64 protein-coding genes and 1 riboswitch (1 of these 65 running past the window's edge) are annotated in these 57,671 nt (G+C 39.3%); of the genes, 47 read left to right on the plus strand and 17 right to left on the minus strand.

The window, feature by feature from the left end; translation table 11 throughout:
• Positions 1 to 23 precede the first annotated feature (23 nt).
• Positions 24 to 821: a histidinol-phosphatase HisJ family protein gene (locus H2672_RS04705; protein ID WP_186669675.1), complete on the minus strand. Its 798-nt coding sequence runs from the start codon at positions 819 to 821 to the stop codon at positions 24 to 26.
• 95 nt (positions 822 to 916) lie between these two features.
• On the opposite strand from H2672_RS04705, the gene hisZ reads away from it, so the two are divergent.
• The 11 genes from hisZ to rlmN all read left to right on the plus strand — a co-directional run bounded on the left by hisZ (position 917) and on the right by rlmN (position 10,257).
• The gene (hisZ, locus tag H2672_RS04710; protein ID WP_186669683.1) at positions 917 to 2,149 is read left to right on the plus strand and encodes an ATP phosphoribosyltransferase regulatory subunit; all 1,233 of its coding nucleotides are present in this window, start codon (positions 917 to 919) and stop codon (positions 2,147 to 2,149) included.
• Position 2,150: 1 nt separating this feature from the next.
• Positions 2,151 to 2,777 carry an ATP phosphoribosyltransferase gene (gene hisG, locus H2672_RS04715; RefSeq protein ID WP_186669690.1) on the plus strand — a complete coding sequence of 209 codons (627 nt, stop codon included), beginning with the start codon at positions 2,151 to 2,153 and terminating at the stop codon, positions 2,775 to 2,777.
• Between the two features lie 6 nt (positions 2,778 to 2,783).
• Positions 2,784 to 4,073 carry a histidinol dehydrogenase gene (gene hisD, locus H2672_RS04720; protein ID WP_186669692.1) on the plus strand — a complete coding sequence of 430 codons (1,290 nt, stop codon included), beginning with the start codon at positions 2,784 to 2,786 and terminating at the stop codon, positions 4,071 to 4,073.
• On the plus strand, positions 4,063 to 4,647 hold the full coding sequence (gene hisB, locus H2672_RS04725) for an imidazoleglycerol-phosphate dehydratase HisB (protein WP_186669709.1): 585 nt from the start codon (positions 4,063 to 4,065) through the stop codon (positions 4,645 to 4,647). Before hisD ends, hisB begins: the two co-directional genes overlap by 11 nt.
• Positions 4,648 to 4,834: 187 nt before the next feature.
• The gene (gene hisA, locus H2672_RS04730; RefSeq protein WP_186669718.1) at positions 4,835 to 5,551 is read left to right on the plus strand and encodes a 1-(5-phosphoribosyl)-5-[(5-phosphoribosylamino)methylideneamino]imidazole-4-carboxamide isomerase; all 717 of its coding nucleotides are present in this window, start codon (positions 4,835 to 4,837) and stop codon (positions 5,549 to 5,551) included.
• A complete protein-coding gene (gene hisF, locus H2672_RS04735; protein WP_186669719.1) occupies positions 5,548 to 6,309 on the plus strand; it encodes an imidazole glycerol phosphate synthase subunit HisF in 762 nt (253 codons plus the stop codon). Before hisA ends, hisF begins: the two co-directional genes overlap by 4 nt.
• A 2-nt stretch (positions 6,310 to 6,311) precedes the next feature.
• Positions 6,312 to 6,953, plus strand: a complete 642-nt coding sequence (hisIE, locus tag H2672_RS04740; RefSeq protein ID WP_370569600.1) for a bifunctional phosphoribosyl-AMP cyclohydrolase/phosphoribosyl-ATP diphosphatase HisIE — start codon at positions 6,312 to 6,314, stop codon at positions 6,951 to 6,953.
• On the plus strand, positions 6,946 to 8,010 hold the full coding sequence (gene hisC / locus H2672_RS04745) for a histidinol-phosphate transaminase (protein WP_186670229.1): 1,065 nt from the start codon (positions 6,946 to 6,948) through the stop codon (positions 8,008 to 8,010). Before hisIE ends, hisC begins: the two co-directional genes overlap by 8 nt.
• Positions 8,011 to 8,092: 82 nt before the next feature.
• Entirely contained in the window at positions 8,093 to 8,272 is a 180-nt protein-coding gene (locus H2672_RS04750) for a hypothetical protein (protein WP_186669721.1), read from the plus strand.
• Positions 8,273 to 8,662: 390 nt separating this feature from the next.
• Positions 8,663 to 9,040, plus strand: a complete 378-nt coding sequence (locus H2672_RS04755) for a cytochrome-c oxidase (RefSeq protein WP_186669723.1) — start codon at positions 8,663 to 8,665, stop codon at positions 9,038 to 9,040.
• A 152-nt stretch (positions 9,041 to 9,192) separates the two neighbouring features.
• Positions 9,193 to 10,257: a dual-specificity RNA methyltransferase RlmN gene (gene rlmN, locus H2672_RS04760; RefSeq protein ID WP_186669725.1), complete on the plus strand. Its 1,065-nt coding sequence runs from the start codon at positions 9,193 to 9,195 to the stop codon at positions 10,255 to 10,257.
• Positions 10,258 to 10,340: 83 nt separating this feature from the next.
• Here rlmN and H2672_RS04765 read toward each other — a convergent pair whose 3' ends face one another.
• The 6 genes from H2672_RS04765 to H2672_RS04790 form a co-directional block, all read right to left on the minus strand.
• On the minus strand, positions 10,341 to 10,709 hold the full coding sequence (locus H2672_RS04765; RefSeq protein WP_186669727.1) for a hypothetical protein: 369 nt from the start codon (positions 10,707 to 10,709) through the stop codon (positions 10,341 to 10,343).
• Positions 10,710 to 10,989: 280 nt separating this feature from the next.
• Complete coding sequence (locus H2672_RS04770) at positions 10,990 to 11,310, minus strand: YflT domain-containing protein (RefSeq protein WP_186669729.1); 321 nt, start codon at positions 11,308 to 11,310, stop codon at positions 10,990 to 10,992.
• 82 nt (positions 11,311 to 11,392) lie between these two features.
• Complete coding sequence (locus H2672_RS04775) at positions 11,393 to 11,686, minus strand: hypothetical protein (RefSeq protein ID WP_186669731.1); 294 nt, start codon at positions 11,684 to 11,686, stop codon at positions 11,393 to 11,395.
• A 578-nt stretch (positions 11,687 to 12,264) separates the two neighbouring features.
• Positions 12,265 to 12,825 carry an SCO family protein gene (locus tag H2672_RS04780; RefSeq protein ID WP_186670235.1) on the minus strand — a complete coding sequence of 187 codons (561 nt, stop codon included), beginning with the start codon at positions 12,823 to 12,825 and terminating at the stop codon, positions 12,265 to 12,267.
• 10 nt (positions 12,826 to 12,835) lie between these two features.
• Positions 12,836 to 14,251, minus strand: a complete 1,416-nt coding sequence (locus H2672_RS04785; RefSeq protein ID WP_186669733.1) for a sensor histidine kinase — start codon at positions 14,249 to 14,251, stop codon at positions 12,836 to 12,838.
• A 3-nt stretch (positions 14,252 to 14,254) separates the two neighbouring features.
• Positions 14,255 to 14,929: a response regulator transcription factor gene (locus tag H2672_RS04790; protein WP_255485326.1), complete on the minus strand. Its 675-nt coding sequence runs from the start codon at positions 14,927 to 14,929 to the stop codon at positions 14,255 to 14,257.
• A 165-nt stretch (positions 14,930 to 15,094) separates the two neighbouring features.
• On the opposite strand from H2672_RS04790, the gene H2672_RS04795 reads away from it, so the two are divergent.
• Positions 15,095 to 15,847, plus strand: coding sequence for a FixH family protein (locus tag H2672_RS04795; RefSeq protein ID WP_255485328.1), 753 nt, complete (start codon positions 15,095 to 15,097; stop codon positions 15,845 to 15,847).
• Between the two features lie 72 nt (positions 15,848 to 15,919).
• Here the strand turns inward: H2672_RS04795 and rpoN are convergent, their stop codons facing one another.
• Together rpoN and H2672_RS04805 are read right to left on the minus strand one after the other, a co-directional pair.
• A complete protein-coding gene (gene rpoN / locus H2672_RS04800) occupies positions 15,920 to 17,224 on the minus strand; it encodes an RNA polymerase factor sigma-54 (protein ID WP_186669738.1) in 1,305 nt (434 codons plus the stop codon).
• Between the two features lie 245 nt (positions 17,225 to 17,469).
• On the minus strand, positions 17,470 to 18,054 hold the full coding sequence (locus tag H2672_RS04805; RefSeq protein WP_186669740.1) for a manganese efflux pump MntP: 585 nt from the start codon (positions 18,052 to 18,054) through the stop codon (positions 17,470 to 17,472).
• Between the two features lie 220 nt (positions 18,055 to 18,274).
• Here H2672_RS04805 and H2672_RS04810 point away from each other — a divergent pair, with 220 nt between their 5' ends.
• Positions 18,275 to 18,718, plus strand: a complete 444-nt coding sequence (locus H2672_RS04810; protein ID WP_186669742.1) for an OsmC family protein — start codon at positions 18,275 to 18,277, stop codon at positions 18,716 to 18,718.
• Positions 18,719 to 18,860: 142 nt separating this feature from the next.
• Complete coding sequence (locus H2672_RS04815) at positions 18,861 to 19,955, plus strand: DUF2087 domain-containing protein (protein ID WP_255485448.1); 1,095 nt, start codon at positions 18,861 to 18,863, stop codon at positions 19,953 to 19,955.
• Between the two features lie 52 nt (positions 19,956 to 20,007).
• Here H2672_RS04815 and H2672_RS04820 read toward each other — a convergent pair whose 3' ends face one another.
• A complete protein-coding gene (locus tag H2672_RS04820) occupies positions 20,008 to 20,565 on the minus strand; it encodes a GbsR/MarR family transcriptional regulator (RefSeq protein WP_186669745.1) in 558 nt (185 codons plus the stop codon).
• 217 nt (positions 20,566 to 20,782) lie between these two features.
• Here H2672_RS04820 and H2672_RS04825 point away from each other — a divergent pair, with 217 nt between their 5' ends.
• The 12 genes from H2672_RS04825 (at position 20,783) to lepB (ending at position 30,888) form a co-directional block, all read left to right on the plus strand.
• Entirely contained in the window at positions 20,783 to 22,045 is a 1,263-nt protein-coding gene (locus H2672_RS04825; RefSeq protein WP_222439306.1) for a quaternary amine ABC transporter ATP-binding protein, read from the plus strand.
• Positions 22,038 to 22,889, plus strand: a complete 852-nt coding sequence (locus H2672_RS04830; protein ID WP_186669747.1) for an ABC transporter permease — start codon at positions 22,038 to 22,040, stop codon at positions 22,887 to 22,889. The genes H2672_RS04825 and H2672_RS04830 overlap by 8 nt, the downstream gene beginning before the upstream one ends.
• Positions 22,886 to 23,791 (plus strand): glycine betaine ABC transporter substrate-binding protein, encoded by a 906-nt coding sequence (locus H2672_RS04835; protein ID WP_186669749.1) that lies wholly within the window; start codon positions 22,886 to 22,888, stop codon positions 23,789 to 23,791. Before H2672_RS04830 ends, H2672_RS04835 begins: the two co-directional genes overlap by 4 nt.
• A gap of 150 nt (positions 23,792 to 23,941) precedes the next feature.
• A riboswitch (FMN riboswitch) is annotated at positions 23,942 to 24,089 on the plus strand.
• 59 nt (positions 24,090 to 24,148) lie between these two features.
• Positions 24,149 to 25,231 carry a bifunctional diaminohydroxyphosphoribosylaminopyrimidine deaminase/5-amino-6-(5-phosphoribosylamino)uracil reductase RibD gene (ribD, locus tag H2672_RS04840; RefSeq protein ID WP_186669751.1) on the plus strand — a complete coding sequence of 361 codons (1,083 nt, stop codon included), beginning with the start codon at positions 24,149 to 24,151 and terminating at the stop codon, positions 25,229 to 25,231.
• A gap of 6 nt (positions 25,232 to 25,237) precedes the next feature.
• Positions 25,238 to 25,888: a riboflavin synthase gene (gene ribE, locus H2672_RS04845; RefSeq protein ID WP_186669753.1), complete on the plus strand. Its 651-nt coding sequence runs from the start codon at positions 25,238 to 25,240 to the stop codon at positions 25,886 to 25,888.
• Positions 25,889 to 25,901: 13 nt separating this feature from the next.
• Positions 25,902 to 27,095, plus strand: coding sequence for a bifunctional 3,4-dihydroxy-2-butanone-4-phosphate synthase/GTP cyclohydrolase II (locus H2672_RS04850; protein WP_186669755.1), 1,194 nt, complete (start codon positions 25,902 to 25,904; stop codon positions 27,093 to 27,095).
• Between the two features lie 12 nt (positions 27,096 to 27,107).
• A complete protein-coding gene (gene ribH, locus H2672_RS04855) occupies positions 27,108 to 27,572 on the plus strand; it encodes a 6,7-dimethyl-8-ribityllumazine synthase (RefSeq protein WP_186669757.1) in 465 nt (154 codons plus the stop codon).
• Positions 27,573 to 27,874: 302 nt separating this feature from the next.
• On the plus strand, positions 27,875 to 28,519 hold the full coding sequence (locus H2672_RS04860; RefSeq protein WP_186669759.1) for a hypothetical protein: 645 nt from the start codon (positions 27,875 to 27,877) through the stop codon (positions 28,517 to 28,519).
• Between the two features lie 157 nt (positions 28,520 to 28,676).
• Positions 28,677 to 29,024, plus strand: a complete 348-nt coding sequence (locus tag H2672_RS04865) for an ASCH domain-containing protein (protein WP_186669761.1) — start codon at positions 28,677 to 28,679, stop codon at positions 29,022 to 29,024.
• 8 nt (positions 29,025 to 29,032) lie between these two features.
• Complete coding sequence (locus H2672_RS04870; protein WP_186669763.1) at positions 29,033 to 29,476, plus strand: hypothetical protein; 444 nt, start codon at positions 29,033 to 29,035, stop codon at positions 29,474 to 29,476.
• A 123-nt stretch (positions 29,477 to 29,599) separates the two neighbouring features.
• Positions 29,600 to 30,109: an RNA polymerase sigma factor gene (locus tag H2672_RS04875; protein ID WP_186669765.1), complete on the plus strand. Its 510-nt coding sequence runs from the start codon at positions 29,600 to 29,602 to the stop codon at positions 30,107 to 30,109.
• Positions 30,106 to 30,888: a signal peptidase I gene (gene lepB, locus H2672_RS04880; RefSeq protein WP_186669767.1), complete on the plus strand. Its 783-nt coding sequence runs from the start codon at positions 30,106 to 30,108 to the stop codon at positions 30,886 to 30,888. The genes H2672_RS04875 and lepB overlap by 4 nt, the downstream gene beginning before the upstream one ends.
• Before the next feature lie 216 nt (positions 30,889 to 31,104).
• Here the strand turns inward: lepB and H2672_RS04885 are convergent, their stop codons facing one another.
• Positions 31,105 to 31,683 carry a uracil-DNA glycosylase gene (locus tag H2672_RS04885; RefSeq protein ID WP_186669769.1) on the minus strand — a complete coding sequence of 193 codons (579 nt, stop codon included), beginning with the start codon at positions 31,681 to 31,683 and terminating at the stop codon, positions 31,105 to 31,107.
• 151 nt (positions 31,684 to 31,834) lie between these two features.
• Between H2672_RS04885 and H2672_RS04890 the strand changes: the two genes are divergently transcribed.
• The 5 genes from H2672_RS04890 (at position 31,835) to H2672_RS04910 (ending at position 36,332) form a co-directional block, all read left to right on the plus strand.
• Positions 31,835 to 32,686, plus strand: a complete 852-nt coding sequence (locus H2672_RS04890) for a GNAT family N-acetyltransferase (RefSeq protein ID WP_186669771.1) — start codon at positions 31,835 to 31,837, stop codon at positions 32,684 to 32,686.
• 56 nt (positions 32,687 to 32,742) lie between these two features.
• Positions 32,743 to 33,504: a class I SAM-dependent methyltransferase gene (locus H2672_RS04895; RefSeq protein ID WP_186669773.1), complete on the plus strand. Its 762-nt coding sequence runs from the start codon at positions 32,743 to 32,745 to the stop codon at positions 33,502 to 33,504.
• Positions 33,505 to 33,809: 305 nt separating this feature from the next.
• Complete coding sequence (locus H2672_RS04900; protein ID WP_186669775.1) at positions 33,810 to 34,700, plus strand: ABC transporter ATP-binding protein; 891 nt, start codon at positions 33,810 to 33,812, stop codon at positions 34,698 to 34,700.
• Between the two features lie 2 nt (positions 34,701 to 34,702).
• Positions 34,703 to 35,500, plus strand: a complete 798-nt coding sequence (locus H2672_RS04905; protein ID WP_186669777.1) for an ABC transporter permease subunit — start codon at positions 34,703 to 34,705, stop codon at positions 35,498 to 35,500.
• A 34-nt stretch (positions 35,501 to 35,534) separates the two neighbouring features.
• On the plus strand, positions 35,535 to 36,332 hold the full coding sequence (locus H2672_RS04910; protein ID WP_186669779.1) for an ABC transporter permease subunit: 798 nt from the start codon (positions 35,535 to 35,537) through the stop codon (positions 36,330 to 36,332).
• Positions 36,333 to 36,370: 38 nt separating this feature from the next.
• Here H2672_RS04910 and H2672_RS04915 read toward each other — a convergent pair whose 3' ends face one another.
• Positions 36,371 to 37,360, minus strand: coding sequence for a YpdA family putative bacillithiol disulfide reductase (locus H2672_RS04915; protein ID WP_186669781.1), 990 nt, complete (start codon positions 37,358 to 37,360; stop codon positions 36,371 to 36,373).
• A gap of 930 nt (positions 37,361 to 38,290) precedes the next feature.
• Here H2672_RS04915 and H2672_RS04920 point away from each other — a divergent pair.
• From H2672_RS04920 to H2672_RS04950, 7 genes are all read left to right on the plus strand, one after another.
• Positions 38,291 to 39,664: a PepSY-associated TM helix domain-containing protein gene (locus H2672_RS04920; protein ID WP_186669783.1), complete on the plus strand. Its 1,374-nt coding sequence runs from the start codon at positions 38,291 to 38,293 to the stop codon at positions 39,662 to 39,664.
• A 27-nt stretch (positions 39,665 to 39,691) separates the two neighbouring features.
• Complete coding sequence (locus tag H2672_RS04925) at positions 39,692 to 40,162, plus strand: FixH family protein (RefSeq protein ID WP_370569601.1); 471 nt, start codon at positions 39,692 to 39,694, stop codon at positions 40,160 to 40,162.
• Positions 40,163 to 40,555: 393 nt separating this feature from the next.
• Positions 40,556 to 42,112: a nickel ABC transporter substrate-binding protein gene (nikA, locus tag H2672_RS04930; RefSeq protein ID WP_186669785.1), complete on the plus strand. Its 1,557-nt coding sequence runs from the start codon at positions 40,556 to 40,558 to the stop codon at positions 42,110 to 42,112.
• A 1-nt stretch (position 42,113) separates the two neighbouring features.
• Positions 42,114 to 43,058: a nickel ABC transporter permease gene (nikB, locus tag H2672_RS04935; RefSeq protein WP_370569602.1), complete on the plus strand. Its 945-nt coding sequence runs from the start codon at positions 42,114 to 42,116 to the stop codon at positions 43,056 to 43,058.
• A gap of 41 nt (positions 43,059 to 43,099) precedes the next feature.
• On the plus strand, positions 43,100 to 43,915 hold the full coding sequence (gene nikC, locus H2672_RS04940; protein ID WP_186670245.1) for a nickel transporter permease: 816 nt from the start codon (positions 43,100 to 43,102) through the stop codon (positions 43,913 to 43,915).
• 21 nt (positions 43,916 to 43,936) lie between these two features.
• Complete coding sequence (locus tag H2672_RS04945; protein ID WP_370569603.1) at positions 43,937 to 44,995, plus strand: ABC transporter ATP-binding protein; 1,059 nt, start codon at positions 43,937 to 43,939, stop codon at positions 44,993 to 44,995.
• Positions 44,982 to 45,746, plus strand: coding sequence for an ABC transporter ATP-binding protein (locus tag H2672_RS04950; protein WP_222439307.1), 765 nt, complete (start codon positions 44,982 to 44,984; stop codon positions 45,744 to 45,746). The genes H2672_RS04945 and H2672_RS04950 overlap by 14 nt, the downstream gene beginning before the upstream one ends.
• A 650-nt stretch (positions 45,747 to 46,396) precedes the next feature.
• On the opposite strand, the gene H2672_RS04955 is transcribed toward H2672_RS04950, so the two are convergent.
• From H2672_RS04955 to H2672_RS04970, 4 genes are all read right to left on the minus strand, one after another.
• Positions 46,397 to 47,563 (minus strand): pyridoxal phosphate-dependent aminotransferase, encoded by a 1,167-nt coding sequence (locus tag H2672_RS04955; RefSeq protein WP_186669787.1) that lies wholly within the window; start codon positions 47,561 to 47,563, stop codon positions 46,397 to 46,399.
• A 196-nt stretch (positions 47,564 to 47,759) separates the two neighbouring features.
• The gene (gene pepF / locus H2672_RS04960) at positions 47,760 to 49,577 is read right to left on the minus strand and encodes an oligoendopeptidase F (protein ID WP_186669791.1); all 1,818 of its coding nucleotides are present in this window, start codon (positions 49,575 to 49,577) and stop codon (positions 47,760 to 47,762) included.
• Between the two features lie 109 nt (positions 49,578 to 49,686).
• Positions 49,687 to 49,992 carry a hypothetical protein gene (locus H2672_RS04965; protein WP_186669792.1) on the minus strand — a complete coding sequence of 102 codons (306 nt, stop codon included), beginning with the start codon at positions 49,990 to 49,992 and terminating at the stop codon, positions 49,687 to 49,689.
• A gap of 302 nt (positions 49,993 to 50,294) precedes the next feature.
• Positions 50,295 to 50,738, minus strand: a complete 444-nt coding sequence (locus H2672_RS04970; protein ID WP_186669793.1) for a hypothetical protein — start codon at positions 50,736 to 50,738, stop codon at positions 50,295 to 50,297.
• 124 nt (positions 50,739 to 50,862) lie between these two features.
• On the opposite strand from H2672_RS04970, the gene H2672_RS04975 reads away from it, so the two are divergent.
• The 4 genes from H2672_RS04975 (at position 50,863) to H2672_RS04990 (ending at position 53,021) form a co-directional block, all read left to right on the plus strand.
• Positions 50,863 to 51,582, plus strand: coding sequence for an AAA family ATPase (locus H2672_RS04975; RefSeq protein WP_186669795.1), 720 nt, complete (start codon positions 50,863 to 50,865; stop codon positions 51,580 to 51,582).
• 50 nt (positions 51,583 to 51,632) lie between these two features.
• Positions 51,633 to 52,115, plus strand: a complete 483-nt coding sequence (locus H2672_RS04980) for a PaaI family thioesterase (protein ID WP_186669797.1) — start codon at positions 51,633 to 51,635, stop codon at positions 52,113 to 52,115.
• A gap of 147 nt (positions 52,116 to 52,262) precedes the next feature.
• Positions 52,263 to 52,688: an SRPBCC family protein gene (locus H2672_RS04985; protein WP_186669799.1), complete on the plus strand. Its 426-nt coding sequence runs from the start codon at positions 52,263 to 52,265 to the stop codon at positions 52,686 to 52,688.
• Positions 52,689 to 53,021: an ArsR/SmtB family transcription factor gene (locus H2672_RS04990; protein WP_186669801.1), complete on the plus strand. Its 333-nt coding sequence runs from the start codon at positions 52,689 to 52,691 to the stop codon at positions 53,019 to 53,021.
• Positions 53,022 to 53,106: 85 nt separating this feature from the next.
• Here H2672_RS04990 and H2672_RS04995 read toward each other — a convergent pair whose 3' ends face one another.
• Positions 53,107 to 54,384, minus strand: coding sequence for an erythromycin esterase family protein (locus tag H2672_RS04995; RefSeq protein WP_186669803.1), 1,278 nt, complete (start codon positions 54,382 to 54,384; stop codon positions 53,107 to 53,109).
• A gap of 154 nt (positions 54,385 to 54,538) precedes the next feature.
• Between H2672_RS04995 and H2672_RS05000 the strand changes: the two genes are divergently transcribed.
• The 5 genes from H2672_RS05000 to H2672_RS05020 form a co-directional block, all read left to right on the plus strand.
• Entirely contained in the window at positions 54,539 to 54,772 is a 234-nt protein-coding gene (locus H2672_RS05000) for a hypothetical protein (RefSeq protein ID WP_186669805.1), read from the plus strand.
• A gap of 99 nt (positions 54,773 to 54,871) precedes the next feature.
• Positions 54,872 to 55,183: a DnaJ family domain-containing protein gene (locus H2672_RS05005; RefSeq protein WP_255485337.1), complete on the plus strand. Its 312-nt coding sequence runs from the start codon at positions 54,872 to 54,874 to the stop codon at positions 55,181 to 55,183.
• Between the two features lie 24 nt (positions 55,184 to 55,207).
• Positions 55,208 to 56,449, plus strand: coding sequence for a beta-N-acetylhexosaminidase (nagZ, locus tag H2672_RS05010; RefSeq protein WP_186669807.1), 1,242 nt, complete (start codon positions 55,208 to 55,210; stop codon positions 56,447 to 56,449).
• Positions 56,450 to 56,513: 64 nt separating this feature from the next.
• Positions 56,514 to 56,819 carry a DUF4870 domain-containing protein gene (locus H2672_RS05015; RefSeq protein ID WP_186669809.1) on the plus strand — a complete coding sequence of 102 codons (306 nt, stop codon included), beginning with the start codon at positions 56,514 to 56,516 and terminating at the stop codon, positions 56,817 to 56,819.
• A gap of 134 nt (positions 56,820 to 56,953) precedes the next feature.
• Positions 56,954 to 57,671: the 5' portion of a dicarboxylate/amino acid:cation symporter gene (locus tag H2672_RS05020; RefSeq protein ID WP_186670251.1), read on the plus strand. It continues 500 nt past the right edge of the window; 718 of the gene's 1,218 nt are visible here — the first part of the coding sequence; the start codon lies at positions 56,954 to 56,956; its stop codon lies off the right edge, out of view.

A 57,671-nucleotide genomic window follows, 5' to 3' on the forward strand; every position in this document is an offset into this window, starting at 1 on the left:
CATGAGCTTGCGCTTTTTTCAATTCACATCATATTACTAATTGCGTGAAAAGTAGGTTTTTTATTGTCAAATGTAGTGATATACTTGAATCCAATCGACTGCAATAACTGCAGCGATTCGCTGAATTGAAATGCAATGTCTTCGGGTTTATGTGCATCCGAACCAAGTGTGATGATTTCACCTCCGCATTGTTTATAAAGCTTAAGAATGTCATCACTTGGCATACCATTTGTCAATCCATAGCGGACACCAGAAGTATTCAACTCAATTCCTTTGCCTTCCGGAATAATAACGTTGAAGATAGTCGTTAATTCATCATGAAAAGGGTTAGCACACGGTTTCTTTGTGTACCTTTTCACAAGATCAACATGACCGAGGATGTTAAATTGTTTATAGTTTTTTACACAATATAATAACTCTGAATAATAAATACCATATGCTTCTTCTATGGTTTTACGCTCGAAAAACTCTCCGTAGTGTAATCCCTTTTTTTCGACGGTATGCATGGAGCAGATGACAAAATCGAATGTTTCTGTGTCCATAAGCCCATCGTATCTGTCTAGTATATGTGGCTGTACACCAATTTCAACGCCTTTCTTTATACGAATACGCCCTTCATATTTCTTCTGCATCTCTATCAATTTACTTGCGTAATCCTTTTTGTCAAAGTCGAAAACAATTGTATCATCGGGATATTCATAGTCGATATGTTCAGTAAAACAAATTTCAGTTAATCCTTTATGAATCGCTCCCTCAATCATATCTTCCATTGAAATTGGGCAGTCTGCTGAGAACGAACTGTGCATGTGATAATCGAACATTATTAATCATTCCTCCTGTTGACATTTCGTTGGTATACCTTTATAGTACTAAATAACTTTAGTCTAGTAAAGCAGTAAAGTGAGGGGTGTTGGAAATGGTTAGAAATGAAGTGTATCCTGAACGAATGTTAAGTGATAGTGAAAAGTTTGAAAGAATCATTAAGACAATCAATAAGCGCTTTACCACATACGGCTATAAACGCATTAAGACATCGGCTTTTGAACAATATGATTTATATTCAAAAGTAAAAAGCTCGATCAACCAAAATGAAATGATTAAAGTAATCGATCATACAGGGCAAGTATTGGTATTGCGGCCCGATGTCACGATTCCAATTACAAGGGAGCTGGTCGAAAATTTTCCGGACCTTTTAAGTGAACTTCGATATTTTTATGTCCAAGAGGTATTTCGTCAGCCATTTGATAAAAATGACAGCATCGAACGTACGCAAGCAGGCGTTGAATATTTTTGCGATAGTTCTCCCGAAGCGGATGCAGAAGTAATTGCATTAGCTTGTCATTTAATGAGGGATTTGGGATTCAGTGATATTAAAATAGAATTAGGGCACGCTGGATTTTTCAATGAACTTGTCCAAAACCTGCCACTTACGTCACTTCAAATTGATCAATTGAAGTCATTGATACAAGCGAAAAACGTTGTAGAAATTGGACCTTTTCTTCAAAACCTGGACATCACCGATGAAGTAAGAGAAGTAATCGAACGAATTCCGTTTCTATATGGTAACCCAGTAGATGTGAGTGAACGGACAACAGGGATTGTCTTAACGGAAAAAATGCAGGGCACGCTCGATTACTTAATGGATGTTTACAGTATATTGAAAATGTATGGATTGGAACAGTATATCGTCATGGATTTGGGATTGATCAATCATATGGGTTATTACTCAGGGGTTATTTTCCAAGGATATGTCGAAAGATTTGGGAAACCTGTTTTAATGGGCGGGCGCTATGATGAGTTAGGAAACGAGTTTGGAGCAAGACTTCCGGCGATTGGGTTTGCATGTGAAATTGAATCGTTAGTTAAAGCGACAGATAGCAGGGAGGTTACATCCCGCTTATCAATCGATGTAAAAATAACGTATGCAGATAGCCAATTGGAACAAGCCATTGCAATCGCAAATGAATTAAGGGAACGGAATTATAGTGTGCTGTCATTTTCAACGCACAAGGAACAGGTAGATCCACGACAGAGTGTTTACTTGATACGTTTGGATAAAGATGGTAATTCACTTCTTTATAAAGATAAAGTTACGCCATTTTCTGACTTAAAAGCGTTGCTGGAATTACTCGTAGGGGGATTGAATTGAAATGACACATCTAACAATCGCCATGGCGAAGGGGCGTACTGCTGACAAAGCGTTAGCGTTTTTTGAAAGAGCAGGCATCCGTTTTTCAGAATACCATGATAAAAGCAGGAAGCTTGTTATCTATGATGATGAAAATAAAGTAAAACTCATATTTGTGAAAGCAGTCGATGTTCCAACTTACGTCGAAAAAGGAGCAGCAGATATTGGGATTGTCGGTAAAGATACGATTATGGAAAATCCAGTAGATGTCTATGAACTGCTGGATCTTGGAATTGGAAAATGCGAGCTGGCTGTTGCCGGGTTTCCAGATAAACAATTTCCGAGCAGTGCGTTGCTGACGGTTGCTTCAAAATATCCAGCAGTGACAAAAGCCTATTTTGACAGCAAAGGCATTCGTATTGAGACTATCAAGTTGAATGGCTCCATCGAACTGGCCCCGCTTATTGGTATGGCAGATGTCATCGTTGATATTGTTGAATCGGGCAAGACGCTAAAAGAAAATGGATTAGTCGTCTTAGAGACAATTGCAGATGTTAGTGCGAGATTGATTGTTAATAAAGCAAGTTATGCGACAAGGACCAGTCAAATCCAGCAAGTCATATCGGACTTAAAAGCTGCATTGGAGTGATAATTTATGCGAATTGTAACGTTGGAACAATATAGAGAAGAGAAAAAGCAACAAGTAGCAGGACAAATAACTAATTTCGAATTTGACCGAACTGTGCTCGGAATTATCGAAACAGTCCGTGAAGACGGGGATCAGGCATTGAAAAGCTATACCGAACAGTTTGATGGCGTATGGCTAGATAACTTGATTGTAACGGCTGAGGAGTTCGCAGAAGCGCAGACATTGATTACAGGGGAGTTTTTGGCTGCACTACGAAAAGCAAAGCAAAACATTACTGCGTTCCATGAAATTCAAAAAGAACAATCTTGGTTTATCAATCAAGAAAAAGGAATTGTACTTGGTCAAAAAGTGACACCCTTGGACAGTGTCGGTATATACGTACCCGGCGGAAAAGCGGCTTATCCTTCGACTGTTCTCATGAATGCGATTCCAGCAAAAATTGCGGGAGTCGGAAGGATTGCAATGGTGACACCACCTCAAGCGGATGGCAAAGTGAATCCACACGTACTTGTAGCAGCGCAAGAAGCTGGCGTGGATATCGTCTATAAAATTGGCGGTGCACAAGCAATTGCAGCATTGGCATATGGAACAGAAACGGTGAAAAAAGTAGTGAAAATCACCGGTCCTGGAAATGCATTTGTAGCACGGGCAAAAAAATGGGTGTTCGGTGACGTAGCCATCGATATGATTGCAGGACCGAGTGAAATTTGTGTTGTGGCGGACGATAGTGCCGTACCAAAGTTTGTCGCTGCGGATTTGTTATCGCAAGCGGAGCATGATGAACGGGCAACGGCGGTATGCGTGACGACAAGTAATTCATTTGCCGAAGCACTTCAAAAAGAAGTGGTGAAGCAAACTGAGCAAGCAGATCGTAAGGGAATTATCGAAGTTTCTATCGCTGATAATGGGCGCATTATCTTAGTCGATTCATTGGAGGAAGCTTACGACTTCGTCAATAAGCTTGCGCCGGAACATTTACAGCTAATGGTGCAAAATCCGATAGAGCAATTGCCGTTCATTCACAATGCTGGAGCAATCTTCTTAGGTAACTATTCACCAGAGGCATTGGGCGATTATATGGCTGGTCCAAATCATACATTGCCAACGAGCGGGACATCGGCATTTTCATCGCCGTTAGGTGTCTATGACTTTATGAAAAAATCGAGCATTATTCATTATACGGAGCAAGCATTGCAAGATGTATCCGAAGACATTATCACAATTGCGAATGCGGAAGGCTTAACAGCCCATGCAAATTCAATTCAAGTAAGGAAGGCGAACTTTTATGCGAAGTAAATCGATTTCAAGACAGACAGCGGAGACAAAGATTAACTTGGACTTTGCGATTGATGGAAGTGGAACAACAAACATTAAAACAGGTGTTGGCTTTTTCGACCATATGCTGACACTATTCACAAATCACGGTCGATTCGATTTAACGGTTGATTGTGACGGCGATATTGACGTGGACCAGCATCACTCCGTCGAAGATATCGGCATCGTATTGGGACAAGCCTTCTATGAAAGCATCGGATCAAAGGAGGGCATTGAGCGTTATGCGACAGTGTCAACACCTATGGACGAGGCATTATCAACAGTTTCTATCGATATTAGTGGGCGTCCATTTTTCGTTTATAACGTAGAGGGTTTGAAAGATAAAGTAGGAGAATTCGACACGGAGCTTGTTGAGGAGTTTTTCCAAGCATTCACAAGCCATGCCAAAGTGACATTGCATATCAATTTGCAGTATGGGAAAAACAGTCACCATATTATCGAATCAATTTTCAAAGGATTCGGACGTGCATTGCGCGTAGCAAGTGCAATTAATCCAGATGTAAAAGGAGTTCCATCTACGAAGGGAATGCTATAAAAATATCTCCTTTACGCACCTATATAGTGAACCAATGAAAATACCTATACAAACTAAGCGAAGGCGCCTTAAAAGGGGTAGCCGAAGCCATAAGACTGGCGGCGAAGCTGCTTGGCTTATGGCGGGAGGCATCCCCGAGCGCCGCAGCGAATTCAATGAGATTCTTCATATATAAGGGGGAACAATGATGATTTTATTTCCAGCAATTGATATACGTGATGGTAAATGTGTTCGGTTAATCCAAGGCGATTATGATCAGGAAATTATTTATAATGATTCACCTACTGCAATGGCGTTGGAATGGGAAAAGCAAGGTGCTGACTACATTCACGTCGTCGATTTAGATGGAGCGAAAACAGGAAATTCATTAAATCGCGAAGCCATCCAGGCGATTGCTAAAAGCGTATCGATACCGGTTCAAGTAGGCGGAGGAATCCGGACGATGGAGATCATTGACGCGCATATTGCATCCGGCGTTAGCCGCGTTATTATCGGTACGGCAGCGATTCAAGATAAACCATTTTTAAAGCAAGCCGTAGAAAAATACGCTGATAAAATCGCAGTTTCCATCGATGCAAGAAGAGGATTCGTCGCAACTGACGGCTGGACGGAAACAAGTGATGTATTGGCAGTTGACTTGTTAAACGAACTAGAAGAAATCGGTGTGAAAACAGTCATTTATACAGACATATTGAAAGATGGAATGATGCAAGGACCTAATTTTCACGAGCTGGAAATGATGGACAAAGCATCTTCTATCGACATTGTTGCATCAGGTGGTGTCTCCACAGAAGAGGATATTGTTCAGTTACGGGAACTCGATTTATACGGAGCAATTATTGGTAAAGCTTTATATGAAGGTAAACTATCTTTAGAAAAAGTATTAGGGGGACAACGAGGATGACAAGCAACCGGATAATTCCATGTTTGGATTTTGATAATGGGAAAGTCGTAAAAGGGAAAAAGTTTCTGGAAGTTAAAGAAGTTGCAGATCCACTGACATTGGCAAAGAAATATGTAGCTGACGGTGCAGATGAACTTGTGTTTTACGACATTGCGGCTTCAACAAATAACCGTGCTATGTTCCTTGACTTAATTGCAGAAATTGCGAAAGAAGTACCCGTACCATTTATCGTTGGTGGGGGCATCCGGACTGTCGAAGATATCCAGAAGGTGTTTGACGCCGGTGGGGATAAAGTATCTATCAATAGTGCAGCGCTCAGCAATCCATCATTAATTGAAGAAGCCGCAAAAAAATTCGGTTCTGAACGAATTATACTGTCAATGGATGTCAATGAAGTGGGCCCTTCTAAGTGGTCAGTATTTTCTAATGGAGGCATGAAAGATACTGGTATGGATGCTATCGAATGGGCGATTCAAGGTGAAAAATTGGGTGCCGGCGAGCTTGTTGTTAATAGTATCGGCGAAGATGGCGTGAAAAGTGGCTATAATATCGAATTGACGCGGGCGATTGCGGAAGCGGTCAACATTCCTGTCATTGCGAGCGGCGGCGCAGGGAAACCTGAACACTTCCATACTGTATTGACTGAAGGAAAAGCCGACGCTGCGCTTGCTGCATCCGTATTCCATTTCGAAGATATTAATATCGGTGAATTAAAAACATATCTAGCTGAACAAAATACATCTGTTGGGAATGACTGACTATGACACTAGAAATCGACACATTATCATTTGACGAAAATGGACTGATTCCAGCAATTGTCCAAGATGACCGGACAGGGAATGTATTGATGCTTGCTTATATGAATAAAGAGTCGTTGCAGAAGACGATTGATACGAAAGAGACCTGGTTTTTCAGCAGGTCAAGACAGGAACTATGGAACAAAGGGGCAACATCTGGCAACCGACAAATTGTGAAGAACTTGTCACTGGATTGTGATAGTGATGCAATTTTGGTACAAGTTACACCACTAGGTTCGGCTTGTCATACGGGAGAAGTAACTTGTTTCCACAAGCAAATTCTCGATGAGGTTGTACAGACTCGCTCAATCGTTCATGAAATCACGGATGAAATAAAAAATCGGCGTGTAAACCCTGTAGAAGGATCTTACACATCGTATCTGTTCCGAGAAGGCTTGGATAAAATTTTGAAAAAAGTCGGAGAAGAAACAACTGAAGTTGTCATCGGCGCAAAAAACCGTGACAAAGCTGAAGTAACAAGTGAACTTGCTGATTTGACGTATCACTCACTAGTATTGATGGAAGAGTTAGGTGTTAGTGTGGAGGATGTCAAAAACGAATTGCGGAAAAGACGACCTAAAAGCGAAGTGCTGCGAGATGAGTAAATTTTGGAGCTCAATGGTGAAACGGACCGAGCCTTATATTCCTGGGGAGCAGGTTGAACAAAAGGACATTGTGAAACTGAATACCAATGAAAATCCGTACCCTCCAAGTCCGCAAGTGATCGCTGCAATCGAGCAAGAGATGGGACGCAACCTCCAGTTGTATCCATCTCCAACGGCAATTGAGTTACGAGAAACGATAGGACTGTACTATGGACTTACTGCTGAAGAAGTATTCGTAGGTAATGGTTCAGATGAAGTACTGGCATTCTCTTTCATGGCGTTTTTCGAGCCAGGCATACCAATTCGATTTCCTGACGTTACATATAGTTTTTATCCGGTCTATGCAAAGTTATTCGATATTCCTTATGAGGAAGTTCCGTTGAATAAAGATTTCACATTGCCAGTGGATAAATACTTTCAGTCTGAAGGCGGCGTCATTTTACCGAATCCAAATGCACCGACTAGCATCTATGCTGAACTTGGGCACATTGAGGAGATTGTCAAAAATAACCCTGACCAAGTCGTCATCATCGACGAGGCATATATCGACTTTGCATCAAAATCAGCGACTGAACTCATTCGGAAGTACGATAATGTCCTTGTCGTCCAGACGACATCCAAATCACGTTCACTCGCCGGTTTACGCGTGGGCTTTGCGATGGGAGCTCCTTCATTAATTGCTGCATTGATTCGCATTAAAGACTCATTCAATTCTTATACGCTGGACCGTCTTGCGCTGGTCGGGGCAAAAGCGGCGTTTGAGGATAGAGCGTATTTCACGGAAACGACCCAGAAAATCATTGCAACACGGGACAAGTTGAATGAGACGTTGCAACAGCTTGACTTCGATGTACTACCTTCACAAGCAAACTTTGTTTTCGCCTCACATAAGACTGTTCCAGCAGAGTTTATCTACAATGAATTAAAAAAAGTAGGCGTGTTAGTTAGGTATTTTAACAAACCGGGAATCGACAACTACCTACGTATAACAATCGGAACAGATGAACAGATGGAACGATTAGTTGAGAAATTAAGTGACGTCTTGAGTTTGAAATGAACTAGTAGATTCGAAGATGAAATGAGTTAATGAAAAATGTATCGAAACTGCTATACTTGTGTAAACAAGGGAGGTTTTCGATATGGGATCAAAATATATTGATATTGCACTAATATTATTCATGAGTTATTTCGCAATTACGCGATTTAGGGATGGTCAAATTGGCTTTGGAATCTTTTTTACGGTTCTTAGCTTATTGAATATTTTAACGTTGGTCATGAAAATAAAGAAGGACAATGCCGCAAAGAATGAAGTGCGATGAAGTTTAAATAAGTAGTGACCACAAACTAGGCATCCTCCAGGGAATATGGAGGATGCCTAGTTTTATCTGTATTAAAGTGTATATATTCGGCACTGCTTATTTAGAATTAACTAGGTGGTATACCTGACCCGTATAACGAACAAGTCTAGCGCATGAGCGAAAAGTGTGAGCCGAAGCAATAAGACCGACAGTGATCTTTCTGGCGGGCTTATTGCGTGAGGCCATCACCAAGCGACAAAGCGGTGTTGGAAGAACAATCTATTTGTTAAGTGCCGATTGTAAAGCATAGAAAAATGATTGAACACATACTATTTGAATTCAGTGGTTCATAGAATGATGTAAGGAGTTAGGGATGTCAGATGTATAAAAAATAGAGAAGGGAAGGGAAAAGTGGGTAAAACACTGCTTAAGATTTCTGTCATCTATTTCATGCTTGGGATTTCGTTCGGGCTCTACATGTCGCTCACACACGTCTTTACATTGACGTCGGTGCATGTTCACATCAATTTGTTAGGATGGATGTCATTAGCCCTCATTGGAGTTTTTTATCATCTATATCCGAGTTTAGAGAAGACTGGATTGGCAAAATGGCATTTTTGGCTTCATAATATCGGATTGCCTGTTATGATGATTGCGATTGCATTGGCAATATTAGGGGTAGGCAATATATTTTTTCCAATCGCAACGGCGGGTGGGGCAGCGACATTGATTGGTATCTTCTGCTTTGGTTTCAATGTTCTTATGAATCTGGATAAACGAACGGCATAAAAATGATAAACCGCCTGCCCTTTCCGCTAGATGTGGAAAGGGCAGGCGGTTTTATATATTCAAAAGTGTTCAGTGAATTAAATTAGTTGTTCCAATTTCTAATTTCATGTAGTATAATATGTGAATTGCATTTTCTGAAATGAGGATAACTAATGAAAAATTCAATATATGGACTTACAATCGAACAACTAACAGAATGGTTATTGGAACAAGGTCAGAAAAAATTCCGCGCCGCACAAATTTGGGACTGGCTATATAAAAAACGTGTAACAAACTTTGCTGACATGAAGAATATTAATCAAGAATGTATTGATTTGCTGGATGCGAACTTTGTTATGCGTTCGCTGGAGCAGACTGTAAAACAGGAGTCTGAAGATGGCACTATCAAGTTCCTATTCAAAATGCAAGATGGCAACTTGATTGAAACCGTTTTGATGAAATTCCCTTATGGTCAATCGGTTTGTGTAACGACACAAGTTGGCTGTAATATCGGCTGTAGTTTCTGTGCAAGCGGTTTGTTGAAAAAGAGCCGTGATTTGACTGCTGGAGAGATTGTAGAGCAAATCATGGAAGTACAGCATCACCTCGATGCAAAAGAGCAAGAGGAGCGCGTAAGCCATATTGTTGTTATGGGAATCGGCGAACCATTCGATAACTATTCAAATTTGATGGATTTCCTACGCGTCGTCAATGACCAAAAAGGACTTTCTATCGGTGCTCGTCACATTACTGTTTCAACTAGTGGTAATCCGCAACGAATTAAGGAATTCGCAGAAGAAAATATCCAAATCAACTTAGCTGTTTCTCTGCATGCACCGAATAATGATTTGCGTACACGCGTTATGAAAATTAACAAAGCGTTCCCGATTGAAAAATTGATGGATTCGATTGATTACTATTTGGAAACGACAAACCGCAGAATAACGTTTGAATATATAATGTTACATGATGTGAATGATCATGTTGCTGAAGCGCAACAATTGGCAAAACTGCTTGAAAACAAACGTCATCTGTCATATGTCAACTTGATTCCCTACAACCCTGTTGACGAACATGACCAGTATCGTCGTAGTACACCTGAAGACATTAAAGCATTTTACGAAACGCTTAAAAGAAAAGGAATTAATTGCGGCGTTCGACTTGAACATGGTACAGACATTGACGCGGCATGCGGCCAGTTAAGAAGTAAGCAAATTAAGAAAGATAAAGCTGTCTAAGGCATTAAAAAAAGAGTGTACAATTCCTATGGAAACTAGGAATTGTACACTCTTTTTGTCGTATAGACTCCGGCGCTTTTGTTCTAGCTTTTTTTCTTCATCAAAATCACGATGAACTGGACAATAAAGGCCAGTCCCAATCCAAAGGAAGAGATGATGAACAAAGACAAGATTCCGAGTACATCACCTATCCCATTCGGATTCATTAATAAGCTGCGGAAAAACTCTGCAAAACCGATAACCACACCAATCAAGAAGATCCTGAAAGCAATTTTCAAATTGTAAAACAGCAGTAAAAATGAAAAGACACCGATGATTAGCCCAAAAAGGCCAAATGTTAAGTAGTTTGTAAAGACAAGCGTTTGACCCAAAATAGTTCGTACACCTACTATGAGAAGAATGAAACTCGTAAGTCCAGTGAAAAAACCAATCTTCCATAACTTATTAATCATAAACTGCACCCACTTTCATTGTTCATCATATCGAATAATGGGGTGATTATGCCAATGAAAGCATTAAAATAGCAAAAGTCTAAGCACGACCAATCATATCTCCTTGCTAACTGACTTTATACGTCGCCAGACCGATCATATCCAATCATATATAGTACATAGCGCGTGAGGCAAGGCAACAATTCACTAACTTGTAACTAATCCATAATCCAATTAATTTATAAGTAATGAAAAAATCCCATTCCTCTGATTAAAGGAATGGGATTCATGAACTTATAGGTTATTTCTTTGCGATTAGGATAAGTTTACCTTGGTCAAGCTCTTGCTCAGCATCAGCAGCTTCTACAACGGATAGGCCAACAGCTTCCATCTTGCTACGAAGTTCATCTCCGCGGGAAGAGAACATGTTCTTCATACCATCCAAGAAACCTTGTTCTTTCATGCCTACGCTTTCCGTATCTAGCGCATCCGTTATGTGACTGGCTCTCTTTTTGTCATGTGCAAAAATATAGATGTCATCATGTGTATAGCCTTGTGTAACCAATTCCTCGATTTCTTTTTTTGCTTGAACGGCGTTTTCAACAGTTTTCTTAACAGTCATTAAATATCCCTCCATTTTTGTACTCTTTCTTTATATACCATTAAAATGTAAGTACTAAACATATTTTTGAACGAGTCGAATCTTAACGTAAATTTTTATACGTCCGAATGAAATTGGTTGGGTCTGTCTCGACTTCATATGTGAAGACACCTTGGGTTGTATGCAAATAGAAAAAGCCTGCTCCGCTAGAAAATGGTTTATAGGACATATCATGGACATGTTCTAATTTGAAAGTATTGTTTGCAGTTGAAATTGTGTCAGCGTATAAGTGGATGCTATGGACAGTTCGTTTCGTTTTTTGGTCGTACCAACCCATAATTCGTTCGACTCTGTTATAAGAAATAGTGGACACGATTTGGCTGTTCGATTCAATCACTGTGATTCCTCCCGTGTTAAGTTTGGTCATGAACTACCTTGTCTAACCATATGGTAACAGTTTTTATATATAATCGCTTATATAGGAGATAAAGCAGCTGTCCACATCTCAATACCAGAAGTGGCAACCAAAGACGAAACGAATAAAGCAATGCAGGAGTTTGGAGGAAACAGGGAGAAATAAAGAGAAAGAAGCCTGGGAGAAAGATATGAATACAGCAAACGATTTAGGTTTATCGTTAATTACAACATTCTTTATAAGCGGTAAATAATATATAGGTAATGCGTTAAATAATGTTACAAAAATAGTGGAAAAGGCGGCTGATAGTGGTAAGTAAACTCATTACAGCGATGATGCTCCTGCTTAGAAAACGTAAGTAATGGTAGGGATATGGCCACCAGAGATGAGTGGTAGACTATTGCCGTAATGTATCAATCCCTTTTCAGTTCCTGACAACTTTTACGGACAGCGGTATGATGAATAGGGTTGTTTCCAATAGTGTATCTGGCAAATACTATTGAAAGTGATCCAAGGAAACACCTCCTAAGTGGATTGAGCCTATGAGGTGTTTTTGTCTACTATTTTCGAGTTTTTTTGATATCCTTCATCATTTCCTTAACATAGGACGCATCTACGTAATTGTATTCGTTCACAATCCTGCCTTGCTGATCAATCAGATAAAAGTTTGTCCCGTGAATGACTTGATTGGAAGTTGTGGGCTTTTGAACAATCGTTTGAAATTGCTCCCGTGCAAAAGTTTCGATTACTTCTTGTGTATATCCCGTCAACATATGCCAATTCGTTTCATCATCCGTAAATTGATGGATGTACACTTTTAATATATCGGGTGAATCGATTGTTGGATCAACAGTGAATGATACGAATTCGGCTTGTATGCCTTCATCCTCGAACTTTTTTTGTAAATCCGCCATCTCAAGTGTCATTGGAGGACAAACGGTTTTACATTTTGTGAAGACAAAATCGGCAATCCAGACTTTCCCTGCTAATTCATCTGTACCAAAAGGTTGTCCATTTTGGTCAGTAAAAGAAAAGGAGACAATCTCCTTGCCATTTTGTGGCTGTGAACTACAAGCGGAAAGTAATACTGCAAAGACAAGGGGAATAAACAGATAGCGCATGATTTTCAAATTACACCTCTTCTTTTTCATCATTAGATAAGCCTGGCAATCGAATCGTTACGCTTGTTCCTGTCAGGGCGTCACTAGTCATCTCAAATGTCCCGTTGTGTAGTCGAATGATCTCTTTTACAATTGGGAGCCCCAAGCCTGTACCACCTGTTGTCCGATTTCGGGCTTTATCTGTCCTGAAAAACCGATCGCCAATTCGTTCGAGATCTTCATCGTCAATCAGAATTCCGTCGTTCGTCACTCGGAACTGCAGGGAAGTATCTTGTTTCGTTAATTCAATAGCCAGGGTGCCATTCACGACGGAATATTTTACGGCATTGTCTATGATATTGTAAAATATTTGTTGAATTCTTTTTGGATCACCTGTCAGAATAAGTTCTTCTTCGATAGTCAATTCGAGATGTAATTCTTTTTCAGCGATATGAATCGTGAACAAGTCAACTGTATCTACTACTAATTGAGCGATAGCAATCGGTTGCATGTCTATTGTATAAAAGTCTTCTTGCAAATGATTTAATTCCACAAGATCAGTGATCAATTTGGTCAGCCGTTCTGTTTCTTTTTCAATCGTTGTCAAATAGCTTTGTGCTTCTTCAGGCGATGAATAAATTTTGTCTTTAAGAACATGGGTGTAACCGCTAATATACGTAAGCGGTGTACGGAGTTCGTGCACGATGTTTGACGTGAATTCCTTTTTACGTTCTTCCTGCTGTTCGAGTGATAGGCTCATCAAATTGAACGCCTTCGTCAATTGACCAACCTCATCGTCGCGCTCGCTTTGGATTCGATTTGAATAGTTGCCTTTAGATACTTCAAAAGAAAGTCGCTGAAGGTCTTGTAATGGTTTGAATAAAGAACGCCATGCACGATTGACCACTAGAAAGAGTATGAAGAAAAATAAGCTGCCAACAATCAACAGTATCGGAATGCTTCCTCGAAATACATCCTGAACGGCCGCGAGAGGTACGTATATATAGATAAAACCGATAAGTCCATCCTCGCCCTTGATTGGGAAAATAGCGCCTAGAATTTCACTGTTCAATTCCTTTACGAATCCCTCTTTTAGCACATAGGCACCTTTGTCTAACTCTGCAAGGTCATTTGCATCGACAAGTGTTTCATAATTTATTTCATAAGGGAAATAGGAGGTGAGGTCATCTAATTTATCCACTACGATAATTTCGTATTCGGAAACGATGTTATACCATTGTATTTTATCGATGATTTCATCACTTAATTCCCCGTAATGGTAATGAGAAGCCGTTCTTTTCCCCTGGTAGACAATGGATTCTTCGATACTTGTCAGATACAATTCGGAATAGAGATAATGGATGAAGAAAAAGGAGAAGAGAATTGTGAAACCGATACTGGAAATCAGGACTACTCCTATTTTCTTGCTTAATGTAAGTTTCTTCAATCTTCACACCTCGAATTTGTAGCCGATACCCCAGACTGTTTCAATCAGCTCTCCGTGATTTCCCATTTTTAGTCGTAACGTTTTAATATGTGTATCGACTGTGCGCTCGCTACTTTGATGTTCTTCACCCCAGACAATGTGTAGCAGTTGTTCCCTTGAATATACGCGACCTTTATTTTTAGCAAGTATATGGAGCATACCGAACTCCTTTAATGTTAATGATAAGGGATTTCCATTCAATGACACTTTATGCGCTTCGATTTCGATAACGAGCGGCCCGATAGTTAACGTATCTGCGATAGCTTTATTTTGATAAGATCGTCTCAGAACGGATTCAATCCTTGCAAGAAGCTCCCCCGGTAAAAATGGTTTGACAATATAATCGTCGCCGCCAAGTTTCAAGCCTTGTATTTTATCCCATTCGTCCCCTTTTGCTGATAGAAAGATGAGTGGAATCGTCGATGTGCGTTTTACTTCCTTGGCGAATGTAAAGCCATCCATGTAGGGCATCATTACATCTACGAGTAGTAACTGCGGATCTGCTTTAGCTATCAATGATAGTGCATGTACACCGTCCGTTGCTTCGATGACAGTGTAGCCTTCTTTCTCGAGGAACATTCGAATCAGTTTCCTCATTTGCGGTTCATCGTCTATAATCATGATGGTGGATGAATTCAAGATAAAACCTCATTTCAATTATAGATTACTTATTATACTCATTTTCTCTAATAGATGTGAAAATCGTGTGAAGCGTAGTACTTCACAATTAGTTCTAACTTATCTATTATAATCATAACGAACATATCGAACTACGTTAAGTAAAACGAAAATGGAGGAATCATGATGAAAAGAAAACTTGGTTTGTTAGCAGGGGTATTCATGCTGGCAATGATGGCGGCGTGCGGTAAAGAAGAAACGATAAAAGAGGACGACACAGGGGTGCCTCTACCACTTGATGTGCAGCTAACAGTGACAGAACAAGTTGATGTGAATGGCATAATAAAAATGGCAGCAGTTGTTACACAAGGCGAAGACAAAGTAGATAACGCTGATGAAGTTGAATTTGAAGTATGGGAAGAAGGTAAAAAAGACGACAGTGTCAAGATTGAATCGAAGAATGACAAAGACGGTCTGTATACGGCAGAAACATCGTTTGATCATGACGGTCTATTCCACGTTCAAGTGCATGTAACAGCGAGAGGTTTGCATACAATGCCGAAAAAAGAAGTGACGGTCGGTAACGGTGCAAATATTGAAGAAGCTGTTGAAGGCGAGGCTGAACACGAACATGGGCATGCTGACGAATTTTCGATGCACTTCATGGAACCTGAAAATATGAAGCTCGGCGAAGCTGCTGAATTTGTCGTTCACCTGCAAGAAGATGGTCAACCATTTGAAAAAGCGCAAGTACGTTACGAAATTTGGAATGAAGCCAATCCGGATAAACACGACTGGGTCGATGTCGAGGAAAAAGTTGCTGGTGAATATACAGCTTCTTACACATTTGCACAAGCGGGTCCACACAAAATTCAAATTCACGTAACAGATGATAATGGATTACATGAACATGAAGAACATGCAATAGAAGTTAACTAAAATGAGCACGGAGCGTTCCTGACAAATCAGTCAAGAATGCTCCGTGGTTTTTTGGGATAAAGGATTATCCATTTACACTTGAATATCTTTACGTTTGCTAGAAGAAGGTATATTTAACTCTTCTCTATACTTACTAATTGTACGTCTAGAGATTGTGATGCCTTTTTCGCTATTAAAGTATTCTGCTATTTTTTGATCAGAATAGGGTTTGAATTTGTTTTCCTGGGCTACGAAATTTTCTAAAAGTGTTTTTACTGCCGTTTGAGAAATGCTAGTGCCATCCGCAGATTCTAACTTTGAAGTAAATAGCAGTCGTAGTTCGAAAGAACCGAATGCTGTCTGAATGATTTTGTTGGATGTTGCTCTGCTGACAGTCGATTCGTGCATTTCAATTTCATCGGCAACTTCTTTTAGTGTTAATGGCTTTAATGAAGGGAATCCATCAATAAAAAAGCTTTGTTGTTTTTCTAACAGGACTTGCACAATTTTAATAATCGTATTCCGGCGCTGTTCGATGCTACTAAGAAGCCATTGCACATTTTTATATTGGGTTTGAATGTACTTTGACACATCACTTTTCGATTGAAGCTGTTGCGAATAATTTGCGGTGATTTGAATCGTCGGTAAATAGCCGTCATTCAAATGAAAAACTAATTTATCATCTTTGGATTCTACAATAATGTCTGGAGTTAAATATTCAGTTGAAGAATTAGAGATAAATAAGCAGGGCCTGGGATTAAGCGTTTGTATGAAGTCGTAGAGATTCTTGACTACCTTCATTTCAATATTCATTTGTAAGGCGATTTCATTCCATTTATGATCGGCAAGTAAGTTTAAATGATGTTCTATTAAATGAGCAGCTAGTCTATTGTCAGGATAGATGAATGTGATTTGTAGGAGCAGGCATTCCTTTAAGTTTCTAGCCCCAATACCGACCGGTCCCACTTGCTGAAGTAAAAGTATCCCCTTGTTAATAGCATCTTCATCAAATTCCAAGTAGAACGCTGAATCCCTATCAAGGACACGTAGATAGCCATTGTCATCTAAATTATAAATGAGATAGTTTAATAATTTTTGGGTGTGTTCGTCGGGGTAGAGGAATTTCGCATCTTCGAATAATGTGTCCCGCATGTTCCTATCCGTACATGGAAATAGATCATCCGGCATCTCGGAAGAGCCAAAGGAGGACGATCGCTGATTTAATCTTTCCTCATATGTATTTTTTTCTTTCAGCTCGATAAGCGGATTTTCAAGCTCTTGCTGCCGTATAAATTGTTCCAGTTCATACGTCGAGTATTGTAAGAGTTCAATTGCTTGTCTTAACTCGAGTGTCATTAGTAGACTCTGTTCTTGTCGTTGCTGGAGTACAAGCGCCATAAAGTTTCCTCCTTTTGAAGCTGATTGGTAGTGTAAGCGTTTTCAAACTAGTGACATTAAGTGTACCATATGTTTTTGGAAACTTCGATTAGAAAAAAGAATTTTCAGTCGAGTGAAAAAAGAAGGGGAGCTGAGAGCATTATAATGATAGAGACTAATTTGACTATCCCATTTGCGAATAAGGCCATCGATATGTTTGTTTTATATTATGAAGCAATTATTTGCGCCAAATGGGATAAGAATAATTAGAAAAACATTTCATAAATACCAATTATGATAAGCAAGAGTCCTGCAATGATAGTTGAGTACTTACCAAATAGTGTACTGCCAATTTTATTTCCGATTTTAATCCCTAAAGAAATTGAAATTAGTGAAAATACGCCAATTGAGATGGAAGTGAAAAAAGGAGAGAATCCAGTGATGCCGGCTCCAAAACCAATTGCTAAGCAGTTTAAAGCAAGCAAGAAACCTAAAAAAGAAGATTCTTTTAACGTGATTATTTGTTCTTTTTCTACACTTAGAATTGCGGGACGTCCATCTTCTTTTTGCATTGACTTATTTTTAACACACACTGGAGACGGCATTATAAACCATATGCCAAGGGCGGTAATTAGGAAGCCACCAGTAAAGTTGGCCATGGATTGTGAAAAGTAATGGGATAAAAAACTCCCCGCTGAAATGGATACAAATGCAAATACAATAGAAATTAGAGAAATAATGAAGTTGTATGAGATAGGAATTCTTTTTAATTTTAAACCGTATGAAACACTTATTGCTAAATTATCAATGTTTGCTGCAATTCCGATTAATAATATAGTTACCCACTGCATACTAATTTCCCCCTGTACCTATTTGTTTTTCTTCTATGTATATGAGCAAATAGAAAATAGCGTGTGGAATGGGTCTGCCGAATAATGTAGGAATCATCAATGTCCCTGTTAGGTGGCTATGAATTTGAGGCTGCTATCAAGACAATTTGTTAGGATGATTAAATTTGGAAAAGTAAACTGTATAATGAAAGAAACAAAATAATAAAAGGGGGCTTTTCTTTTGGCAGAACACTACTTTCATTTAACAGCGGACTGGCCTGGTTTGCGGAATGATATAGGAACAATCGATGCAGGGAATTTGAAGACGAAAATTTCAATTCCCCCTGAAATGGACGGGCCGGGAATTGGTACGAATCCGGATGAAATGCTGTTGGGCGCTGCTGCGACATGTTATATTATTACACTTGCGGCTATGATGGAGCGAAGTAAACTGGAGAAAGTTGCCTTGACGATGGAGTCAATCGGCGTTGTCGATGTATCCAACGGTGTTATTACATATAAAAAGATTATCCATAAACCTCAAATCGTGTTGAAACAGGACGCGACTGAAAAGGATGAAGCACTGGCACACAAGCTTGCGGAAAAAGCGGAAACGTCTTGTATGATTAGCCGCGCTATCAAAGGAAATGTAGAAATTGAGCTAGACGCGACAGTAATAAAATAGAACGCTAAGGTGTTGAAAAACCGTGCTCTTTAGAGTGCGGTTTTTATTATGCGTAAAACAGGATTGAACGAAACGTAGATTAATGTTATGTTTGTTTATATAAAACGAGTATATATTGAAAGGTGTTTATGTTTAGTTGGATATGTTACTAGATTACCCGTTAGAAGTTATGGAAAAGGGCTATATCAAGGAGAGTCACCATTATCGCTGTTTAATATGTGATGAAGAAGTTGAAAAGGGAGTCATTTATCCTGTAGGAGATGTACTTTTCGCAGATTGGCGTTATATGGAACATCATATTGAAAGGATGCATGGCAATGTCTTTGACCTATTGCTTTCGGGTGGTAAAGAACAGACAGGGTTGTCCGATCAACAGTCGAAACTGCTGTCGTTGATTTACGAAGGAAAGACAGACAAAGAAATTCAAAAAGAACTGAAAATCGGAAGCATGTCGACGATTCGGAATCATCGTTTCTCATTACGGAAGAAAGAAAGACAGGCAAAAACACTTCTAGCCCTCATGAATTTGGTGAAACGGCAACAAGAAGTCGTACCAAACGAACCGGGTATTGATAAGTCGATTGCGAAATCATTTGAACCTTCAACAGAATTAGCACGCTACTTCTCGGAAGAAGATGGTCGTTTGAAAACACTCCGTATGAAAGAACAAGAAAAAATCCAATTGTTGGCTGAAGTTGCATTGCTCTTCAAACCGGGAAAAGTGTATACAGAAGGTCAAGTCAACGCGATTTTGGAAACAGTTTATGAAGATTATATGCTGTTACGGCGGGAGATGGTCGACCGTGGTGTGTTAACGCGTAACGCTGAAGGAAGTGCGTATCGCCTCGTGCAGAATTTAGAAAATGGAGATGTCGATGAAATGGATTTTAAAAAAGAAATGAAATTGAAGGCGAAGGAAGAGAAACCAAGTTATGGTATATTTCAAATCAAGAATGTAAAGAACGGGAAGCTTTATGTAAATTCGACACCAAATTTCAAAACATTGAATGGATTGAAATTCATGTTATCTACCGGTGGGCATAAAAATAAAGAACTGCAAACCGATTGGGATGAACTTGGAAAAGAGAGTTTTGAAATCGAAATACTCGAATCGATAGATGAGAAGAATTGGAAAGGGACTAGCAAAGGTGAAATTCTAAAGAAGCAGTTGGATAAGTGGTTAGAAGAGTTACAGCCATACGGGGAAAAAGGATACAATCGTATAAAAAAAGTGTAATAGATAATGAAAAGACGGCAAACACATAATTGTGAATGCCGTCTTTTCATATTTACTTATTTGGCGTATCCTTTTCAGGCTTTTTAATGGGTACGAGATTAAAGATATCATGATCTTCAAAAGCATCAACAAGGCGATCGAGCCATTCGTAATAATCGCGCAGGTAAAGTAACTTTTCAATATCTATAGTTACTTCTTCTCTCAATCCATCATCTATCGCAGGATCTATCACCAGTTCTTCCAGTTCAGCTAAAGATCTTCTAATTGCTGCTGAATGAAAGGAAACAGATCTTCTCCACTTTATTGAAAAAAGATCTAGAAAGCTTTGATACCAATCATCTTTCACTTGATAAAGGTCTTTTCGGACCCCTCTTTTCCAAGCGCGTTCCACTAACTTCAAATCGGATAGCGCTCTGACAGATGTGCTCATGCTCGTTTTGCTCATCCCAAGTTCTTCTGTCATGTCATCCAATGTTAACGGCTCATTATGAAAAAACATCGTGCCATACTGTCTTCCAGCAGAAGGTGTAAGACCATAAAGATGTATATTTTGTGCGATGGATTCAATAATCCGTTCACGAGCTTTTTCAAGTTTTTCATTACCGTTCATAAGCGTCTTCCCTCCACTAGCATCGGCATTCATTAACCGATCCAGCCCATTTCTTATAGCGTATTATATCCTATCTTAAAAAGCAATTCGTAGCAATGAAAGTTCGTACAGTTTTTTCTGTACAAACCATTTAAATTGAGAAAACGGTTGTAATGCAAAAAAAAGACAGCTATACTAGAAGACATTCATTAGTTTTGAAAATGTCAGGAGTGTATGCATGAGTGAACAAATTGTCAATAAGAAAATCGAAGTGATTAACACCACGAAGATTTTTGGTAAAAACGCGAAGCGGGCTTCCCAGCTGCTTAATGAAGGAAAATCAAAAGGTGAGATTTTGAAGGCGACTGGAGCAACAGTCGGCGTTAAAAATGCATCATTCGATGTGTACGAGGGCGAAATATTCGTCATTATGGGATTGTCAGGTAGCGGAAAATCAACGCTTGTCAGATTGCTAAACAGGTTGATTGACCCAACTATGGGCAATATCCTACTGGACGGTGAGGACATCGTCGGGATGAATAAAGAACAACTTCGTAATGTAAGACGTAAGAAAATAGGAATGGTATTTCAAAATTTTGCACTCTTTCCCCACAAAACCATTCTTGAAAATGCAGAATATGGCTTAGAAATCCAAGGGGTAGCGAAGGCAGAACGTCAAGCCAAAGCAAAAGAATCCTTAGGACTAGTCGGACTTGCAGGATATGAAGATCAATTCCCAGGTCAGTTGAGTGGAGGCATGCAACAGCGTGTTGGTTTAGCGAGAGCGCTAGCTAATGGACCAGATATTTTGCTGATGGACGAAGCATTCAGTGCGCTTGATCCGTTAATTCGCAAAGATATGCAAGACGAATTATTGCAGCTTCATAATGATATGGGGAAAACAATTATTTTCATTACCCATGACTTAGATGAGGCACTTCGTATAGGAGACCGCATTGCATTGATGAAAGACGGGGAAATCGTTCAAGTGGGTACGCCTGAAGAGATATTGATGAGTCCGTCGAATGAATATGTCGAACGTTTTGTTGAAGATGTGGATCTTTCCAAAGTATTGACAGCGGGACATATTATGAAGAAAGCAGATACGGTTCAAATCGACCGTGGAGCTAGAATAGCGCTCCGTATGATGAAAAAACTTGGGATATCTTCAATTTACGTTGTCAATAAAGCAAACCGTCTATTAGGGGCAGTTACAGCGCAAGATGCGAGTTTAGCTATTGAAGCAGGGAAGACACTTGAGGAAATAATGATTACTGACCTTCCCATGATTCCTCAGGATACCGTGCTAATCGATTTGTTCGATATCGTATCGACAGCTGTTATCCCTGTTGCAGTCATTGATGAAAATAATAGGCTTCAAGGAATTATTATTCGTGGTGCATTGATTGGCGCATTATCAGGTGACAATCAGTTTATCAATAATAATGGTACATTCGATTCCGATGAAAAAACGGATACGGAGGTGAAGATAAATGGATAAAATTTTACCTCGTTTGCCATTTGCAGAGTGGATTGACAATGGTGTCGATTGGCTCGTGGTTACTTTTGGTACAGTGTTTGACGGAATTTCAGATTTTCTCAAAGGGATTGTTGAAGGATCGGTAGAATGGCTCGATATGGTGCCATCTATCTTACTTGCCGTGCTATTTGCCTTACTTGCGTGGTTCGTTTCCACTCGCCGCATAGCGTTATTCACATTAATCGGCTTGCTGTTCATTGATTACTTGGGCTATTGGTACCCGATGCTGCAAATGTTAGCGCTCGTACTCACCTCTGTATTCTTCGCACTGATAATCGGAATTCCGGTGGGTATTTGGGGTTCACAACAAGCGACAGCAAGGAAAATCATCAATCCATTATTGGATCTAATGCAAACAATGCCGGCATTCGTTTATTTACTGCCAGCTATATTCTTCTTTAACATCGGAGTCGTCCCGGGTGTTGTGGCATCTGTTATCTTCTCAATGCCGCCAACAATCCGTTTGACGATGCTGGGAATCCAGCAAGTTCCGAAAGATTTAATCGAAGCGACGGAAGCATTTGGTTCTACTACTTGGCAAAGACTGAGCAAAGTGCAAATTCCACTTGCGAAACCGACAATTATGGCAGGTGTCAATCAAAGCATAATGCTTTCCTTGTCTATGGTTGTTATCGCGTCTATGGTTGGTGCACCAGGGCTTGGTGAAGAAGTTTACAGGGCTGTAACACAATTGAAAACGGGTGTTGGTTTTGAAGCTGGTCTATCTATTGTGATCGTGGCGATTATTTTGGACCGGGTAACACAACACGCTGGAAAGAAAAAACAAGGAGGAATTACAAAATGAAATTAACTAAAAAAGTATTAGGGCTCGGAGCGGTTGCTCTGCTTGCATTTGGACTTGCCGCATGTGGTAATGACGATGACAAGAATGAAGCAGGCGGAAACACCGCGAAAACAGTTGGTGAATCAGTAGACTATAAAATTACAGGCATCGATCCAGGCGCAGGTATCATGGAAGCGACTGAAAAAGTGCTTGTAGAATATGACCTTACAGATTGGGATCTTACAACAGGTTCAAGTGCGGCAATGACAGCTTCACTGAAAAAAGCCTATGACAAAGAGCAACCGATTATCGTTACAGGTTGGACACCGCATTGGAAATTTGCGAAATACGATTTGAAATATCTTGAAGATCCAAAAGGCGTGTACGGTGGGGAAGAGCAGATCCGTACAATCGGAAGACTTGGTCTAGAAGACGATATGCCAGAAGCGCATAAAATCTTATCGCAGTTCAATTGGACTGAAGAAGATATGGGCGAAATAATGGTAGCCATTCAAGAAGGCGAAAAAGAAGATGCAGCAGCACAAAAATGGGTTGATGCAAATGAAGCCAAAGTGGCAGAATGGACAAATGGCGTAGAAAAAGTGGACGGTGACAAGATTAAACTTGCTTATGTCGCATGGGACAGTGAAATCGCTAGTCATAACGTCATGAAAATTGTTTTAGAAGATATGGGTTATAAAGTGACATTAACACAAGTTGAAGCAGGTCCTTTATGGACGGCGGTTGCTGACGGCAGTGCAGATGCATCGCTTGCAGCCTGGATGCCATTAACACATAAAACATATGCGGAGAAATTCGAAGGTAAATTCGAAGAACTTGGCGTCAATATGGAAGGTGTCAAAGTCGGCCTTGTGGTACCGCAGTACATGGACATCACTTCAATTGAAGACTTGAAGAATTAGAGAAAATTGCTTTATATGTACCGAGCGCCGCAGCGAATTCAATGGAATTCCTAATTTTATCAATTATAGAAGACTCAGTTCCGTTCAATCGGACTGAGTTTTTTTGATTTTATGGAAGTAGTATGATAACTTTAAGTCGACACGTATAAACAAACTCTTCGGGGCAAGGTGAAATTCCTTACCGGCGGTGATCGAGCATAGCTCGTCAGTCCGTGACCCGTCCTTTCTTGTTTGGAAGGCGGTGGAGCTGGTGAAATTCCGGCACCGACAGTTATAGTCTGGATGGGAGAAGTTGTTTGGATATGCGTGTTATGCTTGCAGGCTCTGCCCTTTCAAAAATCGAAAGGGGGAATGCCAATGGACCCTCAATATTATATGAGACTTGCTCTTGAACTGGCGCGTAGTGCACAAGGACAAACCTCGCCGAATCCACTTGTCGGTGCTGTTTGTGTAAAAAACGGCCGGATTTTAGGGACTGGTGCGCACTTAAAAGCTGGAACACCTCATGCTGAAGTGCATGCACTGGCAATGGCAGGTACGGATTCTATTGGTGCTGATCTATACGTGACACTGGAACCGTGTGCCCATACTGGGAAAACACCTCCGTGTACAGATCTCATTATTTCGTCTGGAATTCAACGTGTTTTTGTTGCGTCTATCGATCCGAATCCTTCCGTCAATGGAACTGGAATCGGGCTTCTTAAAGCTGCTGGAATTGAAGTTATTACCGGCATTTTACAGGAAGAGGCAGAGCAGTTAAACCAAGCATATTTTCATTTCATCAGATACGGGAAACCATACGTTACCTTGAAAGCCGCCGCAACTCTTGACGGTAGACTTTCAACGCAGAACGGGGACAGCAAATGGATTACTTCGGCTGCATCACGAACCGATGTCCATCACCTCCGCCATACCCATGATGCTATTTTGGTCGGCGTACAAACCGTACTTCACGATAACCCTTTCCTCACCACCCGTTTGCCCCATGGTGGAAAGAACCCAATTCGAATTATTTTAGACCGGCATCTCAGGACGCCAAAAACAGCGAATGTCGTTACAGACGGCGCTGCAGAAACAATTATTTTCACACTCGAATCAACAGAATCAACAACAACATTTTTGGATTATCCGCTCGTTTCAATTGAAAGGATTTCAGAAAACGGATCTTTTTTGAATGAAGTCTTAAAACGTCTTGCTGAAAAGGAAATCATGACGTTGTTCGTCGAAGGCGGTAGCAAAGTTCATTCCAGTTTCATCAATGAAGGTCTCGCAGATGAACTGTATTTGTATATGGCTCCGAAATTGATTGGCAACGGTTCTTCTTTATTCATGGATGATACTCGGAACCTGATGGCAGAAGGCGAATCCCTTCGTTTTTTAGATGTGCGACAAATCGGGGACGATATCCGATTGCACGCCAGGTTTCTGAAGGAGGATTGACAGCATTTGTTTACTGGAATTATTGAAGAGATAGGAACAGTTTCAGCGGTTAGACCAGCGGCGAATTCATTGCAACTATCAATACGTTGTACCACAGTGCTTAGCGATGTTAAAAAAGGCGATAGTCTGGCACTGAACGGTGTCTGTTTGACGGTATCAGACTTCTCGAGCAATCAATTTACAGCTGACGTCATGCCTGAAACTGTTAAAGCAACAACGCTTCAAGCACTGCGTACGGGAAGTCCAGTTAACTTAGAGCGTGCGATGGCGGCGAATGGTCGTTTCGGCGGACATATAGTCAGTGGACACGTTGATGGTACTGGCGAAATTGTTTCAGTTAGGCAAAAAGAAAATGCAATCTATCTGGAAATCAGTATCGCAACTGAATTATTGAAGTATTTTATCCCGAAAGGTTCAGTAACAGTGGATGGAACTTCACTTACTGTCTTTGGTGTGACCGATAAAGGTTTTATCATCTCACTTATTCCAGTTACACAAGACGACTCCATTATTGGCCGTAAACGGATCGGGGATAAGGTAAACGTAGAATGTGATATGCTCGCAAAATATATAGAACGGCTACTGACTACAAACAAAGAGAATCCAACTGGCGGTTTAACAATGGATACCCTTATCGCTAGTGGATTCCTTAGTTAAGGAGGCACAACAGATGTACACAACAGTAGAAAAAGCAATCGAAGAACTGAAAAAAGGAAAAGCGATAATTGTCGTTGACGACGAAGATCGGGAGAACGAAGGGGACTTTGTTGCACTTGGCGAATTCGCTACACCTGAAATAATTAACTTTATGGCAACAGAAGGCCGTGGATTGATTTGTGTGCCGATAGATGAAGAGAAATCGCGACAACTTGACCTAGGGCTGATGACTGAAAATAATAGCGATGTGCACGGAACGGCATTCACGATTAGTGTAGATCACGCGGATTGTCACACTGGCATTTCAGCATTTGAACGGTCAGAAACCGTTCTGAAAATGCTCGGGAATGAAGCAGGTCCAGCTGACTTCAGAAGACCAGGACATATTTTTCCGTTAATTGCGAAGTCTGGTGGTGTCTTAAAGCGGTCAGGCCATACAGAAGCCGCCGTAGACCTTGCGAAGCTTGCGGGGGCAGAACCGGTCGGAGTAATATGTGAAATTATGAACGTCGATGGAACAATGGCAAGAGGTCCACAACTGAAAGTGATAGCTGAACGATTTGATCTTGTTATTTTAACAATTCAGGAACTAATTGCTTATCGTCGAATCAATGAAAAACTTGTTGAGCGTATTGTAGATATTAATCTGCCAACAGATTTTGGAGATTTCAAAGCAGTCGCTTTTGTTGAAAAAGAAACAGGGCATGAACATATTGCTTTGGTAAAAGGCGATATTGAAGACGCTGAAAATGTACTCGTCCGCGTTCATTCGGAATGTTTGACAGGCGATGTCTTTGGCTCATGTCGATGTGATTGTGGTCCGCAACTTCAAGCTGCTCTCGCACAGATTGAAAAAGCTGGAAGAGGCGTTCTGCTCTATATGCGTCAGGAAGGGCGTGGCATTGGTCTCGTCAATAAAATGAAGGCATACAAGCTGCAGGAAGAAGGATACGACACAGTTGAAGCCAATGAAAAGTTAGGATTCTCAGACGATCTTCGAGATTATGGCATCGGAGCACAAATATTACGGGATCTTGGTTTAACGTCGATTCATCTTCTGACAAACAACCCGCGTAAAATTGCTGGACTAGCGGGGCATGGGTTAGAAATAACAGAGCGTGTTCAAATCGAAATGCCTATTAAAATGGAGAATAAAACATACATGGAAACGAAGAAAATTAAAATGGGTCACTTACTGAATAATTAAGGGGGAATTAGAATGAGCACAATTTATGAAGGACATCTAGTTGGAACAGGGCTTAAAGTTGGAATCGTCGTTGCGAGGTTTAATGAATTCATCACAGGGAAATTATTAGGTGGGGCAGAAGACGCATTGCGTCGCCACGGAGTTGCCGATAGTGATATCGCGGTTGCATGGGTGCCAGGTGCTTATGAAATTCCGCTAATTGCGAAGAAAATGGCTGCTTCTGGTAAGTACGATGCTGTTATTACACTTGGAACCGTTATCCGTGGTGCAACACCGCACTTCGATTACGTGTGCAGTGAAGTAGCAAAAGGCGTTGCAGCTATTAATCTGCAAGAAGGCATTCCCGTGATTTTCGGTGTCTTGACAACAGATACGATTGAACAAGCGATTGAACGTGCAGGAACGAAAGCTGGCAATAAAGGATGGGATGCAGGGAATGCAGCGATTGAGATGGCGAATTTGTTGAAACAGATGTAAGTGTTGGTAAGGAGAAGGCTGAGTTTCCAGTTTATCGGAAACTCAGCCTTTTTTAATGCTTAGCATACAAAAAAATCCTGTACTACGGGTAATTTGTCACAGGATAAGCATCAGTGAAAATGTGGATTTACAACGATAAGGATTTTTTCATGGATATAAGGGGGTATTTCATACATACTAGACAAAAATGGGTGGTGAAGAATACTTTGAACAGGCCGTTAATACGATTCGTACTATTTGTTGTGATACTTCTAATACTAATTCCATTTAAAACCAAGGCCCTTAATCATGAGGCATCTAAAATGATGACCATTCAAAATGAAACAAAAGAAAAAGTTGTCGGGAATTTACTAGAAGCGAATGTAACTTTATATGCTATCGAAAAAGAAGGGTATTTGGAAAAGTTCAGATTAGAAGCAAATGGAGGTATTCAGTATTTTCCATATTGGATTAATGTATCTAATGAAGCTTATTGGCCACAACTTTTTTATAAGGACATTAATCAAGATGGAAAAAAAGAATTAATTATTATATTAACAAGGGGATATGGAACCGGGGTTATAGAACAATTTGTCCATGTACTTCATAATACTGAAACCAATTTTGGGGAAGTTTACAGGGAAATACTTGTAGATAATCCAATGGCTATTCTTTTAAAAAACGTGAAAACAAAATTAACGAAGTCGGAAGCGATTATTAATATTGGAAATGAAAGAACTGTTATCCAACTTGATAAGTTGGGTATTGACCCCAAACGCTTATTTTCAGACGTCGTTACAGGAAGTTTAGTTCGCTTTGATGTTTTTGATAGTGAATTGACTGCTATTATGGGGGCCCAAACTTCTCCACTTGGTGGCTATATAGGTGAATTTCATATTACTTATGAATTCAAAGATGAAATGTATCAAGTAAAAAGGATTAAATTCATTCCACTTGAAACTTCATGAAAGTAACTTGCTTATTTTAATAATCACCCTTGTAAAGAACCTATTTCCATCTACATAGTTCTTTTTTTGTTGCCATCTATGACCGAAAGCCTCGCTAAATTTGCTGGAAATAGTTATGATAGAGGTAGATGTTATTTAATGAAATGAGGCGATTTACATGAGTGAACAATCAAATGTAGTACTACCTAAAAAAACATGTACCATTGAGAAGCTAGTTACGATTCCAAAAGATGTTCAAAAAGTACTAAATGGTGACAAGACAGCTACTCGCCGTAATGGTGTTTATGCTGATCTTGGTGAAATTATGGTACTCGACGGTAAAGAGTTTAAAGTAGATTCAATTTACAGACAGACTCTTGGGGAAATGACGGATGAACATGCACAGCAAGAAGGTTACACAACTATGGAAGAATATAAACAATCCATTCTTGCTATGCATGATAAAATGCCATGGTTACCGACGATGAAGGTATGGGTGCATGAATATAGCCCTGTAGAGAAATGATCTTCTGAATGAATTCAGGAATCTATGGCGCGATTGTCTTTTTGCATGTTATCAGTGCTGTCCTCGCCATAGGTCCATTATTTATCTTAATGCCGATCATTAAGCGATTGCGTGGCGTTGGAACCGGAATTGAGCAAGCTTTATTGTCTATTATCAACGTCATCATTCGTTTGGTCATGCATGCAGGACATGTTCTCGTCTACACTGGTGTCCTCCTATTGGTATTTGGACCTTGGCCATGGCATACTTCATGGGTGATTATGACGCTTGCTGTTATGCTTTTATCTGGAGTTTTTCTAGCAAAAGGATTTACAGTTGTCTTACGGAGATTTAAAAATCCACATGCTAATAAAAATAAGATACTTGATCGTTTGAATACTACTTCATGGATATACATTGGTCTTATGTTAATCATGCTTTGGCTAATGGTTCAAAAACCAATGCTTTGGTGAATATGAATGATAAATACTTGTTATACATGGAAAAAGATGTGCATCTAATCGGTGCATGTCTTTTTTTGATATTCGACTCCTTTTTAAAAGTGGTACGTCTAGTAAGGGAGAGGGGGTGGAGCAGTGGAGCAAAGTTTAGAACAGCTTTATTTAGAACATAGTAATCGAATTTATAGATATATCTTTTTACAAGTACGCCAGAAAGAGTTGGCGGAAGATTTGACCCAGGAAACCTTTTATAGAGCATTCAAAAGTATTCATTCTTTTAATAAACAAGCAAGCATGTCGACATGGCTTTTGAAGATAGCGAGAAATGCTACATATGATCATTTCAGAAGGAAGAGAATTATTCAGTTTTTTGGTTTTGGAAAAGGTGAACTTGAAGATTCAAATGCGTCGTTACCGGAAGATAAATTAGTGAAGAAAGATGAAGCTAGTCGATTATACAAAGCATTGAGTACATTAAAAAAAGACCATCAAGATGTACTTATACTGCGGAAGATAAATGAAAGCTCAATCAAAGAAACAGCTTATGTTTTAGGGTGGACAGAAACAAAAGTGAAGTCGACAATGGCGAGGGCATTTGCTGCATTGAAAAAAGAAATGTACAGAATGGAGGGGAATAATGGATGAATGACTTCGATGGTGAGTTTAACAAGTTGAAGGATGTAAAAAGATCAGAAGATGCTCGAATGATTAGTTTGAAGAAAGTAATGGCTAGAAGTAACAAAAAGAAATTTAATATACTTCCGCTAGTTTTTTCCAGCTTTACAGTATTTGCCGTTGGGCTATTTTTAATGATGACGGTTAAAGAGGATACACCTGTAGTTGAAAGTGGGAAAACAATCATTGATGCACAAACCGTCCATGAAGTTCCAATTGTTGAACTAACGCCGAGGATGTTCACTGTGGAATACGAAGTAGATAATATGGATAGAGGAGATCATGATTATGAAACTTTAGGAACTGGAAGAAGAATTGCGGTGGACCCGGGGGTATTAGATTTTCACCGTGGAGACGTTATATATTTTACAACACCAGAGTATTCAAATGGAAATTCCGGTTTAAATCTGCCAGAACATTATATTTCAAGAGTTGTTGCCTTACCAGGGGAGAAAATTGAAATTAAAAAAGGTCAGATATTCATTGATGATAAAAAACTGAAGTCTTTTTATTCATATCCTACAGTAAGGGGAAGGAATAAAGAAGAGTATTTGAAAACAGTCAATCCCGAAAACTCTGCTATGAATGAAGAAGACTTTGAAGAAAATATGGAATCCATTGTAGTATCAAAAGGCTCAGTGTTTGTCATTGGCGATCAATGGTGGAGAAGTATAGACAGCCGTCACTTTGGACTCCTATCGTTGAGTAAAGTAGAAGGGAAAGTAATAGGCTATCGGATGGAACAGTAAAAAACAATGCCGGATACCCCAATTCAGGGAATCAGGCATTGGTTAGATCTGATTCAGCTGTAATCTAACAGCCTTCTTTCAAAAATGGTGTAAGACAAACAGAATTCTAGTGGATATAGAACGCAATAAGGAAAACCATCAGAATGTAGCCAGCAGTAAAAAGATGTCCTCACTGTATTTTGTTTTTAAAATACATTTCTGGAAGCCGTGGGTAAATTAAAGGTTCAAATTTGTATAGCGTTCGGCTACGAACTTCAAGTCCTCCAGGAATAAGGATCGTAAGTTAGGACGGCGCCTAACGGCAAGTGGATGGTAGGCCACAGCCGTCTGAAAACCCCGTACATCATGCCAACTGCCCCGCAATGACTTCACTTCGGCTTCTTGATTTTGAAAAAAAGATTGGACCGCCACGTTGCCTAAGCAAAGAATTAGAGTAGGCTTTTTTTCTTGAAGTTGCTGTTCTAAATGTCTCATACAAATTTGACGTACTACTTCTTTGTCGTATGCACGCACAGGTTTTCTTTTTAGGATGAAAGTGACATACAGATCATCCAATTTCAAACCGGCATCATTCGCGACTTCTTGCAGTGTTTGCCGCGTTCCGCAAACAAATGACTCACCTTCACGGTCTTCACGTGCACCCGGATTATCAAGAATAATTATAATCGGTGCTTGCGGATTTCCTTCGCCCCAGACCATTCGTGTCCCTTGCTCATATAGACCGCACTCCTTGCAATCTAGCAGGTAATCAGGGGTTGGATCCTCTGCCAGCGCCATTGGACAAAATTCAGGCATATTTTAAGCTCCCTTTGTAGTTTATGTTCAATAAAGAAAGCTTTCCTCTAACCAATAAATTTCAAACTTGATTACAGCACATTGATCGTTTATGGTTAAATTATCATAAGATTTTGAAGTTAGACATTTAATACGAATGGGGTTGGTGGGAATGGAATTTGTGCACTATCAAGATGTACATGAATTTGCGGTGAAAGTAGAACCGATTTTGTCTAAAGGCGAAGATGTATACAGTCTGTTTTTTGGAGTGCTGCAAGCAATTAAGGCTGGGCGTTACGAAAATCCATTCCTGGCAACAGTTGAAGAAGATGGGGAAGTGTTAGCTCTAGTTCAAATGACTCCCCCTCATCCGTTAAACCTCATTATTACCGATGAGAGTCGGTTGAAAGAAAGTATGGAATTAGTAATAGAGAAATTATTGGAATTTGAAATTAAAATGAGTAGTATCATAAGCTTGAAACCATGGGCGTACAGTTTCGCGGAGAAATGGGAAACTAGAACTGGAATTGGACATCAGGTACTAATGGATCAGGGCTTATATCGACTGAACAAAGTAAATGAGATACTTGAAAAAAGCCCTGGTGCATGGCGCTTTGCGGAAAAAAAGGATTGTCCACTTATCGAGAAGTGGTTCAACTTATTTGAAGGAGATGCCAGGATTCCGCTTACGCCAATGGAGGATGTGAAAAGGCGCGTTGCATCATTTGTTGACGAACAGGAAGTGTTTTTGTGGGAAGATAACGGAAAAGTCGTATCAATGATGAAAAAGGCGCGCCCAACGAAGCATGGTGTAACCGTATCTTTCGTTTTTACACCAAAGGAAGAGCGAAAAAAAGGCTATGCTCGAACGATGGTAGCTGCCGGTACAAAAGAACTTCTAAAGGAATATGACTTTTGCGTACTCTATACGGATTTGATGAATCCAACGTCGAATAAAATCTATATGGAAATTGGTTATGAACGAATTGCGGATTCCATCCAGTTAGGCTTAACTTCGAAATGAATGGGAATATGAATAACTGAAAGTGAAAAATGGCAAGGTATGAAAGGAGTAGTGAATTGTTAAGTTATTATAGTAGGTTATCTTCGGAAGTTTATGATTTAGACAAACCTGTTGGGCATTCATTTGGAGATGTAGAATATTATATTGATAGATTAGCTACATGCAAAGGGCGTATTCTAGAACCCGCAACTGGAACAGGGCGTATCCTAATCCCGCTTTTGGAAAAAGGGTTTAAGGTTGATGGATTTGATAGTTCGGATGATATGTTAACGATATGCCGTACAAATTGTGAAGAAAGAGGTTTATACCCACACCTTTTCGAAGGCAAGATGGAGTCATTTTCATTGGATATGAAATACGAAGCCATTATCATACCTGCGGGTACATTCTTGTTACTGCATAAAAGAGAAGACTCTATCAAAGCGTTGAGAAACTTTCACAAACATCTTGTAAATGGCGGAAGGTTAATTGTTGATTTATTTATGCAAACTGAAGTTTCGATAGGTAAAGTTACGACTAGAACTTGGGAATGTACGAATGGTGATAGTATCACTTTAGAAAATAATACAGTAGAGATTGACTATATTCATCAGCACTCAATTTCGCATGGACGTTATGAGAAATGGCGTAACGGAACGCTTTTACAAACCGAACTGGAACGTTTTCCAGTACGCTGGTATGGCGTGGAAGAATTCAAACTGATTCTTGAAGAAATAGGGTTTGGAAATATCACAATTTCTTCGGATTATAATTTCGGGGAGTATCCGATAAATCCAAAACAGGCAATAATCTTTGAAGCGGTGGCTAATAAAAAATAGCTACTAGATCCTTAGGTGTATTGGCCGGGTAGGATCTGTGCGGCGGCCTGAAGAAGGGGTCTTGCAATTACTTGGAATGGAAGTTAAAGCATTAAATCCTAGCCGTTATGCTATTACTGCTAAAGGATTATCAGTCTTGAATGATACTTAAGATAAGCTATAACTAGGAGCATTGTTTAAACTATCCGTTAGGTTTGGATAGTCTTTTTTTATGGTAAAGAATAGTATGTTAGGTAGTGAAGCAATAGATGACAACACGCTGAAGGCTAGAATGACTTTTATCAATAGGAAGAGGAGTTGGTAAAATGAACGTTATTGAAGTGAAAAACTTAACGAAAACGTATGGAAAAGCAAGAGGTATTTCCGATGTCAGCTTCAATGTCGAGCAAGGTGAAATCTTTGGTTTCATTGGACCGAACGGAGCTGGGAAATCCACGACAATCCGAACGTTATTATCATTAATTCATCCAACGAGCGGTAGTGCAACGATTTTTGGTAAAGACATACTAAAGGACGCACCGGAAATTAAAATGGACATCGGTTATTTGCCTTCGGAAGTATTCTATTACGACAATATGAGAGTGAAGGACTTGTTAAAGTACTCCGCCAGTTTTTATAAAAAAGATTGTAGAAAACGAATGAATGAACTTGCGGAGATTATGGAATTGGACCTGAATCGTAAAATCGATGACTTATCACTGGGGAATAAAAAGAAGGTCGGTATTGTGCAGGGATTATTACATGAACCTAAATTAATCATTCTCGACGAACCGACAAGTGGTTTAGATCCACTCATGCAACATAAATTCTTTGAGCTGTTAGAGGAAGAAAATAAAAAAGGGGCGACGATTTTATTTTCATCACATATTTTATCGGAAGTTCAACGACTGTGCGATCGCGTTGCAATTATTAAAGAAGGAAAGATTATTAAATTGGAGAAAATAAGCACGTTAAAAGAAAATAATTATAAAAAAATCCATATTGAGACGTCTACAGAAATTGGTAAAGACTATTTTGCGATTGAAGGAGTGACAGATTTAGTTGTTGATAGACATAAAGTTGATTTTCTTTTCAGAGGAGATATTAATGTAGTGATGAAGAAAATCGCTACCACTCACATCGTAAATATAGCAGTGGAGGAGCCGGATTTAGAGGAGATTTTCATGCATTTTTATGAAAAAGAGGAGGCGTATTAACAATGAATATTTATTTACATGAGTTAAATGGTTACCGAAAATCAACATTGATGTGGACAGCGACACTCGTGTTGGTTGTTTTACTATTCATGTTCATATACCCCGCTTTTTCAAAGGATGTAACGGCGTTTAAAAGTATATTGGAAGGATTTCCTGAATCTGTTCGAAATGCCATCGGATTAGAGATAGATCAGTTTTTTTCGTTGTTGGGTTTTTATTCCTATCTATTTCTGTACATTAAACTTCTTGGAGCCATTCAAGCGATGAATTTAGGAATCGGTATTATTTCAAAAGAAGTACGCGATAAAACCGCTGATTTTTTGTTGACGAAGCCAGTGAGCCGCGTGACTATTTTAGTTGCAAAAATGATGGCTGCGTTAAGTTGTATTGTCCTTACGAACGTGATCTTTTTGCTACTAACTTATCTAATTGTGTCTTATACGTCGACAGAACCATTTAGTTCGAAAACGCTATTTATGCTATCACTAACATTATTTCTTCTTCAACTACTCTTTTTAAGTTTAGGGTTTATGATTGCGGTTGTTGTACAAAAAATAAAAGCAGTGCTCCCTGTTTCACTTGGAGTAGTGTTTATGTTCTTTCTACTAAATTTATTTGGTTCAGCGACCGGGGACAACTTGCTACGCTATTTGACTCCATTTCAATACGTTGAACCAATGTATATTTTAAAAAATAATAGCTATGAGCCAGATTATCTACTTGCCGGGTTGATTGTTCTGATCGTTACCATCGTAGTCAGTTATGTCGTTTATACAAAAAAGGATATCCCATCTGTATAAGGTTGAAAAAAATATATGAGGGAGGATCATTTCCATGAACATTTTTAATAGGGAAATGAGAGCGAATCGAAAATCGCTCATTATTTGGTGTGTCGGTATATTGTTCATCGTTGGAAGCGGGATGGCTAAGTATGCGGCTTTAAGCAATACAGGCGATTCGATAAATAAGTTAATGGCAGATATGCCATCGTCATTGCAGGCACTCATGGGGATTGGATCGTTGGATTTAGCGACTGTGGACGGTTACTTTGGGTTGTTGTATTTATATTTAGTCATAATGGCGTCCATTCATGCAGCAATGTTAGGAGCGACAATGATATCAAAAGAAGAGCGTGATAAAACAGCGGAGTTTTTGTTTGTGAAGCCTATTTCTAGAACAACGGTAATTACCGCTAAATTAGGGGCATCCATTGTCATTGTCATCGTTTTTAATCTAGTAACCCTACTGTCTTCAATCGTTTTCGTTGACTTTTTTAACACAGGAGACTCCGTCACTGCCGAAGTTGCACTATTAATGGGGGGAATGTTCATGATGCAGCTTCTCTTTTTATTTCTCTCGGCGGCCGTTGCGGCTTTTGTGAAAAATCCAAAGTTGTCTATCCCGATATCAACAGGAATATTGTTGAGTACATTTATAATGTCTGTTGGCATCGATTTAAAAAGTAATCTAGAGGGTCTTAAGTATGTAACACCATTTAAATACTATGAAGCAAAGAATTTACTTCATGATGGCGGATTCGATGAGGGATTTGTCGTATTATCACTCCTACTAATGGTAGGATCCATTTTGACGACGTATATCTTTTATAGAAAAAGAGATTTACATATATAATAAACTGACGGACTTTTGCAGTCCATCAGTTTTCAACATCATAAATTACTTTGGACATAGGTAAGACGTTGTGCGATCTCATTAGCGATTTTCATGCCATGAAAGCGCCCATCTTCAATGTAAACACGATTTGTAATGCCGCCTGTTACAACCCCAGAGAGAAAAACGTTCTTGACATTTGATTCATAAGTCTCTGGATTAAAGGATGGAACTAATGAAGAGAGGTCGGTTTGAATTCCAACGCTTTGAAGCATCGAAATATTTGGCTGATATCCGATGAGGGAAAATACATAGTCATTTTGAATTGTAATCGTTTCTTCGGGAGAAATTATACGAATGGTTGTTTCATCAATAGCAGCAATGCTGGAATTGGGGTGAAATTCAATCCTACCTTTTTTAAGAAGGTTACGCATATCTAATAACAACGATGGTTTAATACCTTCTAAGACAGTTTCTCCTCGATGCACAAGTGTTACATGAGCTCCGTTACGAAAAAGATCAATTGCAGCTTCAATCGCCGAATTTTTACCGCCAACAACTGTAACATGTTGTCCATAATAGAGGTGACCTTCTTTATAATAATGCGACACCTTCGCTAAATTATCTCCGTCTACACCTAGTTGTCTTGGCGTATCGAAAATTCCTGTGGCAATAACAATCATCTTTGCTTCGTAAGGAATGGTGTTGCCATTACAATCTTCTGCATTGACAGTAAAGGATGCTGAGTTCTTTGAAATAGAATTAACCTTTTGGTAGCACTTAATATTAATTTCTTGCCTTTCTGTTACAAGGCGATAATATTTTAACAGCTCAGTTCGAGTGGGGCGTACATCTTGAGATAAGAATGGAATGTTGCCGATTTCTAAGCGGTCTGAGGTACTATAGAACGTCATATGTAATGGACAGTTGACAATGGAATTGACAATCGCCTGTTTTTCAATAATTACATATGAAAGTCCTTTTTCTTGAAGGGCAAGACCCGTCGATAAGCCACACGGTCCACCGCCAATTATAACAACATCATACATACAATTAATATCCTCCTTAAAATTTTACATAAACAACCGATAAAAATCCTGATTCTTTCAGGAATGTCCTATGAGTAATGCAGTAAGCAAGTATAATTAGTATTCCTCAGTATGCTCAGACGAATAAGATTAAATACAAAAAAATATAAACTATATGATGATTTATGTCTTGTTTTAAGCAGATTTTTATCATTTGTATAAAAATTCCTATTTGCAAATTTAATAGGACGAACGCTTGCTTCTGCGGTGCTATGCGAATTTGGTTAATGATTTTTATAGGATTCATCAACAAGGTTAATTTTTTAGTGAATCAATATCTAGGTGCATGTTTTCTATTGGTAAGTCTGCTGCAATGCCATGGTTTTCGTCAAATAATAGTGCTCTGTTTTAAAGCTCTTGTACCATTTAGAGATTAGGCGTTGCCGTAATGATAGTTTTTATAGCCTTATTTAACAAATTTAGAAATTCTACAAGCCATCTTTGGGTTCTAGAATCCAATAAAATCATAGGCTCATCAAGGACGATTTCCAGTTAATCCTTCATTTGCGCCAGGCTTAATCATGGAAGAAGTAGTAAGAGAATTAGTTCAGAGTGCGATTAATTCAACATCTTCAGGCGGTTATTTTTTAAGAATATAGACAAATGCCTTCCCAATGCCTCCACCTTAACCATAAATGACAGCAATACGCATACCTCAACCTCAACCCACGCGGTAATTTTGGACTTTCTTCGTAAACTTGCAACGAAGTAGTTTATTCAATTATAGGAATCCTAATCATTAGAATAACTAATTAGATAGAGCATTTGCTTTATCTATTTTTTTGCTGAAGCGCCTAAACTTCATTTAATTTACACAAGTCACATATATTATCAAATAGTCACGATAGAAAAACTAGTAAAACTATTCGAAAGAAAAAGGGGTCTACATCAATGAAAGAAGTTAACGTAAAAGCTACTAATCAAAACCAAAAACAAACAAACAGCTCACTGTACAGAACAATATGGAGATGGCATCTTTATGCGGGAATAATTTTAGCTCCGTTTCTTTTTATCCTAGCTGTTACTGGTTCTATCTATTTATTCAAGCCACAAATTGAGCAAGTGATTTATCAAGATTACTATGAAGTGACCCCGCAAGGCGAGAAAATAGCTGCATCTGCGCAAATAGAGCATGTGAAGAACTTATACCCTGATGCTATCATCAAAAAATATCGTCCTGGAGAAAATACGATGCGTTCGAGTGAAGTAAGCATTGCATCTAACAATGAGTCCCTAACAGTCTTTATAGATCCTTATACCGGTGAATCCATTGGTGAGTTAAATAACGATGATAAGATAATGAATAAAATTGAAGAGATACATGGTGAACTCATGGCGGGTACGCTAGGGGACCGAATTGTTGAGTTGGCTGCATGTTGGGCAATCGTGTTAATTGTCACTGGTCTTTATTTATGGTTTCCAAAAAAGAAGCAAGGCCTGTCGGGTCTCCTTTATCCGAGATTAAATAAAGGGAAAAAAATACTCAGAAGAGACTTACACGCAGTGCCTGCCTTTTGGGTAACAGCAGGAATGTTATTCTTAATATTGACAGGTTTGCCCTGGTCTGGGTTTTGGGGCAGTAATTTTCAATCGATCGCGACTAATTCGGGTGCAGGATATCCACCATCTATTTGGTCGGGAGATGCTCCAACATCCAAAATTAAAACTAAAGACATAGCAGAAGTTCCCTGGGCTGCAGAAAACTTGGATGTACCTCTTTCAAAAATTCAAGGTTACATCTCTTTGTCAATTGATGATGTCATTTTGATTGCTAATCGCGAGGGCCTACATCCAAGTTATACCGTATCCATTCCACAAGATACAGATGGTGTCTATACATTGTCTGCTTATCCACCGAAAGCACAAGATGAAGTAACCATGCATATTGACCAATATTCGGGTGCAGTTCTAGCTGATTATCGTTATGAAAACTACGGTTTAATAGGAAAAATGGTGGCTTGGGGGATTACATTACATACAGGAACTCAATTCGGATTTATTAACCAATTAGTTAGCCTTCTTGTTTGTCTGGGAATTATTCTTGTTACAGTAAGTGGTTTTTATTTATGGTGGAAACGAAAACCGGAAAAAGGTATGGGTGCACCGAAAGCTCCTAGTATAAAGAATGTTAAGTTTTCCCTGTTTTTGTTAATTGGTTTAGGGATTTTGTTTCCATTGGTGGGCTTATCGCTTATTGTTGTGTGGCTAATTGACTGGTTAATTATTCAAAGAATAGCTGTAGTTAAGAACTTTTTGAATGCATAATTCGAAATGTAAAGGGTGGATTTTGCTGTGAAAAAGAATATATGTATGTCTTTAATCTTTATACTTAGTCTATTACTAAGTGCATGTTCACTAAAACAGGATGTCGCTAATTTATACAAACAGGAAATACCTCTTGAATCAGAAATAATTATACCAGAATCCATTTCGGTCAATAAAAATGAGACGATTAAAGTTATTCTTACCCAAAATGGTAAGAAGGTTGAAGGCGCAGATTTTGTTCATTTTGAAATAGGGAAACAAGATGGTTCCGTTAAATTTAATATGGAGCAAGCTGAAGAAGAGGGAAACGGTAGGTACAGTTTAAGTAAAAACTTTGATAGTGAAGGTCTATATTATATTAAAGTACATGCTAGTAACGCTGGTTCTATAATTATGCCTCAAAAACAATTTGTTATAGGGGAGCTTTCTGAAGGTGAGATAAAATTCTTGCAAAAAGGTTTGCCGAAACAACAAGAGAGTCATCAAAAGCATCATTAATACTAATTGGAAATTCAAAGAGTAGGCATCTCTCGTGAGGTGCTTATTTTCATTGGAAAAAATGTACTCCGTACGATTGAATAGATGAACCGAATTAATTTGATGAAGAAAAAAGATATAACGCTCCATGGATCATCATATAATTAAAAGAATAATAAAAAGAGTGAAACGCTTTAAGCTTAAAATAAATCCTTTTTAATACTCTGCCGGATGGTCATCCAGTACGATTTTCATTCCGGATGTAAGTCTTGTAAAGAACTAATACAATTCAGTTGTTTACATGAAGAAAAATTAAATTCATAATCCAATTGACTATTTTAATGAAAAAGGGTAATATTCAACATTGTAAACAGTAATGATTACGATTTGATAAAAACAAGGGTGGTTGATGAAATGAAAAAAAATAGTTTGTTGGCATTATTAATATGCTTATTTATCTTCGCAGCATCTGGTTGCTCAACTGAAAATAGCAACTCAGATTCAGAGCGAGAAAAAATGAGTGAAAAGAATAAAAAGGTAACCATGATCTTTAGCTTTAAGACCGCCAATTTAGATCCTCATACTAGCTTCATACCTATTCGTGCGGGAATAACAGAGACGTTGCTAAAATTGAATGATGACTCGAATATTGAAGGATGGCTCGCAGAAAAGTGGGGAACATTGGACAACACGACATGGGAATTTATAATTCGCGATAACGTAACATTCCAAGATGGGGACAAGCTTGATGCGGCTGGAGTTAAAGCCTCAATTGAAAGAAGTATCGCTGTTAATGAATCTCTGGGAGAGTCTTTGAAGATCCAATCAATTGAAGCGGATGGACAAAACCTTACAATTACAACAACGGGGCCTTATCCCGCTCTTCCATCTGAACTTCTAAACCCATATACATCGATTGTTAATACTGCAGCTGAATTAGAAATGGGGCAAGAGGAATTTCGGGATTCGCCAGTTGGAACTGGGCCGTTTATAGTCAAGAAATTCACTTCAAATCAGGAAGTCCAAGTTGTTAAAAATGGCAGCTACTGGGCAGGGGAACCAAAAATTAATGAGGCAACAATTAAGTTTAATGAAGATGCAAATGTTCGAGCACTTGCATTTCAGGCAAAAGAAGCAGATGTTGTTTATAACCTTCCTGCTGAAGGCATAGAGGCAATTGAGAAGGATAAAGAACTTAAAGTTGAATCTGTTCCGGGTCTTAGATCTCATTTTATATTGTTTAATCAACAAAGTTCAAAAGTCGCAGATGTAAAAGTCAGAGAAGCCCTTAATTTATTAATTAACAGAAAAAGCATAGCAGATGATATTATGCTTGGCCATGCTATTCCTGCCAATGGGCCGTTTAACAGCAATCTTCCTTTTGGAAGCGATGATGCTGTAAAAAAACTGGATGTTAACAAAGCGAAATTACTGCTTGGTGAAGCAGGCTATAAAGAAAATGCTGACGGCAAGATGGAAAAGGAGGGAAAAGCACTCAAACTTGAGCTTATCACATATAATGCACGTCCAGAACTGCCCTTAATTGCGCAGCTTTTTCAATCAGATTGCGCAAAAGCTGGAGTAGAAATAATAATAAAAACAGTTGAAAATGCCGATGCACATCTTGTTGCAAACAAAGACTGGGATATGAGTACTTACAGTAACAACACGTCGCCGCGAGGAGATGGAAGCTACTTCCTGAACACTGCATTCACAGAAACTGGTGCACTTAATGTAGGGGGAATTAATCTTCCAGAGATGAATGAAGTAATTAAAGAGTTGAATAAAACAAGTGATCTGGATACAAGAATACAGTTGACCAAGGATGCAGCAACTATTATTGATAAGGAAGTTCTTCATAGCTATGCCGTCTATCCAAATATTATTGTCGGGGTGAATGACCGAATTATAGACTGGGTTCCTACGGCTGAAGAGTATTATATTTTAACCCATACAATGGATGTGAAATAAAGTGTTATCGCTTGTTAGAAAGCGACTTTTACAATTAGTTATAGTGGTATTCATCTTGTCCATTTTTACCTTTGGATTAATGAAGCTTGCTCCAGGTGACCCCGTTATGTCGATATTGAATGCAGATGAAATGATGGTAACAGAAGCCAATCAAGCTAATCTCCGCAGTGATCTTGGTTTTGATCAGCCAGTCTATGTTCAGTACGGTAAGTGGATGCATGGTCTGTTAAAGCTAGACCTTGGCACTTCGTACATGAGCGGAAAGCCAGTATGGAACGAAATGATGGAGCGTTTGCCAATCACACTTCAGCTAACAACAGGGGTTCTTTTGGTCATGTTTAGCATATCTCTTCCTCTTGGCATAATTTCCGCACGTTATCCTAGAAAATGGCCAGATCAAATCAGCAGAATACTTGCACTTATTGGAGCATCAATTCCAAGCTTTTGGCTTGGATTGATGCTGATTTATCTTTTTGCTTTAAAGCTTCAAATCCTACCGTCAAACGGCATGGGCTCTTTCGCTCAAATGATTTTGCCTACCTTTACTTTAGGATTCTCATTGGCTGCAGTCTATTCAAGGCTTATTAGGGCAGGACTTATTGAATGCTTTTCGAAAGATTACATTCAGGCCGGAAGAGCTAGAGGAGTGAAAGAATGGCGTATTCTTTGGGTCCATGCTTTCAGAGCTGCCCTGCTGCCTGTCATTACGGTTTTTGGCTTGAGCATGGGAAGCTTGCTCGGCGGAGCTGTTGTAATTGAAATTTTATTTTCTTGGCCAGGACTAGGAAGTATGGCGGTAGATGCGATTTTTAACCGTGATTATCCTGTAATTCAAGGGTATGTGCTGCTAACAGGCGTATTCGTAGTAGTTGTGAATTTACTCGTAGATTTATCGTATTACTTGATAGACCCGCGCATTAAGCAAGGAAAAGAGGGAAGCAATTGAGGTTTGTTTATGCTTTCTTCATAAAAACTTATTTGACAGTTATGAAAATGAAAAACTGGCCGCCTACAGCATTACTTGGTCTCATTTTGCTTATAACCATTGTCCTGATTACAGCCATTGGCCCGTTACTTATACCGAATGACCCTTATATGGCAAATATGGCAGAGCGACTTTCCTCACCGAGCTTAACCTACCCATTTGGGACAGATCACATGGGTAGATGCATCTTTTCCAGAATCGTTATTGGTTCTCAAGCGACGCTAGGAATTACAGTGCTAGTGATAACAACTGTTATCTTAATTGGCATTCCTATCGGGTTAGTATCAGGATATATCGGTGGACGTGTAGATTCAATTGTGATGCGTTTGGCAGATGGATTGATTGCATTACCAGAGTTTATACTAGCAATTGCAATTGCGGGTTTCTTAGGTCCTAGCTTAACAAATTTAATGATCTCTGTTGTGTTAGTTAAATGGATTAGCTATACCAGAGTTGTTAGAGGAATCGTCCTATCGGAACGGGAAAAAGAATATGTATTAGCAGCAAGGGTCGGTGGATGCACAACATGGAGGATTATAACGCGGCATTTACTTCCACAAATCATTTCCCCAGTGCTTGTGCTTGCAACACTTGATGTTGGTAAAATTATTTTAATTATTTCTTCCCTGTCCTATTTGGGACTTGGCGCTCAGCCCCCTGCTCCAGAGTGGGGGGCAATGCTAAGTGACGGTAGGCCATATTTTCAAACCTTTCCTGAATTAATGATCTATCCAGGAATGGCCATCTTCATTGTCGTTTTATCGTGTAATTTAATTGGAGAGGGCTTAAGAGATAAGCTTGGTGAGAAGAGCATATAACGAAGGAAAAGGAGGTGCAAGGTGACGATATCAGTTGATTTCACACAACCACTAACAAATGACTATGTTAAGGAAGAAACTTTTTTTCAATCCCTTCCTTTGCTGGAAATAAAGAATCTTTCTATTTCATCACTTGGTGAGAATAAAAAAGAGGACATTAAATTGGTTAAGAACATTAACTTCACAATAAAATCAGGTGAAATGCTTGGTATTGTTGGAGAAAGTGGAAGCGGTAAAAGTTTGACAGCATGCGCATTAGTAGGTTTACTTCCAAAGTCCTTAAAGGTTACAGAAGGACAAATAAAGCTTCATGGTAGAGAACTTTTAAATCTTTCTGAAAAAGAAATGCGGCGTCTCCGCGGAAATGAAATTGCTTATATTTTCCAAAACTATCAAGGAAGTTTTACTCCCTTCATTAAGATTGGAAACCAACTCATCGAAGCGCTTCGTAGTCATCGCAAAATCAGTAAACTAGATGCAAAGAAGAAGGTTCTAATATGGCTTGAACGTGTGAAACTGCCAGCTAATCAGGTTTTTACCAGCTATCCTTATCAACTTAGTGGGGGGCAACTTCAACGAGCTGCTCTTGCCGCAGCGCTAATGTTTCAACCTTTTCTAATTGTTGCGGACGAGCCGACAACCGCTCTTGATGTACTGACCAGTGAGAATATCTTAGATCTACTTGTTGAACTCCAGAAAGAATATAATTGCGCGGTTCTTCTAATTTCTCATAATCTTAACCATGTATTAAAAAGAACGGATTCAATAGCAGTTATGTATGGAGGACAGATCGTTGAAAGGGGTTTGACAAATGAGATTCGGAAAAACCCTATTCATCCGTATACAAAGCTACTATTACAAGCAAGACCTGTCTTAAGTAGGGTTGTCCCAGAGAAATTAGTTGTTATACCAGGAGAGCCTGGATTAGTTGCCGAACAGGGATGTGCGTTTGCTCTTCGGTGTCCCAAGTCATTTAAAAAGTGTAGCATTTTACCAAAGATGCAATCAGTAGGGGATTCTCAGTGGGTCGCGTGTCACGCTGCAGATTTGGAGGCTGATTATACAAATGCTTCAAGTTGAAAAAGTTTCTAAATCATATCGCTCGACTTCGGTTTTAACCGAAGTCACTTTTCAGATGGAACAAGGCGAGTCTCTTGGTCTGATTGGGGAAAGCGGAAGCGGAAAAAGTACAATGGCTAAATTGATAGTAGGACTTGAACATTTAGACGGAGGACAAATCACCCTAAATGGCCTTGATTTTCAACAGCTAAGGGGTGCTGAGCTCAGAAAGGCCAGGCGCCATGTTCAGGTCGTGTTTCAGGACCCATGGGCATCCTTAAATCCTAAGCTTCCTGTTTGGAAGTCTATTATTGAACCTCTGGAAAATTATCCTGATGTGGTTCCCTCATTTTTAAAGGGAGTAAGAAACGACAAGAGAAAGATGGCGGAAATACTACTTGAAAAGGTGGGCTTGGACAGAGATTTTCTTGAACGGTACCCCCATCAGCTTAGCGGAGGTCAGAGACAGAGAGTAGGGATTGCCAGAGGAATTGGCCTTCAACCTAATTTACTTATATGTGATGAACCAACATCCAGCTTAGATGTATCCATCCAAGCACAAATATTAAACCTGCTTAAGGAATTGAAGAAAGAATTTAATATGTCCTATTTATTTATTTCACATGATATGGCGTCAGTACAATATATGTGTGATCGAATTGCAGTTTTTAAACAAGGTGTGCTGGTTGATTTGTTCTTATCAAAGGATCTTTTTTCAGATACTCGTCATCCATATACAAAAATGCTTGTACAAGCAACGGTTGAAAGGTAAGAGGGTCACATCCTTTGGGAAGGAATTGTAGATCATTCCTCCTCGTATATCACATTCCTTCCGATTGCTTATTACTTCAATAAAGCAAATAACGGTTTAAGATTAGTTGCATTATTCTCAAAAGGTTAGTTGATGCTAATTTTTCTTTTTGTTGCACATCAACCATCGAAAAATAGATGCTTTTCACCGTTCTAAGTAATCCCCATATACTAAAAGGAACTACATGAAAAGGGGGATGTGTCTTGTATTTCGATCAGCATGGAGGGGACCATAACCAACAAGGATTTCGGCACCGCCAAGACAATTTTGGACCACCAATGGGAGGAGTTCCTATGGGTCCACCGCCTGGCTTTTCGCCACCAATACCTGCGTGGCAAGTTGGTCCGAGTAGGATAAGAAATTGTTTATATAGCAATACCTATATATGGTTGAGTAATGGAAACAGCTTTTGGTTCTTTCCAACATTTATAGGGAGACAATTGATTATTGGGTTACGTTGGAGCAGAAGGCGTGGTTGGATTCATCATGTAATAAATCGAACCGATATTCGTTCTTTCCAATGTTTCTAATGATAGATGAATAGTTAATTCAAAAAGGCCAGGAGATTATTCCTGGCCTTTTTGATGTGAGATCCAATTTTAGTTATCTTTTCATGAAAATATAGCGAGTTTTTCAATCCGTGCTACTGCTTCTTTTAATCGGTCTTCATTTTCCAATAAGCCTACACGTACATAGCCTTCACCATACTGTCCAAAAGCATGGCCCGGTGCTACAGCAATGTCTGCTTTGTCCAATAGTAATTTTGTGAAAGACTCGCTCGTATATCCTTTTGGAACTGGTAACCAGGCGAAGAAAGAGGCAGTAGGCGCAATAACATCCCAACCGATTCGTTTACATTCGGAAATTAAAACATTTCGGCGGCTTTCGTATAGTGATACTAGCTCGTCCACACAATCCTGACTTCCCGATAATGCCTCTGCAGCTGCACGCTGAATTGCTGGAAATATATCTATGAATAGATGGTCTTGCAGTAAGCTGATTGCTTCGATGATTTCGGCATTTCCGATGGCAAAACCGACACGCCACCCCGCCATATTATAGGTTTTTGACAATGTGTACATTTCAATTCCGACTTCTTTTGCACCTTCTGCCTGAAGGAAACTGACGGGTTTCTCACCGTCAAAACCAATTCCCCCGTAAGCAAAGTCATGCAAAATTGCAATATCATTGGCTTTTGCCAATGCAATCGTTTCATCGAAAAATGGAATCGTGGCTGTTGCGCTCGTTGGGTTATTTGGATAGTTTAAATACATTAATTTTGCTTGTTTTTTTTGTTCATCTGAGAGTGCAGTGTAATCAGGTAAAAAATCGTTTTCCGCAAGTAATGGCATTAAGTCGTATGTAATATTTGCCAAGCTTACACTTGATAAATAATCGGGATATCCTGGATCCGGTAATAAAAGCAATTCGCCTTCATTCATAATAGCAAGGGGTAACTCGACCAATCCAGGTTTTGTTCCAAATAGAATCGCTACTTCTGTTTTAGGATCAATATGAACATCGTATTCCCGTTTATAAAAGTCAGCAACAGCCTGTTTTAATTCGGGAGTCCCTCTAAAAGGGGAGTACCCATGCGTTGCTGGATCTTCCACCGCTTCTTGAAGAGCTTTTACAATATGAGGAGGTGTCGGTTGGTCGGGGTTTCCTCGCCCCAAGTTAATAACATCTCGCCCTTGTGAAAGAGCTTCTTGAACGTTTCGAACAAGTGATGCGAAAAAGTGCGGGGGTAAGTTTTTTAATCGATTTGAAATTGTCATGAAATAACCTCGTTTTCTTAGTAGTCACATAATAGTATGTTAGTTGAATCTTATAGCTTTTGAGATAAAATGTCTACATACAGATAGGAGCCATAAATACTAGATTCAGTTATTTGGATGGTTTTCATCTTGACTTTACTAAAAAAACGAATCAATCCATAATCGGATTGACTCGCATCAAAGTAATCAAGCAAACTTAATTTTTCACGCCTTCGATTTCTTCGGTTAACACAACTAGCTGATTGATCAAGTCACCGATGTAAGCAATAGTGTCACGCAACGGTTTATCTGTTGTAATGTCAACACCCGCCATTTTTGAAAGTTCAGCAGGGGATTTTGTACCGCCGGCTTTCAAAACTTCAAGCCATTCGTCCACAGCAGGTTGTCCTTCTTCCAAGACACGTTTGGATACTTGTGTGGAGATGGTTAGTCCAGCACTGTATGTGTATGGATACAAGCCCATGTAGTAGTGTGGTTGACGCATCCATGTAAGTTCCGCGCCTTCATTAATTTCCACATCATCTCCCCAGAACTCTTCAAGAACGCCGCGTTTTAAGTTGTTCAAAACACCTGCGTTAACACTGCCGCCAGCATCAATGCGTTCGTAGACTTTGCGCTGGTAGGCAGCTTCTAGTAAGTGCGTTACGAAGTTATGATAGTACGTACGTGCAACGATGGATGAAATGACCCAGCGTTTGAATTTCGGATCATCCGAATTTGAAAGTAAATGGTTTGCTACAAGCATTTCATTCATCGTTGATGGTGCTTCGATGAAGTACAAGGAAGGACGTGCATTGAAGACGTTTTGCTCCCGGTTCGCATTGTAGAAATGACCCGCATGGCCTAATTCATGAGCCAAAACAAATACATCTTCCATGCTGCCTGTCCATGAAATAAGGATATATGGATGGTTGCCGTAAGGACTAGAACAGAATGCACCTGTCGATTTTCCTTTGTTCTGAGCGAAGTCTATCCATCTTTCTTTATATGATCGATCTACCATATTCATGTAATCGTCACCCATAATAGCTAGGGCATCATCAATGTATTTCTTGGATTCATCTACCGTTATTTTTGGTTCGTAAGTCGGATCAAGCGGGATTTTCAAATCGGCAAATGTCATTTTATCAAGTCCATGGACTTTTTGAAGAAGTTTCGCGTATTTGCGCATATGAGGCGCAAGTTCCTTTGTGATCAAATCAATTTGACGGTCATACATAGATTTTTCCACTTCTTGATTGAACAGTAAGTAATCGAAAATTGTGTCGTAACCACGCAAATCAGCAGTTGTCTTTTCGGTTTGCAGATGCATGTCGTACGTTTTTGCAGTCGTATGCTGATAGTCTTTTAATTTTGAGGAAAATGCATTAAATGCAGCGCGGCGCTTGTCCGTATCTGCTTCTGATTCCCAATCCCCTTCAAAGGACACATAGCTCAACGGATATTTTTTGCCATCTACTTCAAAATCATCAAATGACATATCAACCATTTTCGTCGTGTTATACAAGCCGTACGGGCCAGCGAATGTGGAAGAAAATGCAGCTAATGTTTTCTCAACCTCGGGGTGCAATTGGTACTCTTTTTTGAGAATCAATTTCTCCAAGTAATTTTTGAAATCACCTGACTGTTTCATTGCATCTTCCAAAACATCTACAGGCAACACAGAAAGTTCACTGTTGACGAATGATAGCTTGCTGTTTATTTTTGCTGCAGTTGAACCAAACTTGCTTGAACGCATCTGTGCTTCATCATCCGTTTGGTCTGTACTGGATGACAAGCTTGTGTAGGTACCAACTGGAACCATTTTTTCATAAATAGCCGCATAGCCTTCCAATGCTTCATGTACAGATTTAGCATCTTTAATGTTACCATTGAATTTTTCAGCATATGCACCGACTTCTTTTTCCAATTCAATTACTGCAGAATTGTAGGCTTCTTCCGTTTTGAAAAGGTCTTGCAGATTCCATGTTTCTTCTGTCTTTACTTCTGAGCGTAGCGGCATACTTTTAACCAATCAAATCTCTCCCTTTTATTACGGATGTCGAACTAAATAATAGTATATAGTAGAATAGAGTAAAAGTAAAAAACAAATCACCTTTTTGACAACTTTCAGATAAATAGTGTTATTTGTGCTTTTTTGAAAGACGTTCGATTTCATCTGTTAGGATAAAAGCGAGATCATCATTGCCGAAAAGTTGTAAGACATCCAGCATTGTTTCGTTATCAATTTCGATTTCTTCTTCATATTTAGCTTCCTCAACTATTTTCTTCATCGTCTCATTTTCTTGTTGGTCTGGGTAGGCGCGGCTATATAACTCATGCGGATTCACTTCATTATTAGCACACCATTGTACAAACAACCGAATCATCAACTGCTCATCCTGTTGATATTTTTGAATGACTTGTTCATCTATGCTTTTAAATTCCATGATTATTTCTCTCCTTTAAGTACAGTTCCTATAAGTATATACGAAGTATGAAACTTCTTAGGAAAATAGACAAGGAACAACGATTTATTACTGAATTTGCGGCTGACTTTTTGATTGCTCCACTTAAATAAGTGTATTTGCGTCCAGATTTTGAAGGGTGTTAATTGAGCTTGCTCAATTAACACCCTTCAAAATCTGGGACATCCGCCGGAGGCTTTAACTTTATAAAGAAGTGGGAGACTTCTTTACAAAGTTAAAAAGGACAAGAATAGAATGACTATCTTGCCCTCGTGTTGGAATGGTTAAATTTTATTGCTGATAAAAAACTGAACAATCCAATCCACGTCTATAGGACCGTCAACGACTTCGTAATAGAGCGAAGAGTTCTCGATGATTAAATCCTCATTAACAACAATACTAAAGTTGTCTCCATTTTTATCTGTTAAGTTAATAATGAACTGGTTGATGTCATCGACCCTATTGATTTTGTTAGGCTTTAATTTCCGAACGTGATAATCTTGAAGGAATTCAAGTAAGCTTTCAATTTCAGACTCATCATTGACATTCCAAATTTTTGGGGCGGCTCCTGATAGGGAAGGTTCCGAAAAGGTCATTAAACTAAATGAAGATTTTGTGGGATCAATAACGGCTAAAATTTCTTTCTTATCATAGCCCAGAAAAACTTGGATCATTGCATATGTGCCCATGATCATAATCGCAATCAATAATAGTGCCCTTATTTTCATGTTCTATTCCCCCTGTAATTCATTTCTTTAGTATACGCAGATGAAGATGTACGGGATCATGCTTGTACATTAATAATCTATGCAGAATCACACGGGAAAATTTGTAGAAAGGAGTTATAATCAAATGTTTTTGAAAAAAATAACGCTTCTTCATAAAGAGACGCAATCAGAGAAGGAGTATCCATTTTCTATTCCTTCAATACAATCACTAACGGAATTAAATCTAACAAATAGTGTTACATTTTTTGTTGGGGAAAATGGTTCAGGGAAATCGACATTACTTGAGGGCGTCGCGGATTTATGCGGGTTTAATGCGGCAGGGGGAGGTAGGAATAATACCTATGAAGTAGATGCGTCTGAAAGTGCATTAAGTGATTATCTTCGCTTGTCATGGATGCCAAAAGTGACGAACGGATTCTTTTTACGGGCCGAATCTTTTTATCATTTTGCTTCACACATTGATGGGTTAGGCGCTGCTGCTCAAAATAGCTATGGAGGGAAATCATTGCATGAACAATCACATGGTGAATCATTCCTGTCATTGTTTTTAAATCGTTTCAATGGAGATGCAATTTATTTACTCGATGAGCCGGAGGCCGCATTATCACCGCAAAGGCAGCTGTCGTTTCTACGTATCATGCATGATCTTGTCAGGGATGAAAATTGCCAGTTCATCATTGCAACACATTCCCCCATAATTTTAGGCTATCCCGATGCGACAATCTTGAGTTTTGATGATGGGGAAATAAAGGAAACTGAATATGAAATGACAGAGCACTATCAGATCACAAAATATTTCCTGGATCATCGGGAAAAGTTTCTGAAAGATATTTTAGAGGATTAATAGATTGTCGGAATGTTATAATGATTACGTAGGAATGGGGGATGAGTGGGATGACTAAAGAAGTAGTACATGCAATTCAAGATGACTATCCGGAAGATTTCGCTTGGTGTTTTGGTTGTGGGCGCTTAAATGAAGATGGATATCATTTTCGAACAGGGTGGCAAGGGGAAGAGACGGTATCCTATTATGAACCGTCTACGAAACATATTGCAATCCCAGGGTTTGTTTATGGCGGGCTAATCGCATCATTTGTCGATTGTCATGGGACGGGTTCTGCCGCGCTTGCGCTGCACCGAAAAAACGGGCATGAGCCAGGCAGTGGAGAAGAACCTCCGCGTTTCGTAACAGCGTCATTAAACGTGAATTATATGAAGCCAACTAAGCAAGGAATCGTGTTAAAAGCGGTTGGAAAAGTGGAAGAAATTCATCCCAAGAAATTTAAGGTGTCTGTCGAAGTATTTGCTGATGACACGGTTGTTGCAACAGGGGAAGTGGTTGCAGTTGTTATGCCAGCAACATTTGCGAATAAATAATGGAATATGTAAATGTGAAAAGCTGATTGCCGCGTGCAGTCAGCTTTTTTAATGAATTCTAAATTGAAAATTGACATGAAACCAATTGGTTGTATATAGTTAAACATGCAACCAATTGGTTTCACTTATTAATGGGGAGGTTTTTATATGTCAATTAATGAAAATGAACGATTCGCCAAAGTGAAAAAGAATATACTTATCAATGCACCATTGGAAAAAGTTTGGGGATATGTTGCTACAGCTGAAGGAATTGGTGCTTGGTTTATGCCGAATGATATGCAACCGATTGAAGGGAAAGAATTTATCCTACAAGCGGGACCGTGGGGCAATTCGGTGTGTAAAGTGACGGAAGTGAATCCACCAAATCGCTTATCTTTCGAGTGGGGATCGGAATGGCTAATCACGTTTGAGTTGAAAGAAAAAGACGGTCAAACTGAATTAACACTAATTCATGCGGGATGGAATGAAGCAAATCAAACAGAATTTGGTGAATCACATGCAGAGGTGCGTTCACGTATGTCCGGCGGATGGGATGGACTTGTACTAAAACTGAAACATGTGGTTGAAGGCTAATTGGCTGTAGAGCCCCAACGATACGATGTTTTTCAAGCAATTGCCGACCCGACTCGACGGAAATTGCTTAAACTGCTCGCAAGTGAAGAATTATCGATTTCAACAATCAGTAGCCATTTTACGATGAGTAGAACTGCCGTAACCAAGCATCTGCATGTATTAGAATCGGCTGGGCTTGTGATTGCTCGAAAAAGGGGTCGTGAAAAATTATATTGTTTGGAAGCTGAGCCGCTGCAAAAATTGCAAACATGGCTTACCTTCTATGGACAGTTTTGGGACAACAAACTTTCAACACTTAAAAATGTTGTTGAAAGCGATTTAAGCGAAGAATGATTATATTGATTTTAGCAGCTCCACAAATAAAAAAGAAAAAGCGTGTTAACATCAACACGCTTTTTCTATTCCCGCTGTCATAATGTCATATGTCAGTAACCGTTACTCCTACCTTTAACGGTTCCAGTGCATTTGTTTGATCAATAAAAATAAAAGCATCATAGCGATTTCCGATTTGAGACGGTACATAATTACCGTATTGTTCATATTCAGGGTTATAGACGACTCCGATTGCTCGATGGCCAATCCAACCTGAGAAATATTTACGATTTTCTTCATTGAAAATAAATAGTTTATCGAAAGCGCCTGACTTGTGTAATAAATCTTCCCAAGAATGTTGACGTGCAGGAGGAACTTCTATTTTCCCGTAAGGTACTCCCCACTCTTTAGCCGCGATGACGGTACCTCGATGCGTCCCGAATCCTACTGCATAGACATCATCTTTCTTAAATTGTTCTCGAAGTAGTTGACCGACATTGAGCATTCCGTCCTCCTGCATGGTTGTTGCACGGGCATCTCCGATATGTGTATTATGCTCCCAAACGATAATCTTTGCATCTTTTCCATAATGATTCATCACCTCATTAATCGCTTCAACCATATGTTCATCACGAATATTCCAGGAAAGTGCATTGTCTTTAAGCATGGCGCGGTAATATTCTTCTGCATTTTTAGTAACGAGTGCATTCACTTTTAAATTTAATGTGGTTTCCTGACTGGCTTCATAGTGTTTAGTATGCGAACGAATGGACGATAATAAATCACTCACTTCGTCAATGCACACTTGTGAAAAATGTGCTGTGGAAATTGCATAATGATCCGGCATGCCGTTGAAAGGTTCAAAGCAGGAATACGCTTTTTTAGCGAGGTCAAGATCCGCACCAGCAGGATTGGATTCTGATAAGTAATGGATAATTTCCTCCATTGATTCCCAAAGGCTATATAGATCAATTCCGTAAAACCCAACTTTTTTATCAGGAATCATTTTATCATTATGCATTTTTAACCAGTCGATAAACTCCGCAATCTCTTCATTGGCCCACATCCACGTTGGCCATCTGCCGAAAGCTTTCAATACTTCTTGGACATTTCCTTTACTTTCACTATAGCCTTTTATGTAGCGATTAACCTGTTGAGAGGAAGGCCAATCGCCTTCGACCGCGATGGCTGAAAAGCCTTTCTGTTCAATCAGCATTTTAGACAGCCTAGCGCGGACTTTGTAAAATTCCGATGTCCCATGGCTTGCTTCTCCTAATAAGACGATTTTTGCATCACCTATGGCTTCGATTATAGTTGAAAGATCCTTATCAGATTGAAAAGGGAGTGCATAATTGTTAACGGCTTCCTCAAGGGTGAACTTCAATTGGATAACCTCATTTCGTGTAACGTATTATGGGAGTATGCCCAATTATACGTATTGTACCCTGTGAAAGTTGAACAAAATGAATTGAAAATGTATGACAGACAATTGAGATAATGTACAATTAAACTAATTACAAGAATAAGGGGCGATTGAGATGCTAGAGGGAGTTATTATAGTTGGTCTTGTGATGAGTGTGCCGATCATTGCAATTATTACCGATCACCAGAGAAGAATTGTGAAAATCAAAGGGGAATTTATGCGCGATGAAATTGAACTAGAAAAACTAAAACAGCAAAACTTCATCATGGAAACTGAAAAGATGAAAATCGAATTGGAACAAATGAAGCTGGATTATACTTCAGGGAAAAATGAAATTATAAAAATATAGAGTAAGGAGGAAGTTAATGAGTATGAGCGATGATAAATTAAACCCACCATACAACGATCTGATTGGCGATATTTTAAAAGAGTTTACAAAAAAGGTGGTATGGATAATTTGGCGGGACAAGGGAAACCACTGCCACAGGAATATTTCTCAGGTGATACATTCCAACATTTTCAACGGATTGCAAAAGATGCCGGTTATAAACCACATTGGCTGAAGCTACAGCACGAAATTCGTGATGAAGTAATCGCAATTGCAGCTATTCATGCGACAGATACTGCAACAGTATTGGAATCGCGAATAGAAAAATTAAACGAAAAGGTATTTGAATACAATAAATCTTGTCCAGCCCCTATGCAGAAAGAATCGGTGTCGGTTAGCAATATTGAAGCTGCGATTGATTGGTGGAAATGAAGTAATGAGAAAAGGGGAGTGACAGTGAATCGTGATTATAAGTTCATTTTTCTCGTCGTTTGTTGCATTTTATTGATGCCGGGGTGTTTTCTATCAAAACAGAAAGGTGAAACTATACCAACGATGATTATACCACCTGAAAAAGGGGAAGTAGTAAAGTCTCCCAAGGGTACCACGTCACCCATAGATGAAATGATTGGCAAAATGACGTTGGAAGAAAAGGTCGGGCAATTACTAGTGATTGGTGTGGAAGGTACCTCGTATTCTGGTGAGATGGATAACATTATTCATAATTATCATGTTGGTGGAATTATTATTATGGGGAAAAATGTATCGACAACACCTAAATTAGTGCACCTGATTAATGACATTAAAAAAGCAAATGAACCTAATAAAAATCCTCTATTCCTTTCTGTAGATGAAGAAGGAGGACGTGTTTCCAGACTGCCCGCCGATATACCAAGACTACCAACAGGTGCGCAAATCGGTAAACTCAATGATGAATCGGTGAGTTATCGTGCTGGCACCTATTTAGCTGAAGTGCTTAACGAATTCGGTTATAACATGAATTTCGCACCTGTATTGGATGTTAATAGTAACCCGACAAACCCAGTTATCGGGGATCGCTCATTCGGATCGGATCCCTATCAAGTCGCTAAGCTAGGCATATCGACGATGCATGGAATGATGGACAATGGCATTATTCCTGTCGTTAAGCATTTCCCAGGGCACGGTGATACGGTTGTTGATTCACATAAGTCGTTGCCAAAAGTGGAAACAACTTTGGAAGAACTCCGTAACGTAGAGCTAGTACCATTTCAAAAGGCAATTGAAGAAGGTGCAGATGCTGTAATGGTGGCTCATATTTTATTCCCGGCACTCGACCCTGATTATCCATCCTCAATGTCTAAAGCTATTATCACGGGATTACTTCGCAACCAAATGCAGTTTGAAGGTGTCATCATAACGGATGACCTGACAATGGGGGCAATCGAGAATGACTATACAATCCCTGAAGCGGCTGTTCAGTCCTTCATCGCGGGAAGTGATCTGCTACTTGTAGTTCGCAATTATGAAGGTCAAATAAATACTTTCAAAGCGCTCAAAAAGGCTATTGCAACAGGAGAAATTACAGAAGAACGGCTTAATGAGAGTGTGAAACGGATTTTAACGCTTAAAGAGAAATATAGTGTATCAGATGAAGCGCATGAAAAAGTAGATGTGGATAAAGTTAAAGAAATGTACGACAAGCTCCCGCTGAAATAAATGAATCTTCCCGCGCTCTCATCCGTATAATAAGATACTAGAAAAAGCCAGGGAGGATTATTATATGGAGAATAAAGGATTAAAAGTGTTAGTTCATGCCAGTGCTTTCTTCATGCCGTTTTTGGTACCGTTCATCATTTATCTAGTTATTGATGATTTAGAGGTCAAAAGGATGGCGATACAAGCAATCTTATTCCAACTGGTCATGGGAGCACTGATTGTTGTTTCTACGATTCTTGTTATTGTAATTGTCGGGATTCCAATGCTAATTGGATTCGGTTTAATGTGGTTGATTGTTCCAATCATAGCAATTGTCAAAGCACTAAATGACGAAAAGTACAATTATCCGATTGTGGGTAGATGGATTTAATAATGTTATCAATAAAATAAAGACGCGTTTCGTAGTTATTTCATACGAAGTGCGTCTTTTTACTTTCATATTGATGGCTAGACTTGTATAAGATGGTGTAAGCAAAAAAATGAAGGAGGGAGAGGAAAATGAATATCAAGTTTAATCTTGTCACGCAGATTTTTATCGCATTCGTCTTGGCTATTATTTTAGGCAGTATCTTTGGTAGTTCTATTGATTTCTTGAAGCCGTTTGGCGATCTGTTTCTACGGCTAATTAAATTCATCATTGCTCCGCTTATCTTTTCGACATTAGTCGTAGGTGTTGCAGGAACGTCCGATCCGAAACAGCTCGGGAGAATCGGTGTTAAAACGATTTCGTATTATTTAGTTACGACGGCAATTGCAATCATTATAGGGTTGGCTGTCGCATTTACGATATCACCTGGTAAAGGAATTACGATATCGACAGAAGGATTAACTATTCCAGAAGCTGCTACTCAAGAACCACAAAGCGCCATTACAACAATCTTGAACATTATTCCTGAAAATCCGTTTACTGCTTTGGCTGCAGGGAATATATTACAAATCATCTTCTTCGCATTGTTCATCGGTTTAGCCATAACATTTGTTGGTGAAAAAGCACAACGGGTTTACCATTTCTTTGAAGGTTTTGCAGAAGTAATGTATAAAATAACCGGTATCGTTATGAAAGTGGCACCACTCGGGATTCTCGGATTGCTCGCTCCAGTTGTCGGTCAGTATGGATTAGCAGTTCTTTTGCCACTTGTAAAAGTGATAGCAGCCGTTTATATTGCCTGCATCCTTCATGCAGTTATTGTTTACTCGTCTGCTGTAAAGGTTTTGGGAAAAA

Source organism: Sporosarcina sp. BP05 (genome assembly GCF_014282005.1).
Lineage (GTDB): Bacteria > Bacillota > Bacilli > Bacillales_A > Planococcaceae > Sporosarcina.

Excerpts from the sequence above, each read along its gene's own strand:
- H2672_RS04910 (WP_186669779.1), top strand. The coding sequence starts at position 35,535 with ATGAACATTTTTAATAGGGAAATGAGAGCGAATCGAAAATCGCTCATT.
- H2672_RS04890 (WP_186669771.1), top strand. The coding sequence starts at position 31,835 with ATGGAATTTGTGCACTATCAAGATGTACATGAATTTGCGGTGAAAGTA.
- H2672_RS04750 (WP_186669721.1), top strand. The coding sequence starts at position 8,093 with ATGGGATCAAAATATATTGATATTGCACTAATATTATTCATGAGTTAT.
- H2672_RS04920 (WP_186669783.1), top strand. The coding sequence starts at position 38,291 with ATGAAAGAAGTTAACGTAAAAGCTACTAATCAAAACCAAAAACAAACA.
- H2672_RS04965 (WP_186669792.1), bottom strand. The coding sequence starts at position 49,992 with ATGGAATTTAAAAGCATAGATGAACAAGTCATTCAAAAATATCAACAG.
- H2672_RS04915 (WP_186669781.1), bottom strand. The coding sequence starts at position 37,360 with ATGTATGATGTTGTTATAATTGGCGGTGGACCGTGTGGCTTATCGACG.
- nikC (WP_186670245.1), top strand. The coding sequence starts at position 43,100 with ATGAAAATGAAAAACTGGCCGCCTACAGCATTACTTGGTCTCATTTTG.
- hisZ (WP_186669683.1), top strand. The coding sequence starts at position 917 with ATGGTTAGAAATGAAGTGTATCCTGAACGAATGTTAAGTGATAGTGAA.
- H2672_RS04970 (WP_186669793.1), bottom strand. The coding sequence starts at position 50,738 with ATGAAAATAAGGGCACTATTATTGATTGCGATTATGATCATGGGCACA.
- H2672_RS05000 (WP_186669805.1), top strand. The coding sequence starts at position 54,539 with ATGCTAGAGGGAGTTATTATAGTTGGTCTTGTGATGAGTGTGCCGATC.
- H2672_RS04860 (WP_186669759.1), top strand. The coding sequence starts at position 27,875 with ATGATGACCATTCAAAATGAAACAAAAGAAAAAGTTGTCGGGAATTTA.
- H2672_RS04815 (WP_255485448.1), top strand. The coding sequence starts at position 18,861 with ATGTTACTAGATTACCCGTTAGAAGTTATGGAAAAGGGCTATATCAAG.
- H2672_RS04780 (WP_186670235.1), bottom strand. The coding sequence starts at position 12,825 with ATGCGCTATCTGTTTATTCCCCTTGTCTTTGCAGTATTACTTTCCGCT.
- hisB (WP_186669709.1), top strand. The coding sequence starts at position 4,063 with ATGCGAAGTAAATCGATTTCAAGACAGACAGCGGAGACAAAGATTAAC.
- H2672_RS04765 (WP_186669727.1), bottom strand. The coding sequence starts at position 10,709 with ATGATTAATAAGTTATGGAAGATTGGTTTTTTCACTGGACTTACGAGT.
- H2672_RS04805 (WP_186669740.1), bottom strand. The coding sequence starts at position 18,054 with ATGCAGTGGGTAACTATATTATTAATCGGAATTGCAGCAAACATTGAT.
- H2672_RS04770 (WP_186669729.1), bottom strand. The coding sequence starts at position 11,310 with ATGACTGTTAAGAAAACTGTTGAAAACGCCGTTCAAGCAAAAAAAGAA.
- H2672_RS04950 (WP_222439307.1), top strand. The coding sequence starts at position 44,982 with ATGCTTCAAGTTGAAAAAGTTTCTAAATCATATCGCTCGACTTCGGTT.
- H2672_RS04980 (WP_186669797.1), top strand. The coding sequence starts at position 51,633 with ATGACTAAAGAAGTAGTACATGCAATTCAAGATGACTATCCGGAAGAT.
- rpoN (WP_186669738.1), bottom strand. The coding sequence starts at position 17,224 with ATGGCGCTTGTACTCCAGCAACGACAAGAACAGAGTCTACTAATGACA.
- ribD (WP_186669751.1), top strand. The coding sequence starts at position 24,149 with ATGGACCCTCAATATTATATGAGACTTGCTCTTGAACTGGCGCGTAGT.
- H2672_RS04905 (WP_186669777.1), top strand. The coding sequence starts at position 34,703 with ATGAATATTTATTTACATGAGTTAAATGGTTACCGAAAATCAACATTG.
- H2672_RS04865 (WP_186669761.1), top strand. The coding sequence starts at position 28,677 with ATGAGTGAACAATCAAATGTAGTACTACCTAAAAAAACATGTACCATT.
- lepB (WP_186669767.1), top strand. The coding sequence starts at position 30,106 with ATGAATGACTTCGATGGTGAGTTTAACAAGTTGAAGGATGTAAAAAGA.
- H2672_RS05005 (WP_255485337.1), top strand. The coding sequence starts at position 54,872 with ATGGATAATTTGGCGGGACAAGGGAAACCACTGCCACAGGAATATTTC.
- hisG (WP_186669690.1), top strand. The coding sequence starts at position 2,151 with ATGACACATCTAACAATCGCCATGGCGAAGGGGCGTACTGCTGACAAA.
- H2672_RS04835 (WP_186669749.1), top strand. The coding sequence starts at position 22,886 with ATGAAATTAACTAAAAAAGTATTAGGGCTCGGAGCGGTTGCTCTGCTT.
- H2672_RS04850 (WP_186669755.1), top strand. The coding sequence starts at position 25,902 with ATGTACACAACAGTAGAAAAAGCAATCGAAGAACTGAAAAAAGGAAAA.
- H2672_RS04830 (WP_186669747.1), top strand. The coding sequence starts at position 22,038 with ATGGATAAAATTTTACCTCGTTTGCCATTTGCAGAGTGGATTGACAAT.
- H2672_RS04975 (WP_186669795.1), top strand. The coding sequence starts at position 50,863 with ATGTTTTTGAAAAAAATAACGCTTCTTCATAAAGAGACGCAATCAGAG.
- H2672_RS04825 (WP_222439306.1), top strand. The coding sequence starts at position 20,783 with ATGAGTGAACAAATTGTCAATAAGAAAATCGAAGTGATTAACACCACG.
- H2672_RS04705 (WP_186669675.1), bottom strand. The coding sequence starts at position 821 with ATGTTCGATTATCACATGCACAGTTCGTTCTCAGCAGACTGCCCAATT.
- hisF (WP_186669719.1), top strand. The coding sequence starts at position 5,548 with ATGACAAGCAACCGGATAATTCCATGTTTGGATTTTGATAATGGGAAA.
- hisD (WP_186669692.1), top strand. The coding sequence starts at position 2,784 with ATGCGAATTGTAACGTTGGAACAATATAGAGAAGAGAAAAAGCAACAA.
- hisA (WP_186669718.1), top strand. The coding sequence starts at position 4,835 with ATGATTTTATTTCCAGCAATTGATATACGTGATGGTAAATGTGTTCGG.
- H2672_RS05015 (WP_186669809.1), top strand. The coding sequence starts at position 56,514 with ATGGAGAATAAAGGATTAAAAGTGTTAGTTCATGCCAGTGCTTTCTTC.
- H2672_RS04820 (WP_186669745.1), bottom strand. The coding sequence starts at position 20,565 with ATGAACGGTAATGAAAAACTTGAAAAAGCTCGTGAACGGATTATTGAA.
- H2672_RS04795 (WP_255485328.1), top strand. The coding sequence starts at position 15,095 with ATGAAAAGAAAACTTGGTTTGTTAGCAGGGGTATTCATGCTGGCAATG.
- H2672_RS04885 (WP_186669769.1), bottom strand. The coding sequence starts at position 31,683 with ATGCCTGAATTTTGTCCAATGGCGCTGGCAGAGGATCCAACCCCTGAT.
- nikA (WP_186669785.1), top strand. The coding sequence starts at position 40,556 with ATGAAAAAAAATAGTTTGTTGGCATTATTAATATGCTTATTTATCTTC.
- H2672_RS04900 (WP_186669775.1), top strand. The coding sequence starts at position 33,810 with ATGAACGTTATTGAAGTGAAAAACTTAACGAAAACGTATGGAAAAGCA.
- H2672_RS04870 (WP_186669763.1), top strand. The coding sequence starts at position 29,033 with ATGAATTCAGGAATCTATGGCGCGATTGTCTTTTTGCATGTTATCAGT.
- H2672_RS04955 (WP_186669787.1), bottom strand. The coding sequence starts at position 47,563 with ATGACAATTTCAAATCGATTAAAAAACTTACCCCCGCACTTTTTCGCA.
- H2672_RS04985 (WP_186669799.1), top strand. The coding sequence starts at position 52,263 with ATGTCAATTAATGAAAATGAACGATTCGCCAAAGTGAAAAAGAATATA.
- hisC (WP_186670229.1), top strand. The coding sequence starts at position 6,946 with ATGAGTAAATTTTGGAGCTCAATGGTGAAACGGACCGAGCCTTATATT.
- hisIE (WP_370569600.1), top strand. The coding sequence starts at position 6,312 with ATGACACTAGAAATCGACACATTATCATTTGACGAAAATGGACTGATT.
- rlmN (WP_186669725.1), top strand. The coding sequence starts at position 9,193 with ATGAAAAATTCAATATATGGACTTACAATCGAACAACTAACAGAATGG.
- ribH (WP_186669757.1), top strand. The coding sequence starts at position 27,108 with ATGAGCACAATTTATGAAGGACATCTAGTTGGAACAGGGCTTAAAGTT.